General features: G+C 43.5%; 35 protein-coding genes and 3 pseudogenes. 18 read left to right on the top strand and 20 right to left on the bottom strand.

The features are described 5' to 3' along the window. Window positions 1-183 precede the first annotated feature (183 nt). Window positions 184-1,194, bottom strand: a complete 1,011-nt coding sequence (locus tag FTV12_RS11500) for a putative solute-binding protein (RefSeq protein WP_004780360.1) — start codon at window positions 1,192-1,194, stop codon at window positions 184-186. A 254-nt stretch (window positions 1,195-1,448) separates the two neighbouring features. After that, complete coding sequence (locus tag FTV12_RS11495; RefSeq protein WP_180012244.1) at window positions 1,449-2,453, bottom strand: putative solute-binding protein; 1,005 nt, start codon at window positions 2,451-2,453, stop codon at window positions 1,449-1,451. Window positions 2,454-2,664: 211 nt separating this feature from the next. Between FTV12_RS11495 and FTV12_RS11490 the strand changes: the two genes are divergently transcribed. Both FTV12_RS11490 and FTV12_RS11485 read left to right on the top strand, forming a co-directional pair. Further along, the gene (locus tag FTV12_RS11490; RefSeq protein WP_180034078.1) at window positions 2,665-4,608 is read left to right on the top strand and encodes an ATP-binding cassette domain-containing protein; all 1,944 of its coding nucleotides are present in this window, start codon (window positions 2,665-2,667) and stop codon (window positions 4,606-4,608) included. Between the two features lie 304 nt (window positions 4,609-4,912). Beyond that, entirely contained in the window at window positions 4,913-6,076 is a 1,164-nt protein-coding gene (locus tag FTV12_RS11485; RefSeq protein WP_159124281.1) for a zinc-dependent alcohol dehydrogenase, read from the top strand. 700 nt (window positions 6,077-6,776) lie between these two features. Here the strand turns inward: FTV12_RS11485 and FTV12_RS11480 are convergent. The 5 genes from FTV12_RS11480 to dnaA all read right to left on the bottom strand — a co-directional run bounded on the left by FTV12_RS11480 (window position 6,777) and on the right by dnaA (window position 13,585). Continuing rightward, complete coding sequence (locus FTV12_RS11480; protein ID WP_180004171.1) at window positions 6,777-7,124, bottom strand: hypothetical protein; 348 nt, start codon at window positions 7,122-7,124, stop codon at window positions 6,777-6,779. Between the two features lie 192 nt (window positions 7,125-7,316). Beyond that, the gene (gene gyrB, locus FTV12_RS11475; RefSeq protein WP_166139278.1) at window positions 7,317-9,782 is read right to left on the bottom strand and encodes a DNA topoisomerase (ATP-hydrolyzing) subunit B; all 2,466 of its coding nucleotides are present in this window, start codon (window positions 9,780-9,782) and stop codon (window positions 7,317-7,319) included. 54 nt (window positions 9,783-9,836) lie between these two features. After that, window positions 9,837-10,919, bottom strand: coding sequence for a DNA replication/repair protein RecF (gene recF / locus FTV12_RS11470; RefSeq protein ID WP_179993059.1), 1,083 nt, complete (start codon window positions 10,917-10,919; stop codon window positions 9,837-9,839). Between the two features lie 25 nt (window positions 10,920-10,944). Further along, window positions 10,945-12,093, bottom strand: a complete 1,149-nt coding sequence (gene dnaN / locus FTV12_RS11465) for a DNA polymerase III subunit beta (protein ID WP_159124285.1) — start codon at window positions 12,091-12,093, stop codon at window positions 10,945-10,947. Between the two features lie 109 nt (window positions 12,094-12,202). Further along, window positions 12,203-13,585: a chromosomal replication initiator protein DnaA gene (gene dnaA, locus FTV12_RS11460; RefSeq protein ID WP_004780349.1), complete on the bottom strand. Its 1,383-nt coding sequence runs from the start codon at window positions 13,583-13,585 to the stop codon at window positions 12,203-12,205. Window positions 13,586-14,243: 658 nt separating this feature from the next. Here dnaA and rpmH point away from each other — a divergent pair. The 5 genes from rpmH (at window position 14,244) to mnmE (ending at window position 18,349) form a co-directional block, all read left to right on the top strand. Beyond that, window positions 14,244-14,378: a 50S ribosomal protein L34 gene (rpmH, locus tag FTV12_RS11455; protein WP_000831329.1), complete on the top strand. Its 135-nt coding sequence runs from the start codon at window positions 14,244-14,246 to the stop codon at window positions 14,376-14,378. 29 nt (window positions 14,379-14,407) lie between these two features. Continuing rightward, on the top strand, window positions 14,408-14,803 hold the full coding sequence (gene rnpA, locus FTV12_RS11450) for a ribonuclease P protein component (RefSeq protein ID WP_034706193.1): 396 nt from the start codon (window positions 14,408-14,410) through the stop codon (window positions 14,801-14,803). Window positions 14,804-14,812: 9 nt separating this feature from the next. Continuing rightward, window positions 14,813-15,133, top strand: coding sequence for a membrane protein insertion efficiency factor YidD (yidD, locus tag FTV12_RS11445; RefSeq protein ID WP_005233127.1), 321 nt, complete (start codon window positions 14,813-14,815; stop codon window positions 15,131-15,133). Window positions 15,134-15,138: 5 nt separating this feature from the next. Beyond that, window positions 15,139-16,902 (top strand): membrane protein insertase YidC, encoded by a 1,764-nt coding sequence (yidC, locus tag FTV12_RS11440; RefSeq protein WP_180018422.1) that lies wholly within the window; start codon window positions 15,139-15,141, stop codon window positions 16,900-16,902. A gap of 91 nt (window positions 16,903-16,993) precedes the next feature. Beyond that, window positions 16,994-18,349 carry a tRNA uridine-5-carboxymethylaminomethyl(34) synthesis GTPase MnmE gene (mnmE, locus tag FTV12_RS11435; RefSeq protein WP_180034077.1) on the top strand — a complete coding sequence of 452 codons (1,356 nt, stop codon included), beginning with the start codon at window positions 16,994-16,996 and terminating at the stop codon, window positions 18,347-18,349. A 43-nt stretch (window positions 18,350-18,392) separates the two neighbouring features. Here mnmE and FTV12_RS11430 read toward each other — a convergent pair. Continuing rightward, window positions 18,393-19,538 (bottom strand): annotated as a pseudogene (locus tag FTV12_RS11430) (MFS transporter). 172 nt (window positions 19,539-19,710) lie between these two features. Next, window positions 19,711-19,974, bottom strand: coding sequence for a metal/formaldehyde-sensitive transcriptional repressor (locus FTV12_RS11425; RefSeq protein WP_034580717.1), 264 nt, complete (start codon window positions 19,972-19,974; stop codon window positions 19,711-19,713). A 54-nt stretch (window positions 19,975-20,028) separates the two neighbouring features. Between FTV12_RS11425 and FTV12_RS11420 the strand changes: the two are divergent. Next, a pseudogene (locus FTV12_RS11420) lies at window positions 20,029-20,241 on the top strand (cation transporter); the annotation flags it as partial. Window positions 20,242-20,256: 15 nt separating this feature from the next. Here FTV12_RS11420 and FTV12_RS11415 read toward each other — a convergent pair. Continuing rightward, complete coding sequence (locus FTV12_RS11415; protein ID WP_180034076.1) at window positions 20,257-21,318, bottom strand: RNA-guided endonuclease TnpB family protein; 1,062 nt, start codon at window positions 21,316-21,318, stop codon at window positions 20,257-20,259. A gap of 137 nt (window positions 21,319-21,455) precedes the next feature. Between FTV12_RS11415 and dmeF the strand changes: the two are divergent. Continuing rightward, window positions 21,456-22,178, top strand: a pseudogene (gene dmeF, locus FTV12_RS11410) (CDF family Co(II)/Ni(II) efflux transporter DmeF); the annotation flags it as partial. A 136-nt stretch (window positions 22,179-22,314) separates the two neighbouring features. Continuing rightward, a complete protein-coding gene (locus tag FTV12_RS11405; protein WP_159124456.1) occupies window positions 22,315-23,013 on the top strand; it encodes a DsbC family protein in 699 nt (232 codons plus the stop codon). 78 nt (window positions 23,014-23,091) lie between these two features. Here the strand turns inward: FTV12_RS11405 and FTV12_RS11400 are convergent, their stop codons facing one another. The 5 genes from FTV12_RS11400 to FTV12_RS11380 all read right to left on the bottom strand — a co-directional run bounded on the left by FTV12_RS11400 (window position 23,092) and on the right by FTV12_RS11380 (window position 28,273). After that, window positions 23,092-23,349, bottom strand: coding sequence for a GlsB/YeaQ/YmgE family stress response membrane protein (locus tag FTV12_RS11400; RefSeq protein ID WP_034171345.1), 258 nt, complete (start codon window positions 23,347-23,349; stop codon window positions 23,092-23,094). Between the two features lie 175 nt (window positions 23,350-23,524). Beyond that, window positions 23,525-24,052 (bottom strand): hypoxanthine phosphoribosyltransferase, encoded by a 528-nt coding sequence (hpt, locus tag FTV12_RS11395; protein ID WP_004780337.1) that lies wholly within the window; start codon window positions 24,050-24,052, stop codon window positions 23,525-23,527. A gap of 211 nt (window positions 24,053-24,263) precedes the next feature. Then, window positions 24,264-25,583, bottom strand: a complete 1,320-nt coding sequence (guaD, locus tag FTV12_RS11390; protein ID WP_180034075.1) for a guanine deaminase — start codon at window positions 25,581-25,583, stop codon at window positions 24,264-24,266. Window positions 25,584-25,782: 199 nt separating this feature from the next. Next, the gene (locus tag FTV12_RS11385; RefSeq protein WP_180034081.1) at window positions 25,783-26,748 is read right to left on the bottom strand and encodes a TerC family protein; all 966 of its coding nucleotides are present in this window, start codon (window positions 26,746-26,748) and stop codon (window positions 25,783-25,785) included. Window positions 26,749-27,079: 331 nt separating this feature from the next. Further along, on the bottom strand, window positions 27,080-28,273 hold the full coding sequence (locus FTV12_RS11380; protein WP_180034080.1) for a sugar transporter: 1,194 nt from the start codon (window positions 28,271-28,273) through the stop codon (window positions 27,080-27,082). A 292-nt stretch (window positions 28,274-28,565) separates the two neighbouring features. Between FTV12_RS11380 and FTV12_RS11375 the strand changes: the two genes are divergently transcribed. Next, the gene (locus tag FTV12_RS11375; RefSeq protein ID WP_004780333.1) at window positions 28,566-28,853 is read left to right on the top strand and encodes a GNAT family N-acetyltransferase; all 288 of its coding nucleotides are present in this window, start codon (window positions 28,566-28,568) and stop codon (window positions 28,851-28,853) included. On the opposite strand, the gene FTV12_RS11370 is transcribed toward FTV12_RS11375, so the two are convergent. After that, a complete protein-coding gene (locus FTV12_RS11370) occupies window positions 28,846-29,199 on the bottom strand; it encodes a hypothetical protein (protein ID WP_180034074.1) in 354 nt (117 codons plus the stop codon). The genes FTV12_RS11375 and FTV12_RS11370 overlap by 8 nt on opposite strands. Window positions 29,200-29,401: 202 nt before the next feature. Between FTV12_RS11370 and FTV12_RS11365 the strand changes: the two genes are divergently transcribed. Then, complete coding sequence (locus tag FTV12_RS11365; protein WP_180034073.1) at window positions 29,402-29,872, top strand: BLUF domain-containing protein; 471 nt, start codon at window positions 29,402-29,404, stop codon at window positions 29,870-29,872. 57 nt (window positions 29,873-29,929) lie between these two features. Here FTV12_RS11365 and FTV12_RS11360 read toward each other — a convergent pair whose 3' ends face one another. Further along, window positions 29,930-31,012, bottom strand: coding sequence for a zinc-dependent alcohol dehydrogenase family protein (locus FTV12_RS11360; protein ID WP_180034072.1), 1,083 nt, complete (start codon window positions 31,010-31,012; stop codon window positions 29,930-29,932). 346 nt (window positions 31,013-31,358) lie between these two features. Next, window positions 31,359-32,723: a UDP-N-acetylmuramate:L-alanyl-gamma-D-glutamyl-meso-diaminopimelate ligase gene (gene mpl, locus FTV12_RS11355; RefSeq protein WP_180034071.1), complete on the bottom strand. Its 1,365-nt coding sequence runs from the start codon at window positions 32,721-32,723 to the stop codon at window positions 31,359-31,361. A gap of 254 nt (window positions 32,724-32,977) precedes the next feature. On the opposite strand from mpl, the gene FTV12_RS11350 reads away from it, so the two are divergent. After that, window positions 32,978-33,316, top strand: a complete 339-nt coding sequence (locus tag FTV12_RS11350; RefSeq protein WP_180034070.1) for a DMT family protein — start codon at window positions 32,978-32,980, stop codon at window positions 33,314-33,316. Between the two features lie 3 nt (window positions 33,317-33,319). On the opposite strand, the gene FTV12_RS11345 is transcribed toward FTV12_RS11350, so the two are convergent. Beyond that, window positions 33,320-34,600, bottom strand: coding sequence for a DUF2254 domain-containing protein (locus tag FTV12_RS11345; RefSeq protein WP_180034069.1), 1,281 nt, complete (start codon window positions 34,598-34,600; stop codon window positions 33,320-33,322). 288 nt (window positions 34,601-34,888) lie between these two features. Between FTV12_RS11345 and purE the strand changes: the two genes are divergently transcribed. The 3 genes from purE to FTV12_RS11330 all read left to right on the top strand — a co-directional run bounded on the left by purE (window position 34,889) and on the right by FTV12_RS11330 (window position 38,565). Further along, window positions 34,889-35,401, top strand: a complete 513-nt coding sequence (purE, locus tag FTV12_RS11340; protein WP_180034068.1) for a 5-(carboxyamino)imidazole ribonucleotide mutase — start codon at window positions 34,889-34,891, stop codon at window positions 35,399-35,401. Between the two features lie 28 nt (window positions 35,402-35,429). Next, the gene (locus FTV12_RS11335) at window positions 35,430-36,551 is read left to right on the top strand and encodes a 5-(carboxyamino)imidazole ribonucleotide synthase (protein WP_180034067.1); all 1,122 of its coding nucleotides are present in this window, start codon (window positions 35,430-35,432) and stop codon (window positions 36,549-36,551) included. A gap of 718 nt (window positions 36,552-37,269) precedes the next feature. Continuing rightward, window positions 37,270-38,565, top strand: coding sequence for a lytic murein transglycosylase (locus FTV12_RS11330; RefSeq protein ID WP_218949144.1), 1,296 nt, complete (start codon window positions 37,270-37,272; stop codon window positions 38,563-38,565). A gap of 102 nt (window positions 38,566-38,667) precedes the next feature. On the opposite strand, the gene FTV12_RS11325 is transcribed toward FTV12_RS11330, so the two are convergent. Then, window positions 38,668-39,795, bottom strand: a complete 1,128-nt coding sequence (locus FTV12_RS11325; protein WP_180034066.1) for an anhydro-N-acetylmuramic acid kinase — start codon at window positions 39,793-39,795, stop codon at window positions 38,668-38,670. A 63-nt stretch (window positions 39,796-39,858) separates the two neighbouring features. Here FTV12_RS11325 and tyrS point away from each other — a divergent pair, with 63 nt between their 5' ends. Together tyrS and FTV12_RS11315 are read left to right on the top strand one after the other, a co-directional pair. After that, complete coding sequence (gene tyrS / locus FTV12_RS11320) at window positions 39,859-41,091, top strand: tyrosine--tRNA ligase (RefSeq protein ID WP_180034065.1); 1,233 nt, start codon at window positions 39,859-39,861, stop codon at window positions 41,089-41,091. Window positions 41,092-41,588: 497 nt separating this feature from the next. Continuing rightward, on the top strand, window positions 41,589-41,879 hold the full coding sequence (locus FTV12_RS11315; protein ID WP_180034064.1) for a hypothetical protein: 291 nt from the start codon (window positions 41,589-41,591) through the stop codon (window positions 41,877-41,879). The last annotated feature ends 766 nt before the right edge of the window (window positions 41,880-42,645 follow it).

The following is a 42,645-nucleotide window of genomic DNA, read 5'->3' as shown; positions in this document are numbered from 1 at the left end:
TACTTCATGTACAACCATCATTTTAAAGGCGAAGCTATAATCACGTTGTGTGCGTTTAACTCGTTGTTCTTGTGCATGTTCCATAAAATAAGTCTCTTAAGGTGTAAACTTATTTCAGGACGGGACATTGTTTAATATAAAAAAAGCTTAGATAAATCTAAGCTTTTTTCCTTAAAAATCAAATTATTCGCCAGAAAGTGAACATTCAAAGTTGGCTTTATCGACAGAGCAACGCGCACGTTTCAGTACCGACATCATGCTGGCATCATAGATTCCACGCTTGGTCATATCCATACGCCCTTCACGTAATAACTTCTGGTACTTGGTTTTATCTTCTGCACTCAGATTCAGCTTATATTTCGCTGGAATACCAGCTTCCAGACGATTAATCATCGCCATGCTCTTAGGCAGGTTTTTAATGAACCAGTCACGAGACTTCTGACCAAAACCAGCCGGGAATTTTTCCGGACGAATCACAAAGTCAGAGGTAACATGCAGTACCGGGAAGTTAAACATCGCACCACTATTGCCCAAACCTTTATAGATTTCGAGTGGCTTGTACGCATACGCCGGTGCGCCCACCATATCGACCTGACCATTATTAAACTTGGCCACGAAGTTGGATACATCAGACACTACAGCCTGAGCACCTACACGTTGAACCATGATTTTTTGCGCATCATCATAGCCAAGAACGGCGAACTTCTTGCCTGCCGCTTTTTCAATGGAGTTGATATTTTTGTCACGCACAAAGATAAAAGCTGAACCTAGTGGCGCAATCCCAGCCACCTCATATTTTTTACCACCCATGGTCGTGACCATTTTAGCCGCATTACGCTTATCCAAAGCGAAGCTAATCGCACGCTGTGCAATGGCATTACTTGGAGCACCACCTAAGGCATCGATTGAACCGGCAAACTTGTTGTATTGACGGGCACGCATGGCGGTCATGAATACACCATCACATTTGCCAGCCTTAAAGTCATTGTCAGCGACGGCTTCATCCTGACGGGCGATCAGATTAATATCTGCGCCCCAGCCTTTTGCTGCCAGCGCCCATTCCTGAGCCATCTGGAAAGACTCGCCAGATTTACCAAGTAGGTCAAACACACAGATATCGACCTTTTCTGCATGTGCCACACCTGCAAAACCAAATGCAGAAAATGCAGCCAATGATAAGAGTGTTTTTTTCATTTTAGTTATCCTTTGAAATCTTGTTGTTAGCTGAGTGTCCGTACACGCGTCAAATATTAAGCAAATTTATTTCAAAAAAATAGAGCATTTACTCCAGATAAAAGCCGTTTTTTGGCCTATAAAGATAAATGAGCTTTATCCGATTTCCTTTATTCGATTTTTTTATAAATATATCAGTATCTTAATATTTTAGCTTAGCTACTTTGAATTACATTTCCTTCGATGTAGTTACAAAGATATACATGATTTTAAAACTATTCACCACTAATTGAGCACTCAAAATTGGTTCTTTCCACAGTACAGCGTGCCCGTTTTAATACCGTCATCATGCCAGCATCATAGATGCCCTGTTTGGTTAAATCCATACGCCCTTCACGCAGAATTTTCTGATAACTGACCTGTTCCTCACGGCTCAGGTTCAGAACATATTTACGCGGGATTTCTGCTTCCATCCGTTTTACCATCGCGAAGCTGCGTGGTAACTGCTTAACAAACCATTGTCGGGAATTGGCTGCAAACTGTTCCGGAAATTTATCCGGTCGAATAATCAGATCTGCCGTGACATTGACCACCGGAAAGTTAATCATGGCTCCTTTTTGGCCCAGTCCTTTAGTCACTTCGAGAGGTTTAAAGGCATAAGCGGGCGCTGCCACAATATCCACTTCACCCTGATTAAATTTACGGATGAAATTGGAAATTTCCGAATTTACCGGTACAGCTTCTACCCGGTTCACCATAATGGTTTGGGCATAGTCATAATGCAGCACAGCAAACTTCTTGCCCTTAATATGTTCTAGCTTGTTCATATTACGATCACGGACAAAGATATAAGCAGGACCAATCTGGCCAATACCGGCTACTTCAAATTTTTCCTTGCCAATCTGAGTGGTCATGCGCTTGGTATTACGCTTATCCAGCACATAACTCACCGCTTTCATGGCAATGTCATTATTAGGAACGCCGCCAATGGCATCAATGGAGCCTGCAAATTTGTTATAAGCTCGCGCGCGCATGGAGGTCATATAGAAGCCATCGCATTTTCCGGCTTTGGCATCCTGATCGACTTTGGCTTCATCCTGATAAGCAATCAATTGAACCGTAGCCCCCCACTGCTTGCTGGCCAATGCCCATTCTTCCAGCAGTTTGAAGGATTCACCCGATTTTCCCAGTAAATCAAATACACAGATATTGACTGGGGCAGCATGTGCACTCGAAGCCCATAGGCCCAGTGCAGATAAAATTAAAAATCCTTTTTTCATTTTTATTCTACTCAATATTATTATGAGCCTTGATGGCTCTATCTTTCGGTTTTTAAACAAAATAGAGTATTTACTCAAAACATAGTTCATCATATATGAATCTATAAATTTTTAAAGCCTGAACAGGATAAACTGCAACGAAGATTTTTTGTTTTCTTCCGGCTTTCTATTAGAATAGCGGCATTCTCTTTTGCTCTTGTTAGTAAGTTCAATGATTCAGTTAGACCAAGTTTCGTTACGCCGTGGTGGGCGAGTGTTATTTCAAAAAGCCTCCATGCAGCTTCATCCCGGCTGGAAAATTGGTTTAACCGGCGTGAATGGCGCAGGAAAATCAACCCTGTTTGCGGCTCTTTTAGGTGAGCTCAGTGCAGATGAAGGTTCACTAACCCGTCCATCCGTGTGGACCGTAGCGCATATGGCTCAGGAAATTAAAGCACTAGATATGCCGGCCATTGATTTTGTTCTGTCAGGCGATGAAGAGTATTGGAATATACAGGCCAAACTTGCGCATCCAGAACAGCTGTCCGATGCAGAACTGGCACAGCTACATGGCCGTTTCGACGAGATTCATGGCTATTCTGCACCATCAAAAGCAGCTCAGTTAATGGCCGGTCTGGGCTTTATGGATCATCAGATCCGTCTGGATGTTTCCAGTTTTTCAGGCGGTTGGCGGATGCGACTGAATTTGGCCCGTACCCTGATGAGCCGTTCCGACCTGCTATTACTCGATGAACCAACCAACCACTTGGATCTGGATGCGATCTTGTGGCTCGAAGATTGGTTAAAGGCGTATGAAGGCACTTTAGTGCTAATTTCGCATGACCGTGATTTTCTGGATGCTGTGACGGATCATATTCTGCATATCGAAAATCAGGAACTCACCCTCTATACCGGCAATTATTCAACTTTTGAAGTGACCCGTAGTGAACGTCTGGCGCAACAGCAACAAGCCTTTGAGAAACAGCAAGAAGCCCGGGCACATTTACAAAAATTTATTGACCGTTTTAAAGCCAAAGCGACCAAAGCACGTCAGGCCCAAAGTCGGATCAAAATGCTGGAGCGCATGCAGGATCTCGCCCCTGCTCATGTGGATACACCTTTTACCTTCAGTTTCCGTGAACCGACCAAAATGAGTTCACCACTTCTGGCCTTGGAACAGGCGGAAATTGGTTATGGCGATAAATCGATTGCCAGCAAAATTAATCTGCAAATCACTCCAAATTCACGTATCGGTTTATTGGGGATGAATGGTGCGGGTAAATCAACCCTGATCAAAACCTTAGTCGGAGATTTGCCGTTATTAAATGGTCAACGCAAGGCCTCAGAATTACTCAATATTGGTTATTTTGCCCAGCACCAGATGGATGCTTTGGACGCTAATGCCAGCCCAATGCTACAACTGGCGCGCATCGCCGATCCAAAAATCAGTGAAGCTTCTTTACGTTCTTTCCTCGGCAGTTTCGGTTTTAGCGGTGAGCGCATGGATACCCCATGTGAGAGTTTCTCTGGGGGTGAACGTGCACGTTTGGCTTTGGCTTTAATTGTTTGGCAGCGTCCAAATGTACTGATTCTGGATGAACCGACAAACCATCTGGATCTGGATATGCGCCATGCCCTGACTATGGCTTTGCAGGATTTTGAAGGTGCGGTGGTACTCGTTTCGCATGAACGTCAATTGATTGCGACAGTATGTGATGAATTGCTGTTAGTACATGCCGGACGTTGTACCGAATTTGAGGGTGATTTGCAGGACTATGCCAAATGGTTACGTGAAGCGCGTCAACAGCAGATCAATGCACAGAATGCCTTAGCCAAAGCACAGGTAGTAGAAACAGAAGCTAAACCTGTGGTGGTAGCCAAAGTAGATAAGGAAGCACAGCGCAAACTGGCCGCTCAGCGTCGTGAGCAGACTCGTCCGATTCGCAAGAATATCGAAAAATGCGAAGCGCAAATTGACAAGTTACAACCACGTCTGGCAGAAATTGAAGAATTGCTGGCAGATAGCGCTTTATATGAAGCTGCACGTAAAGATGACTTGCTGAAACTTATGAACGAGCAAACTGAACTGAAACAGAAACTGGAAACTGCCGAAGAGCAAATGCTAGAACTGATGATGGAGCTAGAAAGTTTGGAGCAATCTTTTCAGGAAGGTTAAGTTTTAAACCTTGATTCAAATCTTAGAGATTAGCTGCAACTGGAGCTAATCTCTTTTTTATACTTTTTATATATTGCTCTCTCCATCTTTTCCCTGATTTTTTTATCGAAACCGTTTTTTGACATATTTTGTAGTGAATTACGCAAATCCTATATAAGTTTATTTTTTAAACACTCGGATGTCTTATTTCATACATTAATTTACAGCGATTTCTTGGCCCATAAGGCTCTAATAAAAGTGTTTTTTATTTTTGGCAGCCTTGATACGAGTCTGTTTAATGTTGAACTAGAGAGAGGAAATCCGCATGCGTGCTCTTACCTATCATGGTGCTCGGGATGTACGAGTTGAATCCGTTCCAGATCCAGTGATTCAGGAACCAGATGACGTCATTTTAAGGGTGACAGCGACTGCCATCTGTGGCTCAGATCTGCATCTATACCGGGGTAAAATCCCGGCCACTGAAGATGGCGATATTTTCGGCCATGAATTTATGGGAATTGTAGAAGAAGTCGGCCCTGAAGTCACAGAAGTCAAAAAAGGCGACCGGGTAATTATTCCTTTCGTGATTGCATGTGGTCACTGTTTTTTCTGTGAACATGAACTGATGGCTGCCTGTGAAAATACCAATACTGGCCGTGGTGCAATTATCAATAAGAAACAAATTCCACCAGGTGCGGCTCTGTTTGGTTATAGCCATTTATATGGCGGTGTACCAGGCGGACAGGCTGAATATGTTCGTGTGCCTAAAGGTAATGTGGGCCCATTTAAAGTGCCAGGATCATTACCGGATGAAAAAGTCCTGTTTCTGACTGATATCTTGCCTACTGCATGGCAGGCTGTAACCAATGCCCAGGTCACTCGCGGCTCCAGTGTTGCGATTTATGGTGCTGGTCCAGTTGGTTTACTGTCGGCTGCCTGCGCACGTATGCTGGGTGCCGAACAGATCTTTATGGTCGATCACCACCCTTACCGTCTGCGTTTCGCCCATCAAACTTATGGTGCAATTCCAGTGAATTTTGATGAAGTCGATGCAGCTGAATATATTATTCAGAATACTGCCGGTCATCGTGGTGTTGATGCCGTCATTGATGCGATTGGTTTCGAGGCCAAAGGCAGTTTGCTTGAAACTGTGATGACGAATCTAAAAATTGAAGGTTCGAGCGGCTTTGCCCTACGTCAATGTATCGCCGCAGTACGCCGTGGTGGTGTGGTGAGTGTGCCAGGCGTATATGCTGGTCCAATTCATGGCTTCCTGTTTGGTGATGCCTTCGATAAAGGCTTGACCTTTAAAATGGGTCAAACACATGTACATAAATTCCTGCCACAATTACTTGAATATGTAGAAAATGGCCAGCTGTCTCCAGAAGTGATTATTACCCATCGCATGAAACTGGAAGAAGCTGCTGAAGGCTATCGTATTTTCGATAAACGTGAAGAAGACTGCCGCAAGATTATTCTGACCCCATAAATACAATCATTAAAAAATAGAAAGCGCCGTTAGGCGCTTTTTTTATTTTTGATCACCATTTTATAAACCATACTTTTTCTATTTTCAGTTTTAAAAGTTCAGATCTATTGCCTGTTTATCAAATGAACTGGCACTAGGTCACGTGATGATCCAGCTTAAAGAAACTAAGCTATAGAAGTAAAAGTTAGAAAAATCTATAACCCTATGATTCATTGACAAAAAATGAAAGTTCACTTGATTATTAAATTAATTGTGTAGTTTAACTACAGTGAAGATCTTTATAATTAAAACATGTTCCACGCTGATTATTAATTAAATCTACAATATCAATATAAGCTATTAATTTTTAGCTTGTTTATATAATTTTTCCATTAAAAACAGATAAAAATTCACCTGAACTGGTCACTTTTAAAAACAGAGAATATATAGCTCTAACCAGTCTTTTAAATTCAAAAACCCATTTTAAATTTAAAAACACTTATCCACAAGATAGAGAAATTAAATTTAAATTTAAATTTAAAAAATTAAGAGATAAGAAAGACAATATAACTTGTGGATAAATACTATCTTATTCACATAAAAAAATATGGATAACTTTGCAGTTATCCACACGATTTATCAGGGTTTAAGCAAGACTTAAAACAACACTATTCAAATATTTTTAGAAAATTTCGAAGTAACTTAATAAATCATTGAAAGTTTAGGATTTCAAAAATCTAAGTTCTAGAATTTTCCATTCATCCTCTAGCTTCCAGATCTCTTGAAGACGCTGTTTATTATTTTCCAGTCCAATCAAGATCCGGCATTCAGTCTGGTCTTCATTGTACTCGTATTCTTCATATTCTATGTCTGGCTTCAGCGGTTTCCATACGCCGTTTTGTACCGCATGAGCAATCCGGTCATAACGCAGATAACTACTTTCTACGCGACCTTCCTGTTCAAACACCACCTGAAAGTCCTGATGTTCATAGTGGCGCAGCACATCATAGTCGCCACTGTAGAATGCATTGGCCCAGATCTCACGTATTTCTTCAAGCTGGCTATCCATGGATAAACCTCTTTATAAATAAGACTTGATTCTACTGAACCAGGCTTTTTTGAAACCTAGTATCAGCAGATCATTGGTCTAAAAACTGCTTAGATTAAAATTATTCTAAACAGTTCATCTGGCATTAATAGAAAATTTACGTAAAAAAAGCGCCTTAAAAGGCGCTTTTTCGTTTCGATTTATTCCGATGGATCAGGTATCAATATCGGCATTCAAGGCATTTTCTTCAATGAAGGCACGACGTGGTTCCACATCATCCCCCATCAAACAAGAGAACATGCGGTCTGCTTCAATTGCATCCTGCACCGTCACTTGTAGCATGTTACGGTTTTCCGGATCCATCGTAGTTTCCCACAACTGGTCCGCGTTCATCTCACCCAGACCTTTATAACGCTGGATCATCATGCCGCGGCGAGAGTCTTGCAGAATGTGCTGCCAAACCTGATGGAAACTGCTGACCTGAATCTTGCGCTCACCTTTCTGTAAATAAGCACCCTCTTCAAGCAGCGTGAACCAGCTTTTCGAATTTTTCAGTAAACGTGCATATTCACTTGAGCTGAGCAGGCTAGCATCTAGCAGGTAATGATGCGGCAGGTTATGCACATAAATTGTAATCCGTGGTAACCAGCTTTCTACGATCTGGCCATCAACATCTTTTTCAAAACGTTCCAGACTCAATTCAGGACGTAAACTTGGCTGGATTTTTTCAATCGCTGCACGCAGGTCTTCACCCCAGGTTTCCACATAAGCTTTATCTTCCAGCTGATCCAGCTTGAATGCTTCCAGTGAAATCAACGCATCCAGCAAGCTTGCAGGATAACGTACAGTTAAACGTGCCAGACTCTTTTGTGAAGTTTGATAATCGGTAATCACATTGGCCAGAGCTTCCCCACGAATCGCAGGGGCATCAGCACTGATATGCAGTTCCAGCTCATCAATCGCATTCGAAATCAGGTAAGTTTCCAGTGCATCATTGTCCTTGATGTACTGTTCCTGTTTGCCTTTTTTCAGCTTGTACAGCGGCGGCTGTGCAATATAGATATGACCACGTTCCACCAGTTCCGGCATTTGACGGAAGAAGAAAGTCAGCAGCAATGTACGAATGTGTGAACCATCCACGTCAGCATCGGTCATGATGATGATTTTGTGATAACGCAGCTTGTCCGGGTTATATTCTTCACGACCAATACCACAGCCGAGTGCCGTAATCAGCGTACCCACTTCTGCAGAAGAAATCATACGGTCAAAACGGGCACGTTCCACGTTCAGGATCTTACCTTTTAGCGGCAGAATTGCCTGCATCTTACGGTTACGGCCCTGTTTTGCAGAACCGCCCGCAGAGTCACCTTCGACCAGGTACAGTTCAGATAAAGCTGGATCTTTCTCTTGACAATCCGCCAGTTTACCTGGAAGACCGGCGATATCGAGCGCACTCTTACGACGGGTCATTTCACGTGCTTTACGCGCCGCATCACGGGCACGCGCTGCATCAATGATCTTGCCAGCGATTGATTTAGCCGCCTGTGGATTCTCTAACAGATATTCAGAGAAGGCCTTGTTCATGGCCTGCTCGACGGCAGATTTCACTTCACTCGACACCAGTTTTTCTTTGGTTTGTGAAGAGAATTTCGGATCAGGCACTTTTACTGACACAATGGCAGTCAGACCTTCACGCGCATCATCACCTGAAACCACAACTTTTTCTTTTTTCAGGATATTTTCACTGTCCATGTAGTTATTTAAACCACGGGTCAGTGCTGCACGGAAACCGGCTAAGTGAGTACCGCCATCTTTTTGCGGGATGTTGTTGGTAAAGCAGCGTACATTTTCCTGATAAGAATCATTCCATTGCAGAGCAACTTCTACACCAATGCCATTTTCCGCCTGAGTGGTGAAATGGAAAATGTCATTCAGGTGGGTTTTACCTTGGTTAATGTACTTAACAAACTCAGCCAAACCGCCTTCATAGTCAAAAATGTATTCGGCATTGATACGTTCGTCACGTAATACGATTCGTACACCTGCATTCAGGAAGGACAGTTCACGTAAACGACGTGCCAGAATATCGACATTAAAAATGGTCTGGCTAAAGGTTTCAGCACTTGGCCAGAAACGCACGCGAGTACCGGTCTTATCGGTCTCACCTACTACTTTTAACGGGAATTGTGGGTCACCATGACGGTATTCCTGTTCATGGATTTTACCGGCACGATGAATAGTTAATTCCAGTTTTTCTGACAACGCATTTACTACGGATACACCTACACCGTGCAGACCGCCAGAAACTTTATAGCTGTTATCATCAAACTTACCGCCAGCATGCAGAATGGTTAGAATCACTTCTGCAGCAGACACGCCTTCTTCAGGGTGAATGTCGGTCGGAATACCACGGCCATTGTCTGATACTGAAACTGATTCATCTTCATGAATAGTCACTAAAATTTCATCACAGTGACCTGCCAGCGCCTCATCAATCGAGTTATCTACGACCTCGAAGACCATGTGGTGTAAGCCGGTACCATCGTCTGTATCACCAATGTACATGCCTGGACGCTTACGTACTGCGTCTAAACCACGTAATACCTTGATGCTAGAGGAATCATAAGCTTTTTCAGTGGTTTGTTCTGTTTGAGAAGCAGCTTGATCTTCTGAACTCATGGTTTCTCCCTAGTGAAATATAGGTTTATCCAAAGATAGGTAAAAATTTAAAAACTATTGCACAACAACTTGAACTGTACCGTTTTCAACATTGAATAACTGATATGAGATAGACAGATCATGTAGGTGCTTTTGTACTGATTCATGGTCTAAAGTGGTAATAAAAACTTGACTACCAAGCTGGCTCAATCGCTCAATTAAACGTTGTTGTGCGGTTAAATCTAATTCTGCTGTCACATCATCTAATAATACCACAGTTTCCTTATTACAAGAATGCAGCATTGCGATTTGCGACAGTTTAAGTGCCATCATTAAAAGCTTTTTTTGTCCACGGGACAGGATCACATCAGCATCCCCCAAAGGGGTCTTGATACGCAAATCTGCGCGATGTGGACCATATTCGGTATAGCGTCGTTCCACATCTTTATCATGATGATTGGTCAGGTCATTCAGCAGGCCGTTTTCGCTGTGAAAGCCAGGGCTGTATTCCAGAGAAATCTCCAGATCAGGCAGTAGATGCTTGAGATCATCCTCAAAAAATGGCTTCCACTGTTCCACGATGCCGACACGCTGGGAGTGCAAAATCTCGCCATACTCACTCAGCATCTGGTTCCACGGTTCCAGATCAGACAAACTTAGAAAACGTTTGGATTTAAGCAGACTGTTCCGCTGTTTTAAGGCTCGTGAATAATATTGCCAGGCATGATAAAACTCTGGTTCCACGTGGAACATTAACCAGTCCAATAACTGACGACGTGGTTTGGCGCCATGATCGATAATATCGGTACTTTGTGGATCAAGCAGTTGTAAGGGCAACATTTTAGCAAGCTGGCCTTGAGTCGCAATCGCATCGCCATTGACCTTAATCAGCTGTTCCCCGCTGGCCATTTTTTGCATGCCGACTTTTTCAGTTTCCGATTGGGCGAACACAATCGCATCCGAGGCACCATGCTGAATGTAATTTTTCGGGATATGGGTACGAAAGGAACGCCCTGTGGCCAGTAAATGAATAGCTTCCAGTACTGAAGTCTTGCCTGAACCATTCTGGCCATAAAAAACATTAAACGGTTGCAATCCCTGGAGTGCAACCGTTTTTAAATTTCGTACACGTTCAATATGAAGACGCGTAATATGCATAGCGTTGGCTTAGCTCAGCTGTCGCTTAGACACGCATTGGCATCACGACATAGGTCTGATCGGTATGAGACGGATCCTGAACCAGCACAGACTGATTCGCTTCAGTCATGGTCATCGATACATCTTCACCGTCCAGTACCCCTAGCACTTCAATCAGGTATTGCGCATTGAATGACATTTCCAGTGGTGCATCTGCATACTGGATGGCCAGATCTTCAATCGCCTCATCCTGTTCCGGGTTATTGGCACGAAGTTGTAATGAACCGGCATTAAAGTTCAGGAATACGCCACGTAGTTTTTCATTACTCAAAATAGCCACGCGTTGTAAAGATTGCTTAAACACGTCATGCGCAATAATCACATTCTTGTCGCCACCACGTGGAATCACACGGCGGTAGTCCGGGAATTTACCGTCAATCAGTTTCGTAGTGAAACGAACTGTGATATCGGTCTGTTCTTTATCACGGCTGGCCATGCGAATGGTCACATTCAATAATTCACGACCAATCAGCAGAGAAAGCTGCTCATCTTCAACGCTTAATAAACGTTGCAATTCAGCGACTGCCTTACGTGGAACAATGGCTTGAATCGGTTGAGTTGCTGTCGATTGTGCTGCTGTTTCACACAGTGCCAAGCGGTGACCATCTGTCGTTACCGCACGAAGCTGATTGGCGTCAATTTCAAGTAAAGTACCGGTCAGGTAGAAACGCACATCCTGCACTGCCATTGCGAAAGCCGTTTTTTCAAACAGACGCTTTAATTCGCGCTGAGTCACAGTCACTTGCGTGCCTTGAGTATTTTCAGTATTCAGTAATGGATAGTCATCCGCAGGCAAAGTACCGAGCACAAAACGACTATTTCCAGATTTCAGGATACAACGCTGGTCATCGGTAATTTGCAGGTCGATCAGGGCTGCTGATGGCAAAGATTTACAGATATCAATCAGCTTACGTGCTGGAACAGTGGTTTCACCGGCTTGCAGGCATGCACCTTCAGCCAACTGTGTGCTGGCAACCAGTTCCACTTCCAGATCCGAACCAGTGACGGTCAAAGCTTCAGCAGTCACCTGGATTTTCAGGTTTGAAAGAATATTTAAGGTATGGCGACGTTCAACCGCTCCTACGACATGTGAGAGAACATTCAGTAAGCTTTCTTTCGCGATTTTTAAACGCACGGTACATTCCTCTAAAGCTGAAGATTAATAAGATAAAAGTTGAATTTTTAGCAGTTAACTATGCGGCAAAACAGGCCGCATAGCAAGAACAGAATTTGAGCGTTTTAGGTCAACTCTGCAACAGGCGTTGCAGGTTTTTATAGTCCTCATTGAAGATCGGATCTTCTTCACGCAAGCTTTGCACTTTTTCGCAGGCATGCATGACTGTACTGTGATCTCGACCACCAAAAGCCATACCAATTTCCGGGAAACTGTCTCCAGTCAGTTCACGTGCCAGACCCATTGCAAGCTGACGTGGACGGGCATAAATACGGGTACGTTTTGGACCTACCAGCTCTTTAAGCGGAATGCGAAAATACTCACTCACTACACGCTGGATATTTTCAGTACTGATGGTACGGGCACGAATTGCGAGGACATCTTTCAAAGACTCACGTACCACATCCAGATCAATCGGCGTTCCTTTAAAACGCGAGATCGCTACCACTTTATTTAGCGCACCTTCAAGTTCACGTACGTTCGCCACTACTTGTTGGGCGATAAATAGCGCACAGTTACGTGGTAAATCTACACCGGTGTTCTCGGCTTTTTTTAGCAAGATTTCAATGCGAGTTTCAATATCGGGTGGTTCCACACCCACAGAAAGTCCCCAGGAAAAACGTGAAACCAGACGTGGATCCAGTTCTGTCAATTCTTTAGGGTAACGATCCGAGGTTAGGATAATTTGCTTCGATTCATCCAGCAACGCGTTAAAGGTATAGAAAAACTCAACCAGACTGGCTTCTTTACCTGCGAGCAAATGAATATCATCGACTAGCAAAAGATCCAGTGAACGGCAGTTTTTCTTAAACTCTTCAACCTTGCCCTGTTGTAGGGAACTGACAAAATCCTGCACAAAGCTTTCTGCAGTCATATACATCACGCGGGCATTGGGTTTTGCCTGTAATAATGCATTTCCGACGGCCTGCATCAAGTGGGTTTTACCCAGACCAGTCGGACCATATAAAAATAGCGGGTTATGCTGTGAAGCCCCAAGTTGGGTTAACACCTTACGGCAGGTTTCAGCCGCCATCTGGTTAGAACGGCCTTCAACAAATAACGAGAAGGTAAATAAAGGGTTCAGCTGACGTTTACGGCTATTTTTGCCTGAATCTTCTTTTTCTTTCTTAGGACGCGGTGCTGGCGCAACCACAGGTGCAGATTCCAAAGCCGCTGTTGTCGTCGCTGGCTGTTCACTGGCAGATAAAATTGCACCTGGGCGGGAATCCACCAGAATTTCAACTTTACGTACGCGACCTTCAGATAGCTGTTCGGCCAAAATCGAAATCAGTTCCAGATGATGTTCTTGAATGTAGCGCGTCCAATACGGATTAGGTGCATAAAGACGCAGGGTATCGTCCAGCTCTTCTGCAACCAACGGGCGAATCCACATTGTAAAGACATTTCCAGAGAGCTCTTGTCGCAAGCGATTTAAGCAGTCTGTCCAAAGCATGTGAATCCCCTATTCATTCCATTGTTAATCAAAAAGGCTGACCGCGACCAAAGCGGGTCGCCATTCTAACCAAGTTATCCACATCTGTCATGGCAATTTCCACAGATTTTGCGCAAAAAGCAGTCATGGTGGATAAATTTAAATTTAAAAAGCTAATGTGGATAAGTTTATCCGCAAGCTGTGGATAAAATATAGCACAAAGTTATCCACAAAGTATAAAATTAATAAAAACAGTTTTATCCACAAACTAAGTTTTTGTTTATTTAATGAAAAATTAGCTTTTCCACAGAAAAATTCCACCCTAATAGTAATAAATTTAAATTTATAAATTTGAATTTATTTATAAGATTCGGTTCTTTTGTGGATAACTAAGAAAAGTTTAAATTTAAATTCAAAACTCATGAGTTAAATTTAGATTTCACATAAGTTGTGGATAACTATGTTGATATAAGTGTTAATAACTTATATTTAATTTTAAAACAAATAGTTATATTGTGGTTAACTTATATATAGGTATTTGAATACAATTTTTTTAATCCCTATTTACAATTTTGATTTCAGTCTTATTTGAAAAGAAAGTGGCTTTTGCATTGACAGCTCAAGCAATGAGCACTAAAATCGCGGACCTTTATAGAAAGATCATTTTTGGAGTTTCAATATGAAACGTACATTCCAACCATCTGAATTAAAGCGTAAACGCGTTCATGGTTTCCGTGCTCGTATGGCTACTAAAGCTGGTCGTCAAGTTCTAGCTCGCCGTCGTGCAAAAGGTCGTCACAGCTTAACTGTTTAATCAGTTAGGCTTTGCCGATTTTGGGTGTTATGACTACACTTTATAGTTTTGGTACAGAGCTTCGTTTACGCTGTGCTGCAGATTATAAAGGAGTCTTTGATGGTGCGCTTTTTAAAGTGCATCAACCCCATTTCCTTTTTCTTGCAAAACATTCCGAACTGCCAAACAGCCGTTTGGGTTTAGTTGTTGCCAAGAAAAAAGTGCGCCGTGCGCACGAACGAAATCGAGTAAAACGACTTGCTCGCGAAAGTTTTCGCCTGCATCAACAGCAACTAGATGATTTGGATATTGTGGTTATGCCTAAAGTAGGTATAGAAGCGGTACCGAACGCAGAGTTGCATCAGCAATTACAATTTGCCTGGCAGAAACTCAACCGTCTTGCCAAAAAGCATTCCAAAATAGCATCATCCTCCCCACAAAAGTAGAGATGGCCAATGGTACGTTTACTGCATTGGTTAATACGTTTCTATCAGATTGCGATTAGTCCTTTATTGGGACCACGCTGTCGTTATATTCCAACATGTTCTCAATATTCCTTGGAAGCAGTCCATACACATGGAGCTGTACGTGGTGTGTGGCTGGCTACTAAGCGTATTTGCCGTTGTCATCCGTGGGGTGGCTCTGGATATGATCCGGTTCCCCCGAAAGCGATTCGTTTTATTTCATTTCAGCAAATAGATTCTCAAACGCTTCACGTTGCTGTACCCTTTCGTGATCGTTTATTGAACCAAAATCACTCTAACCACTTGGGGTAATACATATGCAACAATGGGCCAGGATTGCAATTCTCGGAGCCATGTTTGTTGTCGCATATTTGCTCATTTTGGCGTGGCAAAAAGATTATGGCAATGCTGAAACCAAACCACAGCAAGAAGCTGCGGTTGTTTCACATGAAGTATCTGCAGATTTGCCAAATGCTCAGACGGCGACGACCGCCTCTGATCTGCCACAAGCAAATATGCCAGCGCAGCAAGCAACGGATGCCACCGCACCTGTAAGTCAGCAGCTTATTTCAGTACAAACTGACCTTTATCATCTTTGGATCAATCCTAAAGGTGGTGATATTGTTCGTGTTGAATTACTCAATCATGACAAGAATAAAGACAGCGATGAACCGTTCGTCATGCTGGAAAGCGATGCGAAACGGACTTATGTCGCTCAGTCGGGTCTGATCGGTCTGAATGGACCGGACAGCAGTCGTAATGGCCGTCCAACCTATGAGTTGGAAAAAACGGTTTATACACTGGCAGATGCCAAAGCCGCTAAAAATAAAGATGGCGAAACTGTCAAAGTACTTTCTGTACCTATGGTCTTTAAAACGGCTGATGGTGTAGAAGTCATTAAAACCTTCAACTTTACTGAAGGTGAATATCCGGTAGTTGTGAATCACAAAGTGGTCAACCGCAGCGGCCAGACCTGGCAAGGTCAGATGTTCGGTCAGATCAAACGTGACAATTCCGAAGATCCTGGTAAATCTGATCAGGGTATCTTCACACTGGGAACGTTCCTGGGCGGCGCTTGGGGTACACCGGATGAAAACTACAACAAGTTAAAATTTGACAACTTTGTTGAAGAAAAACTGAATACCGAAGCCAAAGGTGGCTGGGTTGCAATGGTTCAGCACTACTTCGTGAGTGCCTGGGTGCCAGGTAACCTGAAATTGACTCAAGCCAATGGTGAAGCCTACAGTGCGAAGCTGGAATCACGTAAATCAACTGATAACATGAATATCATTGGTTTTACTTCTCCAACTTTCAATGTGCCTGCAGGCACCGTAGCTGAAATCGATGCGACCTTCTACTCTGGTCCAAAAGTTCAATCGGAGCTGAAAGACCTAGCGACTGGTCTGAACCAGACTGTAGATTATGGCTGGTTATGGCCAATTGCCAAACTGCTGTTTGTTGGTCTTGAGTTCTTCCATGGTCTAGTGGGTAACTGGGGTTGGGCAATCATCCTGTTAACCGTACTGGTTAAACTGATCCTGTGGCCATTGTCGTCGAAGAGCTACCGCTCTATGGCGAAAATGCGTGTGATTGCACCTGAAATGCAACGCATGAAAGAAGAGTTCGGTGAAGACCGTATGCGCTTCTCTCAGGAAATGATGGCACTGTACAAACGTGAGCAGGTGAATCCACTTGCTGGCTGTTTACCACTGTTACTGCAAATGCCAATCTTCCTGGCACTGTACTGGGTATTGATGGAATCTGTAGAACTGCGTCATGCACCATGGATGTTCTGGATTCAGGATTTATCTTCAATGGATCCTTGGTTTATCCTGCCATTGATCATGGGGGCGACCATGTATATTCAGCAGATGTTGAATCCGCAGCCAACTGATCCAATGCAGGCGAAAGTGTTCAAGATTATGCCAGTGATCTTTACAGTATTCTTGCTGTTCTTCCCGGCAGGTTTGGTGTTGTACTGGATTGTGAACAACTTGATCACAATCTTGCAGCAAACACTGATCAACAAATCTGTTGCCAAAGACCGTGCTAAACGCGATGAGGCAACACCAGTCAACTAAGTTGTACTGATGGGCTGAATAAATCCGCTTAAGATGGTAATCTTGAGCGGATTTTTTTTGCTGTATTTTTAAGTTTTTCTAGGTGAATGTTATGCTCGACCGAACTACGATTGCTGCGATTGCAACTCCCCCAGGACGTGGCGGTGTAGGTGTCATTCGCCTGTCGGGTCCCAAGTCTTATGAAATTGCCCAGGCCTTGAGCCAAAAAGATTTGCCTAAAGCCCGTTTTGCCGGTTTTCGCCAGTTCTATGATGCAGCTGGTGAAGTGATGGACGAAGGTCTGGTGATCTGCTTCCCGAATCCGAATTCCTTTACTGGTGAAGATGTAGTAGAACTGCAAGGTCATGGTGGCCCGGTGATTCAGAATGCCCTGTTGGGCCGTTTGCTGGAACTGGGTGCCACTGCAGCCAAAGCCGGTGAATTCTCGATGCGTGCCTTTGAGAATGGCAAGCTGGATCTGGTACAGGCTGAAGCCATTGCCGATCTGATTGATGCGACCTCCCAAGCGGCTGCCCGGTCTGCCGTGCGTTCGCTGCAAGGGGCATTCTCGACCAAGGTCAATACGGTATTGGAACAGCTGATTCATTTGCGTTTGCATGTCGAAGCGGCGATCGATTTCCCGGAAGAGGAAATTGACTTTCTGGCTGATGGCAAGATTTTAAATCTGCTGGATGGCGTGGCGAATGCCGTCACTCAGGTTCAGCAATCTGCACGTCAGGGTCAGTTACTGCGTGAAGGTCTGCAAGTGGTGATTGCCGGTAAACCCAATGCAGGCAAATCTTCCCTGCTCAATGCCTTAGCAGGTAATGAACGTGCGATTGTGACCGATATTGCCGGAACCACCCGTGATGTATTACATGAAAAGATCACATTGAATGGCCTGCCGATTACCCTGACCGATACTGCTGGTCTGCGTGAAACCGGCGATATCGTGGAAAAAGAAGGCATTCGCCGCGCGATTAAAGAAATTGAACAGGCCGATCTGCTGTTGCTGGTTTATGACCTGAGCCAAGGTGATGACCCATTACAACTCGCTCAAGAATATTTTGCCGAACATCTCGAGCCGAAACGTCTGGTCCTGATCGGGAACAAAGCGGATTTGACCGGTGCCGATGCTGTCATGGGAGATTTTAGCGGCTTCCGTCATATTACTGTCTCAGCCAAGCAGGAAACTGGCGTTCAATCGCTCATAGATGCGATTACAGCGCATGTAGGCTTCCAGCCAGAAGAAGATACCTTTATTGCCCGTACCCGTCATTTAGACGCAATGAAGCGCACTCAAATGTATTTGGCTGAAGCTCGTGAGCAACTTGTTGTTTATAATGCAGGTGAACTGGTCGCAGAGTCTTTACGTTTGGCACAGAATGCACTGGGTGAGATTACGGGTGACTTTAGTGCGGATGATTTGCTGGGTAAGATCTTTGGATCATTCTGTATTGGAAAATAATCCTTAAGTTATATAAAAAAGCCCTCAAATGTGGGCTTTTTTATTAGGCTTTTACCTGCAGTTTTTGATGCCATAACCAAAGGATTAGACAGAGTGCACTGATCGCCACACAGAAACTGATCACGGCAAATCCTAAGCCGAAGTGATCAGCCAGATATCCCACCGCGATAATCGGCACAATCGTGCCCAAATAGCCAATAAACAGGTAAGTCTACATCACGGCTGCACGGTTTTGCAAGGTTGTAATCGCATGAATTACACCGAATGCGCCCATCAGGGCAAAACCATGTCCAATCCCGAATAGAATATCACTGGCAAAGAACAAGATACTTGCTTTAAGGATCATGCAGAGAGCAAGACTAACCAAGCTCACCAGCATAATTATCAAGCCAATATTCAGACATTTCTTTGCAGGAACAGCTTTAGCAAAGAACTGCACCACAGCAGAAATCAGCAAAATGCAGGTAATGGCGGTACCACTGACCAAAGGACCATGCCAGGGTAAGATATTCTGCACAAAAGACGGTGACAGTGAAGCAAATAAACTGAAAGCAGCAAAGGCATTAAATGCAGTTAATCCCACAATCATGAACACAGCATGATACTGAGGTTCAGGACGCAGTAATTTCGGTGCAATACTAAAAGGCTGGCGTTCAAAAGCAGGGGTTTTTAGCCAGAATAATCCGACAAAACACAGCACTGCCCCAAGAATAATTGGGAGGTATGGAGTAATTAATGGAGCTTGAGAAAACTGCGCAATTACCCCACCCACAAACGGTCCCAAACCAAAGCCTATGGCCGTCAAAATTGATACTAATTGCGGTGCAAGCTGCTTATGAGTCTCTGGAATGGTTTGCATCATGCCCAGCATTGCTGAAGTCGTCATCAGGCCTGAAGCAATACCAATGATAAAACGACCCACCGACAAAATCAGCGCATTCTCGGCAAAAACTGAAATGACCAAGCCAATGCTAATAAATACCAGACCAATTTGCAGGGTTCTTAAGAAACCAATCGTGTTGCTGGTACGTCCCAGGAATAACAAGGTACCCAGGCAGCCAAACATATAGGCGACAAAAATATAGGTAATCTGGCTTGGGGATAAATGCCAGATCTGTTGATAAATGGGGTAAAGCGGGCTTGCCAGTGCTGTGCCGATAGTACCCATAATCAATGCAAGACTGACCATGGCGAAAGGTCGCCATGAGATATTTTCTGTCATGTAGCTGCCGTAAAAGTTTCACCACATTTTAAAAAGAATGATGTGGAAGAAAGAAGAGAATGGGTGGCAGTGTATCGGTTAGATGAAAAAGCGGTCAATTATCCTGCTGTAAAGAAAACAAAAATGTTGAACTAAACAATCAGCCATAACGTTTTAATAATTTTAAAAACTCAGCCAATTCTTCTTCATTAACCGCAGCTTCCCCAATGACATGCTCTCTTAAATGGGTTTCGATCAATTCATTCATCAAACCGTTTATAGCACCTTTAATGGCTGCAACCTGTTGCAAGACCTGAATACAGCCTGCTTCAGGATTCAGGAGAGACTGCTCTACGGCGTTCATCTGACCTTGCAAGCGCCGTACCCGGTTTAATATTTTTTTATCATCATGTACATGACTCACCATAAATCTCCAAAAATAAATATACTGGGGGGGTATTAATAACAGTTTCCTTTTATGCAAAAACATACCGCCAATTCGCACAGCCATCAATTTGATGAAGGTAATCCACTCGCGCAGAAAAAGATTCTGTTTGCCACGATTCTAACCGCCGTTATGATGGTGCTGGAAGTATTAGGGGGATGGATCTTCCAGTCAATGGCTTTGCTTGCCGATGGCTGGCATATGGGCTCGCATGTGTTGGCCTTGGGGCTGGCTTACTTTGCCTTTGACATCCTCCCCTAGCTAAAGCAAGGGGATTCCTACAGCTAGACGCTTATGCCCAAGCGCAAGAATGTTGAGTGCAGAGTTTCTATCTCTATCGTGGAATGTACCGCATTCCACACACTTCCATTCTCTTATTCCAAGATCTGTCCTACCTTTCGGACTACTGTTAGATATATTTCCACAGCACGAACAAATCTGGGTGGTATAGGCTTCATTGACTTCTTCAAACAACACTCCAGCGTTCTCGCATTTATATCGAAGCATTGTTTTGAGTGCAGAAAAACCTGTGTCCAAAACAGATTTTGCCATTTTGGTTTTCACTAGTTTTCTTGCACTCAAGTCACCTACAATGATTAGTGCATTATTCTTCACCAGCGCTGTGCTGGCTTTATGCAAATGGTCTTTACGACTATTGGCAATTTTGGCGTGTAATGCACGTACACGCTTCTTATTTCTCGCTCGTTGAGCAACACCTAGCTTCTGCTCATAATGGCGATAGTATTTTGGATTTGAAATGACTGTACCATCTGAACAGGTGGCAATATCCTTTAAACCCAAATCAATACCGATGGCTTTGGTTGTGTTAGCTTTTTCCACTTTAGGTGTATCCACCACTAAACACACATACCAACGTCCACGACTATCCTCTACAAAAGAGCCAGTTCTTACTGTGTATTTACTTAAACCGTAGCTATCCCATAATCCAAACTTAATTTTTCCATACTCAACATATCCATCAGCATACTTTAGTCCTGATCTTTTGAATGGTATCCACCCAAGCGATCTTCTTGCTGATTTCTTATTACTGACACGCCATTTGAGCTTTGCTTTTTTAAACTGTTTTCTTCGGGTGACAAGTTCTTCTCTGATCGCATCAACTGTTTGGCTATGCAACCCACACAGCTTCGAAGTTCCTTTAGTGTACTTCGCCATGTCGAATGCTGAAAAGAACTCACCCTTTCTTTTGAGGTGTTTAAAACTTAAATCATTCACATAATTCCAAACAAAATTAACTTCTGATGCTAATTGGTCTAGCACCTTGCAATGTTTGTCTTTTATGCGTAATTTGAGTGTCTTCATCCAATTATTTTAACAGTATTTTTCTTAATAGTGACTATAGTACAAGTATTTAAAACGACCTTTCGTGTCGTTCATGTGGTTTACTCCAGTCGCTTATATCCTCGTGCTGAACCACGAGGTTTTACGCTCCAGTGGATAAAGCGGCCCGTCATTATGCGAATGATCCCCGCTTTAATATGGGCACTTGGCGGATTGAAATTCTGGCCAGTTATAGCAGTGCAATTTTATTGCTTGTGGTAGCCGGTTTTATGGCGATTCATTCAGTAGAACGTCTCTTTTCGCCAGTTCAGATTCATTATAACGAAGCCATTCCAATCGCGATTTTAGGACTATTGATTAATCTGGCCTGTGCCTGGTTGCTGCATGATGATGGGCACCATCACCATGATCATCATCATGGGCATTCCCATCACGAGCATGATAATAATCATGGTCATCATGACTTGAACTATAAAGCGGCCTTTCTGCATGTGGTTGCTGTTGCTGTAACTTCTGTTCTGGCTATTATTGCTTTGATTGCCGGAAAATATATGGGCTGGGATTTTCTCGATGCAGTACTGGGACTGGTCGGCTCAGTCTTGATTGCACGCTGGGCGATTGGCCTGCTAAAGCAAAGTGCCAAGACTTTACTGGATGCCGATATGGATGCCCCAGTGGTCGAAGAAATACGTGAAGTCATTGCTGAATATGGGAACGACCTACACTTAACTGACCTGCATGTATCGAGAGTCGGTAAAGGTAAATTTTCCTGTTTTGTTGCCGTTCAAACGGGAATCCCCATTAGTGCCGATCAAATCCGTGAGGCGATCTCTATTCATGAAGAAATCGTGCATATCTCGGTAGAAGTCAATCAGCATTAAAGGGTCAATGTTCCACGTGAAACATAACTGATTGATCAGTTCGATTTGAACATCAGGCTACATAAAATAGTCAGAATTTTCTTTTTAAAAAGACTAAAATCGAAACACATTTAACTTGGACCTGAGCAGGACATTCATGCAAATAAGAAATATGCTGCTGGCTTTGACCCTCTTCCCTGGCCTTAGCTTTGCCAATGTGGATACAGTTAAAGCCAATCTGGCAAAAAACAGTCCCAACCTAAAAATTGAAAATATTCAGCCTACCGAAATGAAAGGAATCTATAGCGGTTCCATGCAGGGGCAGATTGTCTATCTGAATGAAGATGCCCAGCATCTCCTAGCCGGTTCAATGTTTCGTATCCAAGACCAGCATAATCTGACTCAGGATTTATTACTCAAACAAAACAGTGTCGACTGGAAAAAGTTACCGCTTCAGGATGCGATTAAATCAGTCAGAGGGACCGGAAAACGTCAGCTTGCCATCTTTTCTGACCCAAATTGCCCGTATTGTAAACAACTTGAAGTAGAGCTGAAAAAACTCAAAGATGTCACGATTTATACCTTCATTCTGCCTTTAAAACAGCAGTCAATTGCGCCGTCCAAACAGGTTTATTGTGAAAAAAATCCGGCCCAGGCCTGGGAAGACCTGATTGGTCAAGGTATACAGCCTAAATCGAAAAAGAGCTGTAGCAATCCAATTGAACGTAATAAACAGCTGGCACAATCACTCGGTGTAAATGGCACTCCAGCGATTATTTTCTCGAATGGTTTTAAGGTCATGGGCGCTCAGCCGGCAGAACAGATTGAACAAGGCTTCAAAGAATTCGGCCTGTAAAATTCTGACTATGCTCAATAAAAAAAGAGCACCTATCTAGGTGCTCTTTTTATGAAAGAAACTTATTCCAAGCAGAGCTTAGATTCGTTTACGTTTGGTCACCATATTATAGATAAATAGGATGACTACGGCACCAATCACTGAGGCAATAAAGCCTGCGGCAGAATCTTGGGAATACAAGCCCAGCATACGTCCAGCAAAGGTCGCAACCAGTGAACCGGCAATCCCCAGCAGGGTCGTAACAATGAATCCAGCCTTGTCATCACCAGGATGAATCGCGCGTGCAACCAGACCCGCAATAAAACCCACCACAATCGCAACGATAATTGACCACATCAGTATACTCCTTGTTATCATGTCTTTGTTTTTACATCAGGTTTATCTTGCGGCAAGAAAAGCCCTGAAAAAAGTCATGTCCTGCAACGGGCTGTTGCGTTTTTGTTTGCTGTGTTACTGAAATGATTCAAGAAATAAAAAAAGTGGCACGAAGCCACTTCTTTTAAACCGGTTCTTAAAGACCGATTTCACCAATAAATGGAATATGACGGTATTTTTGATCATAGTCCAGGCCATAACCGACAATGAACTTGTCTTCGACTTCAAAGCCCAGGAATTTTACTTCCAGCTCGATTTCACGACGTGAAGGTTTGCTCACCAAAGTGCACAGTTCAATTGAATTTGGCTGACGGGTTTGCAGGATTTCCAGGACTTTGCTTAAGGTATTACCTGAGTCGATAATATCTTCAACCACCAGCACATCTTTACCACGGATTTCACCGTCCAGATCTTTCAGGATTTTGACATCACGGCTCGAAATCGTACCGCCGCCGTAGCTGGATACAGTCATGAAGTCGAGTTCATGTGGCTTGGTAATGGCACGACACAAGTCTGCCATGAAAATCACTGAACCGCGTAACAAACCGATAAGTACAAGCTCTTTGTCACTATTGGCATAGTGTGCATCGATTTTAGCACCAAGCTCTTTGACTTTAGCTTGAATTTCTTCAGCGGAAATCATTACGCTCATTTGAACGGTCATGGGTAGATACCTAAAAAATAAAAATAGCAAAATAAAAAAGGTGTTGACCTGCAACACCTGAATTGCAGCAATTTTAATACATCCTTGCTTGAGATGCACCTGTTTTACTTGCTGTAAATGTAATCAATTTTCGGGCTGCTGTGAATCTCTCTTCAGCGCAAAGGCACAGACGGCGACGATTGCAGCCAAAATGATCCTGCGCTGACGCGATTTATTGGGCCTTGACATAGACAGCCTGTCCATAGACATAAGTTGCTGCAATATTACGGTCATCTCCCAGCATGGTCAGTGCAAAAAAGGTGTCTTCAATATTTTTGGCTCTGCTCTGACGCAGTTGTTGTAAAGCGGTGGCATTAAGATCCAGCACCACAAAGTCTGCTTCTTTGCCCGCATTGAAATTCCCCAAGCGGTCATCCAGACTTAAGGCTTTCGCACCACCCAAGGTCGCATGATATAGCGATTCAAAAGCCGAAAGTTTTTCTCCTTGCAGCTGTTGTACTTTATAAGCTTCATTTAAGGTTTGGAGCTGGTTAAAGGAGGTTCCTGCCCCGATATCAGTACCCAAGCCGACTTTCACGCCTTTATCCCAAGCTTTCTTCAGCGGAAATAAACCGCTACCCAGGAACAGGTTTGAGGTTGGGCAGAAGGCAATCGCAGAGTCGGTTTGATGCATGCAATCCCACTCCCCTTCTTCCAGATGCACACAATGCGCAAATACGGATTTAGCGCCGGTCAGTCCATAATGATGATAGACATCCAGATAGCCTTCACGTTCCGGAAAGAGTTCTTTTACCCAGGCAATCTCATTTTTGTTTTCACTGAGATGAGTATGGATATAAACATCTGGATATTCGACTTTTAACTGCCCTGCTTTTTCCAGCTGTTCAGGCGTTGAGGTCGGAGCAAAACGTGGCGTAATCGCATAAAGATTACGTCCTTTACCATGCCATTTCTCAATCAGGGCTTTAGAGTCGCTATAGGCAGATTCTGCAGTATCCGTCAGGGCTTCAGGTGCATGGCGGTCCATCAGCACTTTACCGGCAATCAGACGCATATTCTGTGCTGTAGCCGCTTCGAACAGTGCTTCTACCGAAGCCGGATGAACGGTACAGAACACCAAAGCTGTGGTTGTGCCATTCTTCAGCAATTCCTGAATAAAAAACTGTGCAATTTTCTGGCTATAGGCTGGATCCTGAAACTGGATCTCAGTCGGGAAGGTATAAGTATTTAACCATTCCAGTAGCTGTTCCCCATAAGCACCGACCATTTCGGTTTGCGGGAAATGGATATGGGTATCAATAAAACCTGGCACGATCAGCTGCTCAGGATAATGAGCTACCTGCACTCCTTCAGGCAGATGCTGCTGCCCCTCTTCCCAGCTGCCAAACCATTGAATCTCACCATTCTGGCTGATGAGCAAGCCATCTTCTACATATCGCACTTGGTCGTGAATTTCACGCGCTTGGGCAACCGTATTCTTGATATCCAGGAAGCGACCGCGTATTGCCGTCGTTGCAATGATAGAAGACATTTAAAACCTGCGCTTTTTGATTTTTTCGATTGATTGTAGCTGAAAAAATTAGCATGTTTATATGAACATTCATATTTAACCATGCGTATTTTTTATGAGATCAGACAATCACGAATAATTTCAACAGAGCGTGCGTATACAGCTGAGCTTATAGACAAATAAAAAAGCCTGCATCAGCAGGCTTTTTTTATGATTAGCTTTACAGCGTAGTTTCGTTATGTTTCTTGCTATGACGAATCGACAAAATCGCAGTCACCGTCAAGACAATCACAATAAAGCTCAGTGAAATCCAGATCGGCATATGGAATACATCCAGCATCAGCATCTTAAAGCCGATAAAGACCAGAATCAAACCTAGGCCATAAGGCAGATAATGCATTTTTGAGGCTGCACCTGAGAGCAGGAAGAACATTGCACGCAGGCCTAAAATCGCCATCAGGTTCGCTGTTAAAACAATAAAGGGATCGGTGGTGACAGCGAAAATGGCTGGGATCGAGTCTACCGCAAAGATCACATCAGAAGCTTCCACCAGAATCAGCACCAGAAATAATGGCGTTGCCCACAGGACACCGTTCTGATGCACAAAAAATTTATTGCCACGCATTTGCGGCGTAATCCGGATATGTTTGCGTAGCCATTTCAGAACTGCCATATCTTCAATATCGGTATGCTCTTCTCCTTGGCCGCGCAGGAATTTAAAACCGGTATAAACCAGAAAAGCACCGAAGATATACAGAATCCACGAGAACTCCTGTACGAACCATGCGCCAATAAAAATAAAGATGGTCCGCAGAATAATGGCACCCAAAACGCCATAGAGCAGCAGCTGGCGTTGCAGTGCAGGAGGAATAGCAAAGGCAGCAAAGATCATCAGCCAGACAAAGACATTATCAATTGCCAGAGATTTTTCCAGCAAATAACCGGCAAAGTATTCCATCACCTTCTGGTTTGCCAGAGCAGCCCCTGAAGTCTGTTCCAGATACAGCCATAATGCACCGCCAAATAGGGTCGCTACACTGACCCAGGCAATACTCCAGTAGGCGGCAGTACGGACTTTGGTGGGCTGTCCGTGCTGATGCTTAAAGCCGATAAAATCGATGACCAGCATCACTGCAACGATAATGAAAAAAGCCAGATACAGCCAGGGTGTACCAATTGTTTCCATGGGAATTCTCCACATCGGACGACTGGCCATAAAAAAACCTTGACCAGCTGCCAGATGAAAAACATCTATAACAACATGATCAAGGTCTTGCCTACATCTTTGTGCTCTACTGGAGGAGATCCAGTGGCATTTCAAGATGCTCAGATACCGACTTTTTGCAAAGTGTAATGACGATATTCTGACACGTTTAAAAACTGAAATTTCATTTTTAAACGTTTGGAGGAGGCTACTCCCCTTGTTCAAACTCAATTCTGTTTGAGCAATTGCTCAATATCAGATGAGCATGACAGATTTTATGCATAATCACAAATTATTTTACAAAAAGCAGCGTTTAATCAGCGGCTTTGGGCAAAAAGTCCAAACGCTGAACCAAATAAAGACTAAGCAGAAATCCAAGGATCGCCAGCCCTGCGCCTACCCAGCCAATGCTCGATAGCCCGATCTGAAGCGTGACCATACTGCCAAGCAAAGCTCCTCCGCCAATCCCGACGTTATACAGGCCTGAATAAATGGCCATGGCAACATCTGTGGCATCTGCAGCTAGGTTCAGGGTTTTGGATTGTAGAGCCAAGCTGAAACCAATGATGCTCAAACCCCACAGCAGAGATAAGCCAGAGAGGCCTGTGACTGTGCTCGACAAGGGCAATAACAGCAGCATGGAAATAACCAGTCCAAAAGTAAAAGCAGGAATAGTCATTTTCGGAAACTGTGCGGCAAAGCGGCCAAACAGATAAGAACCCAAGAATCCTGCTCCGCCATAGACCAAGAGTAAAGTCGTGGTCTGGGCTGAATCAAAGCGGGCAATATTCAGGGAAAATGGTTCAATATAACTATAAGCGGTAAATTGCGCCGTAATCACCAGAATGGTGAGAGCAAAGACCAGCATTAAGCTTGGACGTTTGATCAGGCTTTTTAAGCTGCTGATGGAGCCTGAATTGACACTTGGAAGCAATGGCAAGGTTTTGGCCAGAATCAGGCAAATGATCAATGCGAGACATGCAATCAGGGCAAAACTGTTACGCCAGCCATATGCCTCACCAATCATCCGGCCAAATGGAATACCGAGCACCATTGCCATCGCCGTTCCGGTGGCCAATAAACCGAGTGCCTGAAACTCTTTACCTTTCGGCGCAACTCGGACTGCGAGTGATGCGGTAATCGACCAGAACAAGGCATGCGCAATGGCAATCCCTATCCGGCTGATCACCAGCGTGCTAAAACTCCAGGCAAAATAGGACAGCACATGACTTAAAATAAAGACCGCAAAGACCAGCATCAGTAGAAAACGCCGTTCTATGGCTTTAGTGAGCAGCATGATCGGAAGAGATAGTAGGGCCACGATCCAGGCATAAATGGTCAGCATGATGCCGGCCTGAGTGGCGGACATGGCAAAGCTTTGCCCGATTCCACTCAGTAAGGCCACAGGAATAAATTCAGTAGTGTTAAAAATAAAAGCCGCGCAGGCTAAAGCGATGACACCAATCCATTGCTTGGTGACGGAAGAAGCGGAAGATGAGTCAGACATACGAAGTTGCATGCAAAAAGATGCTGCATTCTAATCCTGTCTTTCTGAATTAGGGAGTAGTTAAAATTAAATTTTTGGGGTGACATGCGATGACTCAAACTGCATCACCCTCAATCAGGCAAAATAGAGAAATAAAAAGTTATCAATATTTGAAAAAATTCACAGGAAATGATGAAAGAAAATAAAAAATTTAATCTAATATTAAAAACTTAACAATAATTCATATTATTTCTTGAGGAAGATGTTTTAAATTAAATAAACCAATAATTTTATCAAGGGATCAGCCTTCAGTATGGACATTCAACATCAAGATTCAAAACGCGGCGGTGTATTTTTTATGGAGGAAGATGGTCGACGTCTTGCTGAAATTACATATCAGTGGCAAGAAGCATCGACCATCGTGGCTGATCATACCTGGGTAGATAATTCCTTACGCGGTCAAGGTGTAGCACGCAAAATGCTGGATGTGCTGGTCGATTTTGCCCGCAAGAATAGTTTAAAAATTATTCCCCAGTGTTCCTATGTAGATGTCATGTTTAAACGTGATCGCAGCCTACAGGATGTTGCAGCTGCTATTTAGCAATTGAATTAAACTTATCCAAAATAGAGATATGTTGTAATTTGCCCTTAAGTGCAGGTACAGAAATACGCTGCAGCAGGTTATATACGCCATAACCTGCCATCAGGCCTATGCTGTTCCATAACACTTCTTCATATTTACCTAACAGCATAAGTATTCCCATCGTCAGGCTTACACTGATATAAAAAAACATACGACGGCGAACAAACTGTAAAAGCGTCCAGCCTACAAAAACTGAACTGAGCAGAATGTTGGTCTCGGTCGTCAAGGCCATCTCATTCAGCATAATCAAAAGCATAAAACATATACACAACAACGCTACAGTGAAAATCAGATCTTTTAACATCAGGTTTCACTCCTTCATCATTATCGCTATATATCTGAAATCATTGATTTCCTCTCAGGAGGTAATTGTTAGAAGTTTTCTTTGGAAAAGCAAACCTAAAACAATGTAAGCAAAAACGGATATTTGCTTAAAAAATGATCGACTTAAATTAAAATAATTGATTAAATTATGCTTTTAATTCTTTCTTCAGTGAGATGACCTTATGCTACAGCTTTGCTACGCCAGTGAACGGATAGAATCTGAACAAGAGTTATTACAGGATCTTAGCGATATATTATCTGTAGCGAGAAAATTTAATAAAGCTCATCAGATTAACGGGGTTTTATATTATTCCCACGGTAAGTTTTTTCAATGTCTGGAAGGTGAGGCAGAGGTGGTAGAAAATCTGTTTCAGAGTATTTGCCGTGATCCACGCCATCATCAGGTGCTTCGCTTTCAGGATGCAACGGTAGAACGTCCACATTTCTCGGAATGGTCAATGAAATATGTCCATAAACACAGTGAAATTTCTTCTTTATTTTCACGTTTCGGTTTAGGTCAGTTTGAACCTCATGCACTGCAACAGGAACAGCTGGGGGCATTCCTGGAACTGCTCTATCGTCTGGATGAAAATCAGGCCAATCTTGCTTCTCCTCAAGGTTATAAACAGCGTGGTTATATTCCCTATTTTTAATTGATGCTAAAAAATAAAAAAGTCCGCATAGCGGACTTTTTTGTTGCCAATGATGATCTAAGTCATTTCAATCATGACCTTTAAAGCCTTTTCGTCAGAGGCATGTTTAAACACATCATAGGCCTTTTCAAATTCAGCAAACTTGAAGTGATGGGTGGCCAGTTTTTCCAGTGGCAGTTTGCCGGAGCAGCAGGTTTTGAGCAGCATCCCGGTGGTATTGGTATTGACCAGGCCAGTGGTGATGGTCAGGTTTTTAATCCAGAGTTTATTCAGTTCAAAATTGACGGATTTACCATGTACACCAACATTGGCCAGATGGCCGCCTTCTTTCACAATATGCTGGCAAATATTCCAGGTGGCTTCCAGGCCCACCGCTTCAATGGCACAGTCCACTCCTCTTCCATCAGTGAGGTCCAGTACACGTTGAATAGCATCCTCATTGGCTGAATTCACGGTATGGGTGGCACCGACAGTTTTGGCAAATTCCAGCCGGTTATCATCGACATCGACCATGATGATATTGGCTGGAGAATAAAACTGAGCAGTGAGCAAGGCACTCATGCCGATTGGGCCGGCACCGACAATCGCCACATTGTCTCCCGGTTTGACCTGACCATATTGCACACCAATTTCATGTGAGGTCGGTAAAATATCTGAAAGAAAGACCGCAACATCTTCATTCAGACCTTCTGGTAGGTGATAGAGAGAAGTATCGGCAAATGGGGTTCGGACATATTCGGCATGAGTGCCGTCAATCATATAGCCCATGATCCAGCCACCCTCGTTTCTACAATGGGCATATAGCTGTTTCTGACAGTTTTCGCAGGTGCCGCAGCGGCTGACACAGGAAATAATCACCCGATCACCTTTTTTAAAGTTTTGAACTGCAGAACCAACTTTTTCCACAATACCAATACCTTCATGACCGAGAATCCGGCCATTAAAGCTGCCGGTTTTTTCTTTTGCGACCTCTTCAATTTCGGGGTTTTTACCTTTCCAGATCCCGAGGTCGGTACCACAAATGGTGACTTTGCTAAGTTTGATAATGGCATCAGTAGGTTGCAGAATTTGGGGAATAGGACGTTCTTCAAAACGAATATCATTGGTGCCGTAATACACCATGGCTTTCATTGTTGTCATGACAGATCTCCTAAGGGAATGAGGGTCTGAACAAGAGAGATAAAGTTATTTTTTTGCTGACTTTGTACCTTGGAAAATAATCAGGAGGGTGGAGAATGAAAGAGAATGGAAATGCTGTTGTTCTTATTGATTGTGCCTAGAGCACTCAAAGACTGCAATGGGTCTTATGTTCAGATTGCAACAAAAGATAATGAAAAGAAGAAAGATAAATTTTAGCTGTTTTAATAGTGAAATAAGAAAGTTGATTTGAACTTGAATGAAGTTTAATTTTCTTAAAAAAGATAGAAAGCGAATTTAATTTTTAAAATAAAAAAGCCCGCTATTACGGGCTTTTTTATATAAATTTTTAAGCTTTTAAGGCACTAATCAGTTTTTGATGCAGACTGCCAAAACCACCATTGGACATGATTACCACCGCATCGCCCTCACCTGCTTCAGCCACCACGGTTTGGATAATCTCATCCAGGGTACGTGCAACTACAGCTTTATTCGGTGCAGCGTCAATTACCGGTTGCAGATCCCAGTCCAGACCTTCAGGTTGATACCAGATCACTTCATCCGCCAGACGCGCGGAATGTGCCAAACCATCTTTATGGCTGCCCATGCGCATGGTATTGGAACGTGGTTCAATAATCGCCCAGAGTTTGCGTTCACCCAGACGTTTACGCGCGCCTTCTAAGGTCGTATCAATCGCCGTCGGATGGTGCGCGAAATCATCATAAACCTCGATACCACGGACTGTGCCTAACAGTTCCATACGGCGCTTAACACCGCCAAAGTTTGAAAGTGCTTCACAAGCCGTTTCAATAGAGACACCGACATGTTCAGCAGCAGCAATCGTTGCCAGTGCATTGGCTACACTATGCTGACCCGTCATATTCCATTTCACTTCGCCTTTCACGATACCGTGTTGCAGCACCTTGAAGTGAGAACCATCTTCTGAAAGCTGTTCAGCATAAAGCTCAGATTTTTCATTGGCATCTAATGAAGTACGAACCACAGGTGTCCAGCAGCCCTGCTCTAGCACTTCATCAATATTCGTTTCAGTAATTGGCGCAATAATACGGCCTTCACTTGGAATGGTACGCACTAAATGGTGGAACTGTTTCTGGATTGCCGCCAGATCATCAAAGATATCGGCATGGTCAAATTCAAGGTTATTTAAAATGGCAGTTTTCGGATGGTAATGCACGAACTTGGAGCGCTTGTCGAAGAAAGCAGAATCGTATTCATCGGCTTCAACACAGAAGTATTTGCCACCACCTAAACGCGCGCTTTCTTTAAAGCCAAGCGGAACACCGCCAATCAAAAAGCCCGGTTCCAGACCGGCCTGATCCAGCACCCAGGCCAGCATGGTGGTGGTGGTGGTTTTACCATGGGTGCCGGCCACGCCCAGAACATGCTTGCCTTGCAGCACATGATCGGCCAGGAATTGTGGACCTGAAACATATGGTAGACCGGCATTGAGCATATATTCCACCGCATCAATACCACGTTTCATGGCATTACCGACAATCACCAAGTCCGGATGCGGCTGTAAATGGCTGCGGTCATAGCCCTGCATTAAGGTAATGCCTGCATTTTCCAGTTGGGTCGACATCGGCGGATAAACATTTTGGTCGGAACCGGTCACGGTATGACCCAGGTCACGCGCCAACAAGGCCAGAGAGCCCATAAAAGTGCCACAAATACCCAAAATATGCAGATGCATCCGCTGTTACTCCACTGCGTGTAAGACCGTACCATTCTTGTTGATGGCCTGGTCATGATGTATTGAATTGTCAGCAACGATAGCAAGGCTGTTTCGGAAAAGATAGTCATTCTTGTAGGGATTCGTTGACTGGAATCCGAAAAAATTAGGCATTTTCCAGGTGGATGCTAACCGTGAAAAAAATCCACATGGCCACACTGCTTTTTTAGCCTGAAACCGTACAATAGGCTGATGTTTTCTGGATGCTGCCGCCTATGTCCTTCCCTTTACTGCTGTTAATTATTTCCAACTGTTTTATGACTTTGGCCTGGTATGGACATCTGAAATTTTTGCATGGCGCACCGCTGTGGCAGGCCATTTTGTTTGGCTGGATGATTGCCCTGCTCGAATACGCCTTTATGATTCCGGCCACGCGCTTGCTGGCCCAGCATGGCTGGTCACTTGGGCAAATGAAAATTACCCAGGAAGTGGTGACCCTGCTGGTCTTTGTGCCGTTTATGCTGTATCTGTTCAAGCAGCCGTTTAAAATGGATTATCTTTGGGCCGGTCTGTGCCTGCTTGGTTGTGTTTACTTCGTTTTTCGCAGCAGTTAAGTCTTATTCAGGCTGTGGCAGATGTGGAAAAAGTGCGGCGAAATCTGCTTGAATCAGCGCCCGTTCTGGTGCGAAATCAAAGTGATGTAAACAGCGTTGTAGCACTTGCATTGCCATCTGCGTGGCCGCCTGTCTGAGTTCCGGTTCCGGCACATTCTGCTCAATCATCGACAGGCATTTCAGCAGGCGCTGATTTAACTCCAGATTCTGGGCAGAATCGCGGGCCAGCGGCATAAAGCTGCCATAAATCAGGTCTTGCAGATCAAAGCACTCAATACTGAGATGCGGACAGTCACAGCGCGTCGCCTCCGGGTCCGGGCGACTGTCAATCAGAATCCGGGTCAGCGCATTCAGTGCGCTAATGCCAGAACCGACATCATTAATTGCACTCGACATGGCTTTTTGCCCGACCTCACTCATCACCAGCAGACAAAAACGCGGGTCCTGCAGAAAACTGCGATTGGTTTCAATAATCAGATGCTGCAGAATCTGATTGTGGATCTGCTGTTGCTGTTCTTCGGACAGCGCCTGCGGGCTATAGACTTCGACCAGCGCAGTCATCGGATCTAAAAATTTGCCCGGCATAGATGGCAGATGTAAATGCAGTTGCTGCTGCGCGGCAATCTGCTCCAGTCCGGCCAGATCGACATGGTTAAAATAACCGGTTGTGCTGCTATAGACGCAAAAGCTGGGCGCAAAGGCAGGCTTATGCCCTGTTGCCCCCAAATCCGGTTGATGCCGGAACTGGCCCAAGGCCTTTTTGGCCGCAGTTTCAATCTTGTCGATGGTGGTGGTTAAATTGCCGAGTTTGGACAGGGTTTGTACCCAGTGAATCAGGGTATAAATCAGGTACATCAGCACCAGAATGGTACTGATAAACAGCACAAAACGTCCGGATGGACCGTAGTACTCCAGCCCCAGGGCAATTTTGGCAATCACTGCATAAATAAAAGCGGAAATAAAACTGGAAATGGCCAGCCGGGTGTTGTCATCGCTCATCATCAAGCTATAGGCACGTGGTGTGCCGCTGCTTGAAGCCGAAGCAAAAGCTGCCACCATAATCGACAATGAGAAGGTCGTCACTGCCAGCATGCTGGAGGCAATAATATCCAGCAAGCTGCCCAAGGTGTCGATGCTGATATTCGGTACCGTACTGGCCGGAATAAAATACTGGCTGGCGATGGCAAATAATGAAAAAAATGTCGCAAAGATGGCACCCAGCGCCGGCATCAGCCATAAGTTTTCTGAAGGGTTTTGTAGCCAGATTTTAAGTTTGAACCACATGGAAACTGCCCTGAAAATATCTTTAATCTAATCTTAAGTTATTCATTACAAAAAGCTTTATCTTGATAGTTATAGCGTTTTTTTTACCGCTGTATGTCCTCTTTTTGTATTTTTGGCCTATTGCCATCATTGTATTTTCTTCAGTTTTACAAACAGATAATTTTAATCTTTATTCTTGCGCCGAACTTTAGCCAGCCGGTTTTTCAGTCTATAATACGGAGCTTATTCATTAAAGCTTGGCTCTCGTCGAGATTTATCTTTTTTCACTTAGTCTCTGGAACATTAGCAATGAATGCGGCCGCAGCACAAGACGCTCCTCTCGTTGGAATTATTATGGGTTCTCAATCTGATTGGGCAACTCTCGAACACACTGCCAATATGCTCAAGCAGCTTGGTGTCCCATTTGAAGCGGAAGTGGTTTCTGCGCACCGTACCCCAGACCGTTTATTCGAATATGCCGAAACTGCGCGTGATCGTGGTATTCAGGTGATTATTGCCGGTGCGGGTGGCGCTGCCCATTTACCGGGCATGTGTGCAGCCAAGACAGATCTTCCAGTGCTGGGTGTGCCGGTTAAATCTTCTATTTTAAATGGCGTCGATTCACTGCTGTCGATTGTACAAATGCCGGCCGGAATTGCGGTAGGTACCTTGGCAATTGGTCCGGCCGGTGCCACCAATGCTGCCATTATGGCTGCCCAGATTCTGGGTTTAACGCGTCCAGAGATTGCGAAAAATGTCGCAGATTTCCGTGCGGCACAAACCGAGAAAGTCGCAAGTAACAATATTCCAGGTCAAATGTAAGTCCAAGCTTAATACGGGATCAAACACAATGGATAAAACCATCGGTATTTTTGGTGGCGGCCAGCTAGGCCGGATGATGGCACAAGCCGCACTACCTCTAAATATTCAATGTACGTTCTTTGAAGCCAATACGGACTGCCCTTCTGCGGCTTTGGGTCCGGTTTTTTCAACCAAAGCTGTAAATGGCTTGCAGGACTTTATCAATAGCGCAGATGTCTTCAGCCTAGAGTTTGAAAATACGCCGCTGGCTGATGTAGACGTTTTAACGCAAAACAAAGATCTGCATCCGCCACGTCAGGCATTAGCTATTGCACAGCATCGTCTGTCTGAAAAAGCCCTATTTGATGAACTGGAAATTCCGGTTGCACCGTATAAAGCGGTGACTTCACTGGAAAGCTTGCAGGTGGCCGTGGCTGAGCTTGGCTTGCCGATCGTGCTGAAAACCTCTCGTGGTGGTTACGATGGTAAAGGTCAGTTTGTTTTACGTTCAGTCGATCAAATTGATCAGGCGTGGACGGAACTCGGCCCTGCTGGTGAACTGATTGCAGAAAGTTTTGTGACTTTCTCTCGTGAAGTATCCACCATTGCGGTACGTGGTCAAAATGGTGAGGTCAAAACCTGGCCATTGGCTGAAAATCATCACCATAACGGCATCCTGTCGCATTCCATCGTTCCGGCACCCAATAGTGCGGATCTGCAGCCAGTCGCGCAGGATTACATCACTCGCCTGCTCAATCACTTGAATTATGTGGGTGTCTTGACCCTTGAGCTGTTTGTGACAGACAAAGGCCTGTATGCAAATGAAATGGCACCACGTGTGCATAACTCAGGTCACTGGTCGATTGAAGGCGCTGTCTGCTCGCAGTTTGAAAACCATATTCGTGCGGTCGCAGGTCTGCCACTGGGTTCAACTGAAGTGGTGCGTCCAACCGTGATGGTGAACATTATCGGTCAGCATCCCAAATCTGAAGATGTCCTGACTTTAGAAGGCGCACACCTGCATCTGTACAATAAAACAGAACGTGAAGGTCGCAAGATTGGTCACATCACTTTGATGCCCACAGACAGCGCTCAGCTGACCACTTTATGCCGTCAACTGGCGAAGATTTTACCGAATCCATTGGCATTGAGCGAAGATATGACCATCTAAGCTTTAAGCTGCTGATAAAAAAAGCGATCACTTCGGTGATCGCTTTTTTATTTGTCCAGATTCAGGCATGATTGCGCCTCTTTAAAAATCCCCTGCCATTGGTCGGATCATTTTTAAAATCAATTGCTTATAAACTGATCAATTGAGTATAAATATAATAATTTAATTCGCTGCTATTTTGGGCTGAATTCTGGGTTATTCACTTGTGGATAAACTTAATATTGAGTTTGAATTTAAAACTGGAAATAGATTTTGAATTTAAATTCATAAAAATAAATTCAAATTTAAAAATGAACTTTGAATTTAAACTTCGCTGCTTAAATTTAAATTCAAAAATATGAATTCAAATTTAAAAGCTGATCAATGAATTCAAAGTTCTGAATTTAAATATAGTTACTTCTAATAAAAATGAATTTAAAATAGAAATACTATATACCAGAAGCCTTTGGCTGATTGAGCAGTCCTAATCTAAAGACAAGTTATCCATAATAAATTTTTAAATTCAAAAGTAATTTCCTAAGTTTTGAATTTAAATTTAAAAAATGAGCCTGATTTGAATTTAAAATGGACTTGTGGATAAGTTTTTAAATTTAAAAGCTACAAAATGAATTCAAAAGTGTAGGAATTATGAATTTAAATTTACGCATTGGCGCTTTAATTTTCGTCATGAGCTGCTAAGGTAGAAACATAATTCAAAATCTAAATATTTAAGGGTCTTATGCAACGGCTTGCACTTTTTGTTGGTTCTTTGGTTTTAGCTGCTACACAGGCACAGGCAGAACTGATTATTAATGGTCAGCGTGTGACATCAACGGATATATCCTCTGTTCCGAGCAGCCCCGTCAATTATGCGTCCCAAAATAATTTTCAGAATTGTCTTGCCAATTTGCGCAGTCAGGCGATTGCACAAGGCGTAAGTGGTTCAACCTACGATCGTTATACGCAAAATTTAACACCCGATTATTCTGTGATTGAAAAGCTGAATTATCAGCCTGAGTTTTCGACTCCGATCTGGGATTATCTGTCCGGACTGGTGGATGAAGAGCGTGTGCAGCTGGGTCGACAGAAACTGCAGCAACATCGTGAGGTATTAAACCGGATTAGCGCAGCCTATGGAGTGCCGGCAGAAACGATCGTAGCCGTATGGGGTGTAGAAAGTAATTTTGGAGATATTTCCGGAAAATATCCTTTATTACAGGCCTTAGGTACTTTGAGTTGTGAAGGTCGTCGTCAAAGTTATTTCCGTGGTGAGTTCTTTACCACCATGAAATTGCTGCAACGGGGTGATGTCTATGAAAACCAATTAAAAGGTTCATGGGCGGGGGCTTTTGGTCATACTCAGTTTATGCCATCGACTTATGATGAGCTGGCGGTTGATTTTGATGGGGATGGTCGTCGTGATTTAGTCGGCAGTATTCCTGATGCACTGGCTTCTACAGCTAATTTCCTGAAAAACCGTGGCTGGCAGACTGGCCAACCCTGGGGCTTTGAAGTAAAAATTCCACAAGGTATGTCTGTTGCAGGCGAAGGCCGACGAAATAAAAAATCACTGAGTAGCTGGATGAACCGTGGTGTGGTGCGTGCTGACGGTACTCCGCTATTACAGGGCAATTTATCAGAATCTTCTCAGGCTGGCTTATTGGCACCTGCAGGCGAAAATGGACCGGTATTTTTAGTCTTTAAAAACTTTGATGCTATTTACAGCTATAACGCAGCAGAAAGTTATGCTTTAGCGATTGCACATTTATCTGACCGCTTACAAGGTAAGGGAAGCATTCGGGCAGCTTGGCCAACCGATGATCCAGGCACGTCACGTGCGGAACGTCGCGAGATCCAGCAATTCCTGTTAAACCGTGGCTATGATATTGGTGAGGTAGATGGTCTGATTGGGGATAAAACTCGTCAGGCGATTCGTCAGGAACAAAGCCGTCTGGGTTTAAGCCCGACCGGTCGGGCAGGACAGCAAATCCTGCGTGCATTTAGAAATGAAAATGCCAAACTAATGATGCGTTAGGAAGAATTTAGACATGATCTAAATATGGTTCTTCATCATAAAAAAGGTCTGCAAATATGCAGACCTTTTTTATAACTATATATAGTGAGCTTAAAACTGCTTTTATACAGAGGTAATCGTACCTAGAACGCGATAACCGGATGCGCCTGTCACAGCCGGCAGATTGCCGCTGAGTTGATTCATAAAACGCATCGCCAGCCAGGCAAAAGCCGTGCCTTCCACCCAAGTCGGATTTAAGCCAAGGTCGGCTGTGGTTTGTACGCTCCAATGATGTTTACGCAAACGCCAGCGTAACTGTTCCAATAAATGTGAATTATAGGCACCACCACCACAAACATAAATTTCACCGGTATCCAAACCGGAACGGTAAATGGCTTTTTTAATCGCACGGGTCGTGAGCTTCATTAAGGTAGCTTGCACATTCTCTGGTGTATCTTCAAGTTCATCATATTGAAGATCATTGCGCCAATCAGCAATCTGTTCATCCAGCCATTCCAGATTAAAGTCTTCGCGGCCGGTACTTTTAGGTGGCTCTTTTGAGAAGAACTCATGTTCCTGTAAACGGTCTAATAAGCTACGGATTGGCGTGCCATAAGCTGCCCAGTTACCATTTTCATCAAAAGGCTGGCCGGTATAACGCTGACACCAGGCATCCATCAGAATATTGGCAGGGCCTGTATCAAAGCCATAGACCTGATCCGATTGACCTGCCGGCAGAATACTCACATTGGCAATGCCGCCCAGGTTCAGAATCACACGGTGAATACTCTCATGCTGGAAAATATCTTGATGGAAAGCGGGGACTAAAGGTGCACCTTGGCCGCCAGCAGCCAGATCGCGACGACGGAAATCGGAAATGACCGGAATCTGGGTGATTTCAGTAATGATATTTGGATCACCAATTTGCAGGGTAAAGCCATGTTCAGGACGATGCCGGATGGTCTGACCATGCGATCCAATTGCCTTGATTTGCGATTTGTTTAAATTATTTTCTTCAATCAGCGTATTGATGCCATGACCAATCATCTGTGCCAGTGCGACATCAGCTTTGCCCATGCGGTCGATTTCATTGTCATCTGGCAAAGTCAGTGCCATCAGTTCATCACGAAGATCGGGATCAAAAGGCAAGGTGAGGGTAGCATGAAGCTGAAGTGGATCAAAAGAAGCAGCAACAATATCGACACCATCCATGCTTGTGCCGGTCATTACCCCAATATAGATCGCTGTCATGATTATTCTTAAGCCTGCAATGTGCTGAAAAAGTGTTAGTATATCGCACAAATTGAATAACTGATGTATTTGGATTTTGTGATGTCAAATTTCCTGCCGGCTGAAGAACAACTTGCCCTCATCCAACGAGGCACCCACGAAATTATTTCCGAAGAAGACCTTCTGAAGAAATTAAAGCAGAATCGTCCTTTAAAAATTAAAGCGGGTTTTGACCCAACTGCACCGGATCTGCACCTAGGTCATACAGTTTTAATCAATAAATTAAAAGTATTCCAAGACTTGGGTCATGAAGTGTACTTCCTGATTGGTGACTACACTGCAATGATCGGTGATCCAACGGGTAAGAGCGCAACCCGCCCGCCATTGTCACGTGAGCAGGTGTTGGAAAATGCAAAAACCTATCAGGAACAAGTATTTAAAATTCTTGATCCAGACAAAACCAAAGTCGTGTTTAACTCGGAATGGTTTGCACAAAAAACTGCAGCTGACCTGATTCAATTGGCATCACAACAAACAGTTGCACGTATGTTAGAGCGTGATGACTTCACCAAGCGTTATAACAACCAGCAACCGATTGCGATTCATGAATTCTTATATCCATTGGTTCAAGGTTATGACTCAATCGCTTTAGAAGCTGACGTGGAGTTAGGGGGTACAGACCAGACCTTTAACCTGTTGATGGGTCGTACCCTGCAAGGCCGTTATAACCAGGAAGCACAGGTGTGTATTACTGTGCCAATTCTTGAAGGTCTGGATGGCGTGAACAAGATGTCTAAATCTTTAGGCAACTATATTGGTGTATTTGATGCACCGGGCGCGATGTATCAGAAAGTCCTCTCTATGCCGGATTCATTGATTGAGCGTTATTTCGATCTGCTCAGCTTCAAATCTATAGAAGAAATTCAAGGCTTGCTGAAAGAAATCGAAGAAGGTCGTAACCCGCAAGAAGTAAAACGTATCCTTGCGCTAGAATTAGTAGACCGTTTCCACGGTGCTGAAGCTGCCGCTCATGCCCATAAAGGTGCAGGTAATATCATTACTGAAGGTGAACTGCCTGAAGGTACGCCAGAAGTGACCATTTCACGTGGCGAATTTGGTGGTGAGATATTCATTACTTCAATTTTACGTGAAGCTGGCTTAACCAAAAATGCTGCTCAAGCTAAAGATGCCTTAGGTCGCGGCACTGTAAAAGTGGACTGGAAACTAGTTGATGCGTCTTTTTCTGTGAAAGAGAACGTAACTTTAATTATTCAGGCCAGCAAAAAAGCAATTGCAAAAGTGACCTTCGTTGACTAAGGCTGGTTCTAAGTTATTGAAATAAAAGCAGGCTTCGGCCTGCTTTTATTTTTTAAGTTGTATATGAATTATATAAATATAGAAATTAAAAAAAACCTTATAAAAACAACATTTAAATTTTGCCATTTGGCTTGCATTTCAGGTTTTTTGTGTATAAGATTTATTCGTCTAGAGATTCCGTGAAAAGCATATCTAGAGGGTAATGATCAATAACAGACAACTCCATAATTGATCAGGTCTCTAAGTAAAGAGACAAGTTAATATAATGTGAATAACTATAATAATGACGTAATGGATCGGGTAAGGATTCAATTCTAAGGAAGAGATTTTGGGAGAGATCTCTTCCTTTTTTATTGGTGTTGTCTGGCTATATGTTCAATCTTCAATAAATTCAAAACAAAGATGGATGAATCAGCTTGGATTAAGGTTAAATCCATGGTGAGGTAAATGAATCATCTTTGAATCTCAATCCATCTATAAAAAGAAAGGTAAATAAGGTGTATCAATACCAGACTGAACAGATGTTTGATGAAGACATCGATTTCATTTTGCGTTTTCTCTTCGAATATGAGTCTGCTGAGCGAAAACAAAAATCTTTTGATCAGGTACAGGTCTTATTTCAGCAATTAGATCTTGCCTCCCACTATTTACTCTTTTCATTAGTCAAAGAACGCCTGCCACGTCGGGCCAAATTATTGTTTGCTGCTGAAGACTATAGTGGTAAGAAAGAAGTGATTGAGGAAGTGATGCAGCACTGGATAAAAGATAAATACTCAAATGTGGCTTAATCGATTTTAATCTTCTGCTTATTCTTCTGCGCTTAAGTAAGATTTCCGGATGATCTGAAACCTAGAAAGATCATATCCTTATTTTTGTTCTTTAAAACCGAGTGTTAAGAAAAATCTGTATACAGCAAAGATTTTGATCTTACAAAAAGCTCTATATAAGTCGGATAGAAAACAGCAAAATATGTAACCTGATATAAGAGAGTTTCGGAAAATTCTGGATACAGCCCTTAAATTGTACGGTCTTATTTAAAAATCACAGTTTTTTGATAGTTATCAGGTCTTAATAAATTTTACTGTTTTAAATTGAATTGCAATGAATATAGCTTTTATTGAAGAAAAACGCTCAAAATTTAGATAAAAAAGCGATTTTTTAACGAAATTCGTAGAAAAAAGATACATACGTGAAAAATATAGTGAATTGGGGGTTGCAATGATTCTGAAATCCTCTAGAATGCACCCATACCGACGAGATAGACGGAAACGAACGAAAGGCGAAGCGTTGAGTTGTTAAGTTTATCGAAGTTCAGCTTCTGACATTGACGAGATGTTAGAAAGATCATTAAGAGATTATGAAGAACAACTTGTGTGGATTTTTACTGGTTGATTGATCGAAATTATTTTCATTGATTGATTGGTTTGAATTACTCGAAGTTTATTTGAGCGAAATTTAAGTCAGAAAATTGATGAGCCAAGTTTAAGAGTTTTACTTATAAAACTCGAAATGATTTTAACTGAAGAGTTTGATCATGGCTCAGATTGAACGCTG

It is taken from the genome of Acinetobacter sp. YH12233 (assembly GCF_013417725.1).
GTDB lineage: Bacteria > Pseudomonadota > Gammaproteobacteria > Pseudomonadales > Moraxellaceae > Acinetobacter.
This window is presented reverse-complemented; position numbering and strand designations above follow the sequence as displayed.

Bases quoted from the DNA above. Each gene is read 5' to 3' on its own strand.
- FTV12_RS11500 (WP_004780360.1), bottom strand. From the start codon at position 1,194: ATGAAAAAAACACTCTTATCATTGGCTGCATTTTCTGCATTTGGTTTT.
- FTV12_RS11495 (WP_180012244.1), bottom strand. From the start codon at position 2,453: ATGAAAAAAGGATTTTTAATTTTATCTGCACTGGGCCTATGGGCTTCG.
- FTV12_RS11490 (WP_180034078.1), top strand. From the start codon at position 2,665: ATGATTCAGTTAGACCAAGTTTCGTTACGCCGTGGTGGGCGAGTGTTA.
- FTV12_RS11485 (WP_159124281.1), top strand. From the start codon at position 4,913: ATGCGTGCTCTTACCTATCATGGTGCTCGGGATGTACGAGTTGAATCC.
- FTV12_RS11480 (WP_180004171.1), bottom strand. From the start codon at position 7,124: ATGGATAGCCAGCTTGAAGAAATACGTGAGATCTGGGCCAATGCATTC.
- gyrB (WP_166139278.1), bottom strand. From the start codon at position 9,782: ATGAGTTCAGAAGATCAAGCTGCTTCTCAAACAGAACAAACCACTGAA.
- recF (WP_179993059.1), bottom strand. From the start codon at position 10,919: ATGCATATTACGCGTCTTCATATTGAACGTGTACGAAATTTAAAAACG.
- dnaA (WP_004780349.1), bottom strand. From the start codon at position 13,585: ATGCTTTGGACAGACTGCTTAAATCGCTTGCGACAAGAGCTCTCTGGA.
- rpmH (WP_000831329.1), top strand. From the start codon at position 14,244: ATGAAACGTACATTCCAACCATCTGAATTAAAGCGTAAACGCGTTCAT.
- rnpA (WP_034706193.1), top strand. From the start codon at position 14,408: ATGACTACACTTTATAGTTTTGGTACAGAGCTTCGTTTACGCTGTGCT.
- yidD (WP_005233127.1), top strand. From the start codon at position 14,813: ATGGTACGTTTACTGCATTGGTTAATACGTTTCTATCAGATTGCGATT.
- yidC (WP_180018422.1), top strand. From the start codon at position 15,139: ATGCAACAATGGGCCAGGATTGCAATTCTCGGAGCCATGTTTGTTGTC.
- mnmE (WP_180034077.1), top strand. From the start codon at position 16,994: ATGCTCGACCGAACTACGATTGCTGCGATTGCAACTCCCCCAGGACGT.
- FTV12_RS11415 (WP_180034076.1), bottom strand. From the start codon at position 21,318: ATGAAGACACTCAAATTACGCATAAAAGACAAACATTGCAAGGTGCTA.
- FTV12_RS11405 (WP_159124456.1), top strand. From the start codon at position 22,315: ATGCAAATAAGAAATATGCTGCTGGCTTTGACCCTCTTCCCTGGCCTT.
- FTV12_RS11400 (WP_034171345.1), bottom strand. From the start codon at position 23,349: ATGTGGTCAATTATCGTTGCGATTGTGGTGGGTTTTATTGCGGGTCTG.
- hpt (WP_004780337.1), bottom strand. From the start codon at position 24,052: ATGACCGTTCAAATGAGCGTAATGATTTCCGCTGAAGAAATTCAAGCT.
- guaD (WP_180034075.1), bottom strand. From the start codon at position 25,583: ATGTCTTCTATCATTGCAACGACGGCAATACGCGGTCGCTTCCTGGAT.
- FTV12_RS11385 (WP_180034081.1), bottom strand. From the start codon at position 26,748: ATGGAAACAATTGGTACACCCTGGCTGTATCTGGCTTTTTTCATTATC.
- FTV12_RS11380 (WP_180034080.1), bottom strand. From the start codon at position 28,273: ATGTCTGACTCATCTTCCGCTTCTTCCGTCACCAAGCAATGGATTGGT.
- FTV12_RS11375 (WP_004780333.1), top strand. From the start codon at position 28,566: ATGGACATTCAACATCAAGATTCAAAACGCGGCGGTGTATTTTTTATG.
- FTV12_RS11370 (WP_180034074.1), bottom strand. From the start codon at position 29,199: ATGTTAAAAGATCTGATTTTCACTGTAGCGTTGTTGTGTATATGTTTT.
- FTV12_RS11365 (WP_180034073.1), top strand. From the start codon at position 29,402: ATGCTACAGCTTTGCTACGCCAGTGAACGGATAGAATCTGAACAAGAG.
- FTV12_RS11360 (WP_180034072.1), bottom strand. From the start codon at position 31,012: ATGACAACAATGAAAGCCATGGTGTATTACGGCACCAATGATATTCGT.
- mpl (WP_180034071.1), bottom strand. From the start codon at position 32,723: ATGCATCTGCATATTTTGGGTATTTGTGGCACTTTTATGGGCTCTCTG.
- FTV12_RS11350 (WP_180034070.1), top strand. From the start codon at position 32,978: ATGTCCTTCCCTTTACTGCTGTTAATTATTTCCAACTGTTTTATGACT.
- FTV12_RS11345 (WP_180034069.1), bottom strand. From the start codon at position 34,600: ATGTGGTTCAAACTTAAAATCTGGCTACAAAACCCTTCAGAAAACTTA.
- purE (WP_180034068.1), top strand. From the start codon at position 34,889: ATGAATGCGGCCGCAGCACAAGACGCTCCTCTCGTTGGAATTATTATG.
- FTV12_RS11335 (WP_180034067.1), top strand. From the start codon at position 35,430: ATGGATAAAACCATCGGTATTTTTGGTGGCGGCCAGCTAGGCCGGATG.
- FTV12_RS11330 (WP_218949144.1), top strand. From the start codon at position 37,270: ATGCAACGGCTTGCACTTTTTGTTGGTTCTTTGGTTTTAGCTGCTACA.
- FTV12_RS11325 (WP_180034066.1), bottom strand. From the start codon at position 39,795: ATGACAGCGATCTATATTGGGGTAATGACCGGCACAAGCATGGATGGT.
- tyrS (WP_180034065.1), top strand. From the start codon at position 39,859: ATGTATTTGGATTTTGTGATGTCAAATTTCCTGCCGGCTGAAGAACAA.